General features: G+C 70.2%; 51 protein-coding genes and 2 pseudogenes (1 of these 53 running past the window's edge). 14 read left to right on the top strand and 39 right to left on the bottom strand.

The features are described from left to right. The 21 genes and pseudogenes from G6N75_RS04200 to G6N75_RS04095 form a co-directional block, all read right to left on the bottom strand. Positions 1 to 689, bottom strand: partial view of a complex I subunit 5 family protein gene (locus tag G6N75_RS04200; protein WP_165346893.1) — the beginning only. Its footprint begins 1,015 nt before the window's first position; the window shows 689 of its 1,704 coding nt (coding positions 1–689); its start codon is at positions 687 to 689; the stop codon falls past the left edge of the window. 14 nt (positions 690 to 703) lie between these two features. Then, a complete protein-coding gene (locus G6N75_RS04195) occupies positions 704 to 2,251 on the bottom strand; it encodes a hypothetical protein (RefSeq protein ID WP_165346892.1) in 1,548 nt (515 codons plus the stop codon). Beyond that, complete coding sequence (locus tag G6N75_RS04190) at positions 2,248 to 3,741, bottom strand: proton-conducting transporter membrane subunit (protein WP_165346890.1); 1,494 nt, start codon at positions 3,739 to 3,741, stop codon at positions 2,248 to 2,250. Before G6N75_RS04190 ends, G6N75_RS04195 begins: the two co-directional genes overlap by 4 nt. Further along, positions 3,738 to 5,177: a proton-conducting transporter membrane subunit gene (locus G6N75_RS04185; RefSeq protein WP_165346888.1), complete on the bottom strand. Its 1,440-nt coding sequence runs from the start codon at positions 5,175 to 5,177 to the stop codon at positions 3,738 to 3,740. Before G6N75_RS04185 ends, G6N75_RS04190 begins: the two co-directional genes overlap by 4 nt. A gap of 5 nt (positions 5,178 to 5,182) precedes the next feature. Beyond that, the gene (locus tag G6N75_RS04180; protein WP_346765486.1) at positions 5,183 to 5,512 is read right to left on the bottom strand and encodes an NADH-quinone oxidoreductase subunit K; all 330 of its coding nucleotides are present in this window, start codon (positions 5,510 to 5,512) and stop codon (positions 5,183 to 5,185) included. Beyond that, positions 5,509 to 6,481: pseudogene (mbhE, locus tag G6N75_RS04175) on the bottom strand (hydrogen gas-evolving membrane-bound hydrogenase subunit E). The gene G6N75_RS04180 and the pseudogene mbhE (G6N75_RS04175) overlap by 4 nt, the downstream one beginning before the upstream one ends. Continuing rightward, complete coding sequence (mnhG, locus tag G6N75_RS04165) at positions 6,478 to 6,780, bottom strand: monovalent cation/H(+) antiporter subunit G (RefSeq protein ID WP_165346882.1); 303 nt, start codon at positions 6,778 to 6,780, stop codon at positions 6,478 to 6,480. The pseudogene mbhE (G6N75_RS04175) and the gene mnhG (G6N75_RS04165) overlap by 4 nt, the downstream one beginning before the upstream one ends. Further along, on the bottom strand, positions 6,767 to 7,042 hold the full coding sequence (locus G6N75_RS04160) for a monovalent cation/H+ antiporter complex subunit F (RefSeq protein ID WP_165346880.1): 276 nt from the start codon (positions 7,040 to 7,042) through the stop codon (positions 6,767 to 6,769). Before G6N75_RS04160 ends, mnhG (G6N75_RS04165) begins: the two co-directional genes overlap by 14 nt. Further along, positions 7,039 to 7,578 (bottom strand): Na+/H+ antiporter subunit E, encoded by a 540-nt coding sequence (locus G6N75_RS04155; protein ID WP_165346878.1) that lies wholly within the window; start codon positions 7,576 to 7,578, stop codon positions 7,039 to 7,041. Before G6N75_RS04155 ends, G6N75_RS04160 begins: the two co-directional genes overlap by 4 nt. A gap of 27 nt (positions 7,579 to 7,605) precedes the next feature. After that, positions 7,606 to 8,343 (bottom strand): class I SAM-dependent methyltransferase, encoded by a 738-nt coding sequence (locus tag G6N75_RS04150; protein ID WP_165346876.1) that lies wholly within the window; start codon positions 8,341 to 8,343, stop codon positions 7,606 to 7,608. A gap of 115 nt (positions 8,344 to 8,458) precedes the next feature. Continuing rightward, positions 8,459 to 11,035 (bottom strand): complex I subunit 5 family protein, encoded by a 2,577-nt coding sequence (locus G6N75_RS04145; RefSeq protein ID WP_165346874.1) that lies wholly within the window; start codon positions 11,033 to 11,035, stop codon positions 8,459 to 8,461. Between the two features lie 2 nt (positions 11,036 to 11,037). Continuing rightward, positions 11,038 to 12,525 carry a proton-conducting transporter membrane subunit gene (locus G6N75_RS04140; RefSeq protein ID WP_165346872.1) on the bottom strand — a complete coding sequence of 496 codons (1,488 nt, stop codon included), beginning with the start codon at positions 12,523 to 12,525 and terminating at the stop codon, positions 11,038 to 11,040. Further along, positions 12,522 to 14,009, bottom strand: coding sequence for a proton-conducting transporter membrane subunit (locus G6N75_RS04135; RefSeq protein ID WP_165346870.1), 1,488 nt, complete (start codon positions 14,007 to 14,009; stop codon positions 12,522 to 12,524). The genes G6N75_RS04140 and G6N75_RS04135 overlap by 4 nt, the downstream gene beginning before the upstream one ends. 3 nt (positions 14,010 to 14,012) lie before the next feature. Next, on the bottom strand, positions 14,013 to 15,488 hold the full coding sequence (locus tag G6N75_RS04130) for a proton-conducting transporter membrane subunit (RefSeq protein WP_165346868.1): 1,476 nt from the start codon (positions 15,486 to 15,488) through the stop codon (positions 14,013 to 14,015). Continuing rightward, positions 15,488 to 15,838, bottom strand: coding sequence for a cation:proton antiporter subunit C (locus G6N75_RS04125; protein ID WP_165346866.1), 351 nt, complete (start codon positions 15,836 to 15,838; stop codon positions 15,488 to 15,490). The genes G6N75_RS04130 and G6N75_RS04125 overlap by 1 nt, the downstream gene beginning before the upstream one ends. 1 nt (position 15,839) lies before the next feature. Further along, positions 15,840 to 16,559 (bottom strand): hydrogen gas-evolving membrane-bound hydrogenase subunit E, encoded by a 720-nt coding sequence (gene mbhE / locus G6N75_RS04120; RefSeq protein ID WP_165346864.1) that lies wholly within the window; start codon positions 16,557 to 16,559, stop codon positions 15,840 to 15,842. Continuing rightward, positions 16,556 to 16,798, bottom strand: coding sequence for a hydrogenase subunit MbhD domain-containing protein (locus G6N75_RS04115; protein ID WP_165346862.1), 243 nt, complete (start codon positions 16,796 to 16,798; stop codon positions 16,556 to 16,558). Before G6N75_RS04115 ends, mbhE (G6N75_RS04120) begins: the two co-directional genes overlap by 4 nt. Further along, positions 16,795 to 17,115 (bottom strand): monovalent cation/H(+) antiporter subunit G, encoded by a 321-nt coding sequence (gene mnhG, locus G6N75_RS04110; RefSeq protein ID WP_165346861.1) that lies wholly within the window; start codon positions 17,113 to 17,115, stop codon positions 16,795 to 16,797. The genes G6N75_RS04115 and mnhG (G6N75_RS04110) overlap by 4 nt, the downstream gene beginning before the upstream one ends. Further along, positions 17,112 to 17,390: a monovalent cation/H+ antiporter complex subunit F gene (locus G6N75_RS04105; RefSeq protein WP_165346860.1), complete on the bottom strand. Its 279-nt coding sequence runs from the start codon at positions 17,388 to 17,390 to the stop codon at positions 17,112 to 17,114. Before G6N75_RS04105 ends, mnhG (G6N75_RS04110) begins: the two co-directional genes overlap by 4 nt. Beyond that, positions 17,387 to 17,929, bottom strand: coding sequence for a Na+/H+ antiporter subunit E (locus G6N75_RS04100; RefSeq protein WP_165346859.1), 543 nt, complete (start codon positions 17,927 to 17,929; stop codon positions 17,387 to 17,389). Before G6N75_RS04100 ends, G6N75_RS04105 begins: the two co-directional genes overlap by 4 nt. A gap of 128 nt (positions 17,930 to 18,057) precedes the next feature. Next, complete coding sequence (locus tag G6N75_RS04095; protein WP_165346857.1) at positions 18,058 to 19,653, bottom strand: AbgT family transporter; 1,596 nt, start codon at positions 19,651 to 19,653, stop codon at positions 18,058 to 18,060. Positions 19,654 to 19,795: 142 nt separating this feature from the next. On the opposite strand from G6N75_RS04095, the gene G6N75_RS04090 reads away from it, so the two are divergent. Genes G6N75_RS04090 through G6N75_RS04080 form a run of 3 tightly spaced genes read left to right on the top strand, consistent with a single transcriptional unit; the run spans position 19,796 to position 22,877 of the window. Then, complete coding sequence (locus G6N75_RS04090; RefSeq protein WP_165346855.1) at positions 19,796 to 20,254, top strand: hypothetical protein; 459 nt, start codon at positions 19,796 to 19,798, stop codon at positions 20,252 to 20,254. A gap of 10 nt (positions 20,255 to 20,264) precedes the next feature. Continuing rightward, a complete protein-coding gene (locus tag G6N75_RS04085) occupies positions 20,265 to 21,014 on the top strand; it encodes a gamma-glutamyl-gamma-aminobutyrate hydrolase family protein (protein WP_165346853.1) in 750 nt (249 codons plus the stop codon). Between the two features lie 48 nt (positions 21,015 to 21,062). Beyond that, positions 21,063 to 22,877, top strand: a complete 1,815-nt coding sequence (locus G6N75_RS04080) for an ABC transporter ATP-binding protein (protein WP_346765485.1) — start codon at positions 21,063 to 21,065, stop codon at positions 22,875 to 22,877. On the opposite strand, the gene G6N75_RS04075 is transcribed toward G6N75_RS04080, so the two are convergent. The 3 genes from G6N75_RS04075 to G6N75_RS04065 are packed head-to-tail and all read right to left on the bottom strand — an operon-like array spanning position 22,868 to position 25,289. Continuing rightward, complete coding sequence (locus tag G6N75_RS04075) at positions 22,868 to 24,208, bottom strand: GGDEF domain-containing protein (protein WP_165346851.1); 1,341 nt, start codon at positions 24,206 to 24,208, stop codon at positions 22,868 to 22,870. The genes G6N75_RS04080 and G6N75_RS04075 overlap by 10 nt on opposite strands. A gap of 9 nt (positions 24,209 to 24,217) precedes the next feature. Continuing rightward, on the bottom strand, positions 24,218 to 24,937 hold the full coding sequence (locus G6N75_RS04070) for an LrgB family protein (RefSeq protein WP_165346849.1): 720 nt from the start codon (positions 24,935 to 24,937) through the stop codon (positions 24,218 to 24,220). Beyond that, positions 24,930 to 25,289 carry a CidA/LrgA family protein gene (locus G6N75_RS04065; RefSeq protein ID WP_165346847.1) on the bottom strand — a complete coding sequence of 120 codons (360 nt, stop codon included), beginning with the start codon at positions 25,287 to 25,289 and terminating at the stop codon, positions 24,930 to 24,932. Before G6N75_RS04065 ends, G6N75_RS04070 begins: the two co-directional genes overlap by 8 nt. A 139-nt stretch (positions 25,290 to 25,428) precedes the next feature. Between G6N75_RS04065 and G6N75_RS04060 the strand changes: the two genes are divergently transcribed. Continuing rightward, a complete protein-coding gene (locus G6N75_RS04060) occupies positions 25,429 to 25,890 on the top strand; it encodes an NfeD family protein (protein ID WP_165346845.1) in 462 nt (153 codons plus the stop codon). Positions 25,891 to 25,919: 29 nt separating this feature from the next. Beyond that, positions 25,920 to 26,885, top strand: a complete 966-nt coding sequence (locus tag G6N75_RS04055) for a stomatin-like protein (RefSeq protein WP_165346843.1) — start codon at positions 25,920 to 25,922, stop codon at positions 26,883 to 26,885. A gap of 34 nt (positions 26,886 to 26,919) precedes the next feature. Here G6N75_RS04055 and G6N75_RS04050 read toward each other — a convergent pair whose 3' ends face one another. Further along, entirely contained in the window at positions 26,920 to 28,134 is a 1,215-nt protein-coding gene (locus G6N75_RS04050) for an ATP-binding protein (RefSeq protein ID WP_165346841.1), read from the bottom strand. 176 nt (positions 28,135 to 28,310) lie between these two features. On the opposite strand from G6N75_RS04050, the gene G6N75_RS04045 reads away from it, so the two are divergent. Further along, positions 28,311 to 30,170, top strand: a complete 1,860-nt coding sequence (locus G6N75_RS04045) for a TlpA disulfide reductase family protein (RefSeq protein ID WP_165346839.1) — start codon at positions 28,311 to 28,313, stop codon at positions 30,168 to 30,170. A gap of 151 nt (positions 30,171 to 30,321) precedes the next feature. On the opposite strand, the gene rho is transcribed toward G6N75_RS04045, so the two are convergent. Beyond that, on the bottom strand, positions 30,322 to 31,578 hold the full coding sequence (rho, locus tag G6N75_RS04040) for a transcription termination factor Rho (protein WP_165346931.1): 1,257 nt from the start codon (positions 31,576 to 31,578) through the stop codon (positions 30,322 to 30,324). Positions 31,579 to 31,838: 260 nt separating this feature from the next. After that, positions 31,839 to 32,165, bottom strand: coding sequence for a thioredoxin TrxA (trxA, locus tag G6N75_RS15215; protein ID WP_165346837.1), 327 nt, complete (start codon positions 32,163 to 32,165; stop codon positions 31,839 to 31,841). A 278-nt stretch (positions 32,166 to 32,443) separates the two neighbouring features. Here trxA and G6N75_RS04030 point away from each other — a divergent pair, with 278 nt between their 5' ends. Beyond that, entirely contained in the window at positions 32,444 to 33,946 is a 1,503-nt protein-coding gene (locus G6N75_RS04030; protein WP_165346835.1) for a DEAD/DEAH box helicase, read from the top strand. Positions 33,947 to 33,953: 7 nt separating this feature from the next. Here G6N75_RS04030 and yrfG read toward each other — a convergent pair whose 3' ends face one another. Further along, positions 33,954 to 34,646 (bottom strand): GMP/IMP nucleotidase, encoded by a 693-nt coding sequence (yrfG, locus tag G6N75_RS04025; protein ID WP_165346833.1) that lies wholly within the window; start codon positions 34,644 to 34,646, stop codon positions 33,954 to 33,956. A 42-nt stretch (positions 34,647 to 34,688) separates the two neighbouring features. Between yrfG and cysQ the strand changes: the two genes are divergently transcribed. The 3 genes from cysQ to G6N75_RS04010 are packed head-to-tail and all read left to right on the top strand — an operon-like array spanning position 34,689 to position 36,053. Then, the gene (gene cysQ / locus G6N75_RS04020; protein ID WP_346765484.1) at positions 34,689 to 35,489 is read left to right on the top strand and encodes a 3'(2'),5'-bisphosphate nucleotidase CysQ; all 801 of its coding nucleotides are present in this window, start codon (positions 34,689 to 34,691) and stop codon (positions 35,487 to 35,489) included. Then, entirely contained in the window at positions 35,486 to 35,806 is a 321-nt protein-coding gene (locus tag G6N75_RS04015) for a DUF3301 domain-containing protein (RefSeq protein ID WP_165346829.1), read from the top strand. The genes cysQ and G6N75_RS04015 overlap by 4 nt, the downstream gene beginning before the upstream one ends. 28 nt (positions 35,807 to 35,834) lie before the next feature. Then, positions 35,835 to 36,053, top strand: a complete 219-nt coding sequence (locus G6N75_RS04010) for a YdcH family protein (RefSeq protein ID WP_240900923.1) — start codon at positions 35,835 to 35,837, stop codon at positions 36,051 to 36,053. A gap of 33 nt (positions 36,054 to 36,086) precedes the next feature. On the opposite strand, the gene G6N75_RS04005 is transcribed toward G6N75_RS04010, so the two are convergent. The 5 genes from G6N75_RS04005 to plsB form a co-directional block, all read right to left on the bottom strand. After that, the gene (locus tag G6N75_RS04005; protein ID WP_206202905.1) at positions 36,087 to 38,444 is read right to left on the bottom strand and encodes an efflux RND transporter permease subunit; all 2,358 of its coding nucleotides are present in this window, start codon (positions 38,442 to 38,444) and stop codon (positions 36,087 to 36,089) included. A 3-nt stretch (positions 38,445 to 38,447) separates the two neighbouring features. Further along, positions 38,448 to 39,515, bottom strand: coding sequence for a YCF48-related protein (locus tag G6N75_RS04000; RefSeq protein ID WP_165346827.1), 1,068 nt, complete (start codon positions 39,513 to 39,515; stop codon positions 38,448 to 38,450). Positions 39,516 to 39,600: 85 nt separating this feature from the next. Next, positions 39,601 to 40,980: a DUF1329 domain-containing protein gene (locus G6N75_RS03995; RefSeq protein WP_165346825.1), complete on the bottom strand. Its 1,380-nt coding sequence runs from the start codon at positions 40,978 to 40,980 to the stop codon at positions 39,601 to 39,603. 20 nt (positions 40,981 to 41,000) lie between these two features. After that, entirely contained in the window at positions 41,001 to 43,085 is a 2,085-nt protein-coding gene (locus G6N75_RS03990) for a DUF1302 domain-containing protein (protein WP_240900922.1), read from the bottom strand. 243 nt (positions 43,086 to 43,328) lie between these two features. Next, entirely contained in the window at positions 43,329 to 45,785 is a 2,457-nt protein-coding gene (gene plsB / locus G6N75_RS03985) for a glycerol-3-phosphate 1-O-acyltransferase PlsB (protein WP_165346821.1), read from the bottom strand. A gap of 98 nt (positions 45,786 to 45,883) precedes the next feature. Here plsB and otsB point away from each other — a divergent pair, with 98 nt between their 5' ends. Genes otsB through G6N75_RS03970 form a run of 3 tightly spaced genes read left to right on the top strand, consistent with a single transcriptional unit; the run spans position 45,884 to position 49,801 of the window. After that, positions 45,884 to 46,648, top strand: a complete 765-nt coding sequence (gene otsB, locus G6N75_RS03980; RefSeq protein ID WP_165346819.1) for a trehalose-phosphatase — start codon at positions 45,884 to 45,886, stop codon at positions 46,646 to 46,648. Beyond that, entirely contained in the window at positions 46,632 to 48,434 is a 1,803-nt protein-coding gene (locus tag G6N75_RS03975) for a glycoside hydrolase family 15 protein (RefSeq protein ID WP_165346817.1), read from the top strand. The genes otsB and G6N75_RS03975 overlap by 17 nt, the downstream gene beginning before the upstream one ends. Next, a complete protein-coding gene (locus G6N75_RS03970; protein ID WP_165346815.1) occupies positions 48,431 to 49,801 on the top strand; it encodes a trehalose-6-phosphate synthase in 1,371 nt (456 codons plus the stop codon). The genes G6N75_RS03975 and G6N75_RS03970 overlap by 4 nt, the downstream gene beginning before the upstream one ends. Positions 49,802 to 49,816: 15 nt before the next feature. Here the strand turns inward: G6N75_RS03970 and G6N75_RS03965 are convergent, their stop codons facing one another. Together G6N75_RS03965 and G6N75_RS03960 are read right to left on the bottom strand one after the other, a co-directional pair. After that, complete coding sequence (locus G6N75_RS03965; RefSeq protein WP_165346813.1) at positions 49,817 to 50,482, bottom strand: class I SAM-dependent methyltransferase; 666 nt, start codon at positions 50,480 to 50,482, stop codon at positions 49,817 to 49,819. Then, positions 50,482 to 50,688, bottom strand: coding sequence for a hypothetical protein (locus tag G6N75_RS03960; RefSeq protein WP_165346811.1), 207 nt, complete (start codon positions 50,686 to 50,688; stop codon positions 50,482 to 50,484). The genes G6N75_RS03965 and G6N75_RS03960 overlap by 1 nt, the downstream gene beginning before the upstream one ends. Positions 50,689 to 50,763: 75 nt before the next feature. Between G6N75_RS03960 and G6N75_RS03955 the strand changes: the two genes are divergently transcribed. After that, positions 50,764 to 51,567, top strand: a complete 804-nt coding sequence (locus G6N75_RS03955) for an SDR family oxidoreductase (RefSeq protein ID WP_165346809.1) — start codon at positions 50,764 to 50,766, stop codon at positions 51,565 to 51,567. 455 nt (positions 51,568 to 52,022) lie between these two features. Here G6N75_RS03955 and G6N75_RS03950 read toward each other — a convergent pair whose 3' ends face one another. The 4 genes and pseudogenes from G6N75_RS03950 to G6N75_RS03935 all read right to left on the bottom strand — a co-directional run. Further along, positions 52,023 to 52,556, bottom strand: coding sequence for an alpha/beta fold hydrolase (locus G6N75_RS03950; RefSeq protein WP_165346807.1), 534 nt, complete (start codon positions 52,554 to 52,556; stop codon positions 52,023 to 52,025). A 40-nt stretch (positions 52,557 to 52,596) separates the two neighbouring features. Next, a complete protein-coding gene (locus G6N75_RS03945; protein ID WP_346765483.1) occupies positions 52,597 to 53,976 on the bottom strand; it encodes a GTP-binding protein in 1,380 nt (459 codons plus the stop codon). Further along, entirely contained in the window at positions 53,903 to 55,393 is a 1,491-nt protein-coding gene (locus tag G6N75_RS15210; protein ID WP_165346803.1) for a GTPase, read from the bottom strand. The genes G6N75_RS03945 and G6N75_RS15210 overlap by 74 nt, the downstream gene beginning before the upstream one ends. Continuing rightward, positions 55,390 to 56,138, bottom strand: a pseudogene (locus G6N75_RS03935) (hypothetical protein); the annotation flags it as partial. The gene G6N75_RS15210 and the pseudogene G6N75_RS03935, both read right to left, overlap by 4 nt.

Here is a 56,138-nt window from a genome sequence, read left to right as displayed (position 1 = left end):
ATCATGGCCCCGGACAGCACGGCACTGGCCGGCGCCGGCGCGACCGGGTGGGCCAGCGGCAGCCAGAAATGCAGCCCGGCAACGCCGGCCTTGATCCCGAAGCCGGCCAGGAGGAGGCCCAGCACGAGATTATTGGCGCCCGGTGCCCCACCGGCGAAGCTGGCGCGCATCGCAGCGAAATCGATGGCGCTGCGGCTGGCCAGCAGCATCAGCCCGGTGATGACGCAGACTTCCCCCAGCACCACCATGACGATGTAGTAGCGCCCGGCATGGCGCGCGCGCGCAGTGCCGGCCTGCACCACGAGCCCGTAGGAGGCGAAGCTCATCAGGGCGAAGCCGAGATAGAAAGTAACCGCCTCCAGCGCCGCCAGCAGGAGGAAGTTGCCGCTCATCGCGACCAGGAAGCATACAAGGAAGCCGTCGCGCCGCTCGGGGCCCACGAAATGCGGCACCGCCAGGCCGGCGCACAGCCACAGGAACGCGGTAGGCGGCAGCAGCGCGCGGCCGATTTCGTCCAGCCCCAGCCGCGCCCCGAGCAACAGCCAGGGCACGTCGACCGTCCCGGCGGCAAACAGCGGCAGCAACACGGCGGGCAGCGGCGCCCAGGGCGCCAGCCGGCGCGCTGCCGGTCGGGCCGCCGGGACGGCGAGCGCGGCGGCGACCAGCAGCGGCGCCACGACGGCCGTCATGGCCCCGGCGCCGTTCATCGGGCCAGCAGGTAGGCTGCGCCCAGGGCGACTGCCAGCATCATCAGGCTGGTCGCCGGCCAGGAGCGCAGGCGGATGTCCAGCTGCTGCATCCGGCGCGCCCAAGCCGGCCCGTCCCACAACCCGAGCAAGGCCCCCATGCAGGCGTCGCGAATGCGGGCGACCTGCTGCTGACACAACGCACCCACAGCCCGGACCAGCCGCCCGGTGAGGCTCTCGACCGGCTCGAACACGTCCCCGGCGCCGAAGGGTGCCGACAGGCGCTCCCGGGTCAGACGATGCGCGACCAGGCCCAGCGTGATGGCGACGGGCGCGGACCAGGCCGAGGCAAAGCCTGGCGGCGCCAGCCACCACGCCGCGCCGACGCCGGCGACCGCCAGCGCGACCGGCGTGAACACCAGGCCGGTCGACCGTTCCGGTGAGACTGCCGGGCCCCCGACACGGCGCACTGCCAGGGTGAGCACGAACGTGGCGAGCACGGCCGCGAGCCCGGGCAGCAGGGCGATGCCCGGCGGCAAGGCGGTGCCGGCGTGAACAGCGACCTGCCCGGCCGCGAGGCCGTGGGCGAGCAGCAGCAGGGCCACCGCCAGGTCGTGCAGCCAGCCCGGCGCCAGGAACCTGAGCAGCGGCTGGGCGCCGCAGGCGGCCAGCACGGCCAGCACCAGCCAGGGCAGCGGCAGCATGCCCGCCACTCCGGCCGGCAGTGCGACCAGCAGCAACGCCGAGCTTGCGGCCACCGCATACCCCAGGGTCGCCCGCTCTTCCCGTTGCACCACGCCGGCCACCGCCGCCCAGGCCGCGCCGATGAGCCCGACCAACAGGCAGAACATGGCTACGCCGGCCCCGGCCGAGGGCATGATCTTGACGCCGCCCAGCCAGGCGGCGCCCGCCGGGACCATGGCCAGCAGCACCGCCGCCGGCGCACTACCGACCTGCAGCAGCTGGGGCAGCCACCCATGGGCAGGCGGCACGCCGCCGCGCAGCGCCAGGGCGATCACTGCCAGCAGGGCGAGCCCGGCACCGCTCGGGTGCGCGGTGCGATCGAGCAGGACCTCGAACACCAGCAGGTCGCTGACCACCAGGAACACGATGAGTACGGCGCCCGGCCGTTGCCAGCCGTCATGGCGCTCGCTGGCCACGACCCCGTACAGCCCGTAACCGAGAGCGAGCAAGCCGGCATAGACCAACGGCCCCCCCTGCCCCAGGGCGACGGTGAGCGCGCCGGACAGGGTGACGAGCAGGGCCATCACCGCCGGGCTGCGCTCGCCGCCGTGAGTCATCAACAGGCCGGCGACGAACCACCCGCCGCCGAACAGCAGCAGCCCGGCCCGGGCCGTGCCGTCCAGCACGAGCGCGGCCGAGCCCTGCACCAGCAGGTCCGGCAGCGCCATCTCCTGGGGCGCCATCAGCACCGCGACGGCCAGCGGGAGAGACGCCACCAGGGCCACCAGCCAGCCCGTCTCCAGCGCCTCCCGGCGGCGTGACAGCGCCAGCCAGAGCAGCACGGCCAGCGGCAGCAGCGGCAGGGCGAGCAGGAGGTTCATGAGCCGTACTTCCGGGCCGCGATGAACTGGACCCAGTCGAGCGGCGTGCCGGGCATGGAGGCGAACAGGCCCCAGGCCAGCGCCGCCAGCGCCGTGAACAGCGGCGGCAGCAGCAGCATCCAGGCCGTTTCCTTGCGGCCGAAGTTCCGCTCATGCGGCCATTCGTCAGGGGGCGGCTCGAACCAGGCGGCCCGCACCAGCGGCAGGAAATAGGCCGCGTTCAGCAGGCTGCTGCCGGCCAGGACGTAGACCACCCAGTCCTGGCCGACCTCGAGTGCGCCGAGCCCGAGGTACCACTTGCTGACGAAGCCGACCACCGGCGGCACGCCGATCATGCCGAAGGCCGCGACCGTGAAGGCCGCCGTGGTCCAGGGCATGCGCCGGCCGATGCCGCGCAGCTCGCTGACCTTGTGCACGCCCAGCGTTTCCGCGTAGTTGCCGGCGCAGAAGAACAGGGTGATCTTCATGAAGCCCTGGTGGACCAGGTGCGCGAGCCCGCCGATGGTGGCGATCGGGCCGGCAATGGCGACGCCCAGGGTGATGTAGGACACCTGGCTGACGGTGGAGAAAGCCAGCCGCCGCTTCAGGTCTTCCTGGAACAGCGCCCGCACCGAGCCGTAGATGATGGTGACGGCGGCCAGCACCGCCAGCGGCAGGGTCACCCCCAGTTCGGCGGCGAACTCGATGCCGAACACGTCGTAGATGATGCGCACCACCCCGAAGGCGCCGGCCTTCACGACCGCGACGGCATGCAGCAGCGCGCTCACCGGCGCCGGCGCGACCATGGCCTGCGGCAGCCAGGCGTGCAGCGGCACCAGCGCGGCCTTGACGCCCACGCCGAGGATCAGCAGCGTGAAGACCATGCGCAGCGTGGCGGGGTCGAGGTCGAGACCGCGGACGAAGCCCCGGTCGACGAACTCCAGGGTACCGGTGAGGGCATGCAGCCAGATGGTGCCGGCCAGCAGCAGCACACCGCCGAGCAACGTATAGGCCAGGTAGGTGCGGCCGGCCTTGCGCGCCACCTCGGTGCCGCGATGCACGACCAGGGGGTAGGTGGAGAGCGTCAGCGCCTCGTAGAAGACCAGGAAGGTGAGCAGGTTCCCGGCCATCGCCAGGCCAACGGTCGTGGTCACGCAGAGGCTGAAATAGCCGAAGAAGCGGCTCCGGTTGGGGGAGTCCTCGAGGTAGCCGATGGCGTAGACGGTGGTGGCGAGCCACAGCACCGCCGACAGGTTGACGAACAGCAGCGACAGCGCGTCGGCGTGCAGCACGAAATCGATGCCCGGGACCAGCGGCACGCGAAACTCGTAGTTCACGCCGTGGAACACGCCGATCATCATCAGCACCAGCAGCAGGATCTTCAGCAGGGCCCCGCCGAGGTTGAGCGTGATGCGCCAGGCGACGGCCTTCTCCGGCAGGGTGAAGATGATCAGCCCCGGGATCAGCGAGGAGGCCAGCACCAGCAGCGGCAGCCAGGCGTTGGTGGTCATGGCAGCACCCCGTCGAGCAGGGGCAGCGCCCAGGGCGCGACGAAGCCGAGCAGCACTGCGCCCAGGGCCAGCAACAGCGCTGTCCACTCCATGGCAGCCGGCACTTCATGGCGCTCGTGGTGATGCTCGGAGCGGGTGAAGGCGAAGCCCAGCACGCGGAACACGTAGGTGGCGGTGAGCAGGCCGCCGACGATGATGATCGCGGCCCAGATGCCCTTGCCCTGCGCCATGGCGGACTCGAGCAGGAGCCACTTGCCGACGAAGCCGCCGCTCGGCGGCAGGCCGGCGAGACTGATGCCCGCCAGGGCGAAGGCCGCCAGGGTCAGCGGCATGCGGTCCACCACCAGGTCGAGCTCGTCGATCTCGTCATGGCCGCCCTGGGTCATGATGGCGCCGGCGGCCAGGAACATCGCGCCCTTGGCGAAGGCGTGCGACAGCGCCAGGTAGATCGAGCCGCTCCAGGCCATCTGCGGCTCCAGGCCGGCGAGCGGGAAGGCGATGAACAGGTAACCCAGCTGGGCTACCGTCGAATAGGCGACGAGCAGCTTCAGGCGCTTCTGGCGCAGGGCCTGGATCGAGCCCCAGAAGATCGCCGCGGCACCGAGGCAGCCCAGCAGCAGGGGCAGCCCCTCGCCCTCGGGCACGAAGGTGAACCACAGCCGCAGCACCAGGTAGAACGAAGCCTTGACCACCAGCCCCGACAGCAGCGCGCTGACCGGCGCGCGGGCGCTGCCGTGTGCCGGCGGCAGCCAGACGTGGAAGGGGAACAGGCCGGTCTTGAGCAGCAGCCCCGCGATCATGGCGCCCAGCGGCACCGCCAGCTGCAGGCCCCCGTCGGCGCGCTCGGCGAGCAGCGTGAGATCCACCGTGCCGTAGGCGTGATACAGGAGCGCCACGCCGACCAGGTAGGCCAGCGAGCCCAGCAGGCTGACCAGCAGGTAGCGCATGGCGCCCCACAGCGCCGGGCCGGAACCGGTCAGCGCCACCAGCGCGACGGCCGACAGCCCCATGAGCTCGAGCGTGACGTAGAGGTTGAACACGTCGGCCGACTGGAACAGGGCGTTCAGGGCCGCCCAGAGAAACAGCCACAGCGGCCAGAAGCGCGGCGCCTTGTCCGGGTAGGGCACGAAATAGGCCCGCGCGTAGATGCTGACGGCGACGCCCACCACCGCCGACATCCCCAGCATCAGGATGCTCAGGCCGTCGGCGACCAGGTCGATCCCGAGGGGCGCGCCCCAGCCGCCCACCGCGTGCTGCTGCGGGCCCAGGGTGATGAAATCGAGCACCACGCCCACGGCCGCGCCGGCGGTGAGGAAACTGAAGCTCAGCCCGATCACCTGGGCCCGGCGCGGCTGGACGAAAGCGGCCAGAGCTCCCAGCAAGGGGATGGCAATCGCCAGGACCATCCAGGGGAGCGCCGCCAGCCACGTGCTCATGCCGGCTATCTCCCTTCCCTGTCCATGAGGTCGCGCTCGCGGTCTTCCGGCAGCGCGGCCTTGCCCGTGGCGTACGCGATCCGGAGCACCAGCGCCAGCGCCAGCGCCGTCGCGGAGATCGAGACCACGATGCCGGTGATGACCATGGCTTGCGGCACCGGGTCGACCGGACCGCCGCCCATGGCGCCGGCGCCGACCAGCAGCAGGAAGGCGCCGCTGCCCATGACATTGATGGCGAGCACCTTGCGCAGCAGGTGCGCGCGCAGCACCAGCGCCCAGACGCCTACCAGGAGCAGGCCCATACCGGCGCCGGCGTAGAGCAGCGCGCTGCTCACGGCTCGTCCTCGGGCCGGCCGCCGATGAACAGGCCCGCCAGGATCAGCGCGATGCTCACGGTCGCGGCCGTCTCGACGAGCAGGATCAGCGCGCCGGCGAGACCCCGGGGATACTCCAGCAGCTCCCGCCCGCCGGGCATCACCGCGAGGGCGACCGCCAGGAACACGCCCAGGCCCGCCACGATGCCCCAGCTCATCGGCGCAGCCGGCAGGTGCACGGCCGGCCGGCGGCCGGAGATGATGAACAGCACGCCGGCGGCCGCCAGCACGGCGCCGGCCTGGAATGCCCCGCCCGGGCGGCTGCTGCCGGCCCACAGCAGGTAGGCGCAGATGAGCGGCGCCAGGGGAATCAGCACGCTGTTCATGCCCAGCAGCACCGGGCTGGGCTCGGTCTCGCGAATGCGTGGCGCCGGGCCGAGTGACCACACGCCGACCACGGCCGCGGTGAGGACCGCCATCTCCAGCAGCGTGTCGTAGCCGCGGAAGTTCAGCAGTACCGCAGTCACAGGATTGCTGGCGCCGCTGTCCGGCAGGGCTGCGGCCACCGCGCCGCTGAGGCCGGGCGCAACCTGTCCCGCCACCAGGGCAAGCGCCACCCCGGCTGCCGCGGCCAGCAGCAGCAGCGCGAGCACCGCGCGCAGCAGCAGCCCCGGCTCGCCGGGCGGCCGGCTAGCGCTGCTCATGATCCCGCTCCTGACCCTCGAGGTCGTCCCCCGGCCGTTCCTCGGTCTTGCCCGGCAGGCGCGCCCAGGTTGCCAGCAGCAGCGCCCCGGCGATGCCGGCCCCGATCGCCGCCTCCGCGAGCGCGACGTCCGGCGCCCCCAGCCGCACCCAGCCCATGGACAACACCAGCCCGAAGGCGATGAACAACACGATGCCGCGGAACAGGTCGCGGCTGGCGAGCGCCGCCCAGGCGACCCACAGCAGCACCGTGACCAGCACGGCGTCGAACAGCAGCCCGGGGTTCACGGCGCCCTCCAGGGCTCGATGCCCCGCCGCAGGCTCGAGCGGGCGATGAGATGCGAGGCGGTCGCGCCGGCCAGCAGGACCAGCAGCCAGATCAGCAGCAACTTGCCGATCACTGCGGGCGAGTCGGCCCGCAGCGCCAGCCCGAGCACCGTCAGGCCGAGGCCGACGTTATCGCCCTTGGTCAGGGCGTGCAGGCGGCTGAAGACATCGGGAAAACGCAACAGGCCGACGGTGCCGGCGAAGAAGAAACCCGCGCCGGCGAGCAGGAAGAACGTGCTGAGCAGCTCAATGCCCGTCATGGCCCCCTCCCCGGCTCCAGACGCGCTGCACGAACGCCACCGCGGCCACCGCAGCCAGCAGCCCGAACACCAGTGCCACGTCGCGCAGCGCCGGCTGCGCCATGCCTTCTGCCAACAGCAGCAGCACCGCCACGGCGGTGGTGCCGAACAACTGCGCCGCCAGCATCCGGTCCGCCGCCGTGGGGCCGCGCATCACGCGCCACAGCCCCGCCGCCAGGTTGAGCAGCAGGAAGGCGGCAATGCCGAGCAGGAGCAGGTTCATCGCGGCGCCTCCGGCTGCGGCAAGTCATCGAAGCGCAGGCCGAACACGCCCGCGATGCGGGGCTCGAGGTCCTCCACCATGGCGTGCAGGTCCCGGCCGATGTCGAGGGTATGGATGACCAGTTCGTCGTCCACGAGGTCCGCGCTGAGAGTACCCGGCAGCATGGTCACGATATTGGCCAGCGAGACCCGGCAGACGCCGGATGGCAGCCGCAGTCGATGCCGCACCAGTCCCGGGCGCAGCGGCAGGCGCGGATCGAAGGCGCGCCGGGCGACGTCGGTGGCGCCGGCCACAGACTGCACGGCAAACCACGGCAGGAAGCGCAGCACGCCCACCAGCGACAGCCGGTAACTCGTCCAGAGTTCCAGGCTCAGCCAGCTTGCCAGCACTACGAAGGGCGCGCCGACCATCCAGCCCGAGGCATCGCCGCCGCTCAGCACCCACCACAGGAGCGTGAACAACACCAGCCGCCGCAGCCAAGCCCGCCATCCCGCGGACGGGGCGGCTTGGCTGGCAAGCGCTGGGTTCGGGTTCATCGCGGCTCCTGTGGCGGGTTGCTCCGTTCAGTCCAGCGGGCGGCGGGCGAGGAAGCCGTGCAGCCCCGCCGGCAGCTCGAAATCCTGGTAGGCCTCGAGCCGCTCGGCCTCGAGACCGGCCGCCGCGAGGTCCGCCAGCACCTCCTCGGGCGGCAGCAGGTCCAGCTCGTGGCATTCGTCGTCGCGGCGATAGAGCTCGCCGGTCCGGCGGAAACTGGTGATGCAGCGGGTGAGCCGGCGGGCGGCTTCATCCTCCTCGGCGTGCATCAGGAGCGCCCAGGCGCCGCCGTCCACCGAGGCCTGCAGGCGCCCGTCGCCCGCCACGCGGCCGGGGCCGGCGGCGTCGAACAACAGCACGCCCCCGGGGTGCAGCGCAGCGCGGATGCGCCGGTAAAGCGCCTGGCGCGCGGCGCGGGAATTGCTCTCGTCGAAGCGGTAATTGAAGACCTCGCCGACCGCTGCGACCGCGATGCATGACGGCAGCGCGGCCGTCAGCAGCGACTCGCAGCGGAACTCCGCCTCGGGCACCCGCCGCCGGGCCATCTCGATCATCACCGGCGACAGGTCGATGCCGAGCACGTCGTAGCCGCTGTTCGACAGCAGCTCGGCGAAAATACCGCTGCCGCACCCGAGGTCGACCACCAGCCCGCCGTCCACGCCCGCGGCGGCGAACTCGCGCAGGAGCTGCTCGGCCGCGCTGCGCGCCAGGTCCCCGAATCCCAGGTCATGGATCCAGGACAGGTCCTCCCGGTAGGCGTGGCTCATGGCGGTGCCCCCTCCCTGGCATCGGCCGGCCCACGGGCTTGGCGCCCCGCAGGCATTTGGGTATCCATGATGACCTGCGCGCCGGCCGCCCGCGTTGGGATTTTCCGAAACCGGCTCACGCCGCACCTGCCAGCCAGAGGGCGATGACCAGCGCCGCCATCAACACCACGGCGAGGCCGACGTTCAGTCCCATGTCGCGCGCGTAGCGCTGCAGCTGCCAGCGCCCCAGGAGCACGGCGGGGTCGGTATCGAGCCCTTCGGCCCGCGGCCAGGCCGCCTGGTGCTGGCGGAGTTCCGCGACACCGAGTCGCAGCACTGCGAGCAGCCAGCCCCGGATGCCGCCCGCCGGTGCCGCCACGGCGGGAGCCGGGTGCGCGGCTTCGTCCCCGAGCACTGCGGCCTCACGCCGGAGCAGCGGGTCCAACGCTGCGTGCAAGGGTCGGAACAGGTTGTCGCCGCGTCGCCGCGTGGCCGCCAGGTCCGGCGCCGCGGCGGCCACGGCCTGGCGCGAGGCTGCGAGCATCCGATGGAGTTCCTGGTAGCGCGCGCGCAGCCGCCCGGGCGCTTCCGTGCGGGCGGCCGCCGTCAGCGCCGCCAGCCGATGCTCGAACAACGCGGTGGCCATGGCGCCGGCCACCGCCCGGCCGGCCGCGAGCTGGGCTTCCCGCTCGTGGGGCGCCAGCGCGGCGCCGCGGGTGTCGCAGTCTGCCGCGATGGCCTGCCAGGCGGCCCGCAGCGTGCGCTGCCGCTCCTGTTCCAGGTCGAGCCAGGCCGCCTCGAGGAAGGCCTGCCCGGGGGAACCGGGCGGGCCCGCCAGCCAGCCTTGCGCCAGCCCGCGCCGGGCCAGGTCGAAACCCCGCAAGGCGCCCATGCAGCGCCGCCCGGCGCGGCGCCCGAGCCAGGCCAGGCGTTGCGCGAAGCGGGCATAGAGCCTGGCGAACCGGACCAGCCCGCTTGCCAGGCCGGGCTCGCCGGGCGCTCCGGCCAGCACGCCGAGGCCGGCGCGCTGCAGCCACCAGCCCAGCCCCAGCCAGCGCGGCGGCTGCCAGTGGAACCAGCCCAGCCGCAGGCCGAGCAGGCAGATCACCGCGCCGAGCGCGACCATCGCCAGCGCCAGCATGGTGTCGCCGGCGACCAGGAAGCCGTGGTGCACGTGCTCGTGCAGGCCCGCCACGGCCAGCCCGGCCCCGGCCAGCCCCGGCGCCAGCAGCCCGCCCAGCACCGGGGCCGGGTCCAGCCCGAGCCAGACGATCGGCAGGCACAGCAGCGCCATGGCCAGCAGCATCGGCGCCGGCGCCTCGCGCGCCCGCGCCGAAGCCTCGCCGCGCGCCCGGCCCAGGAACACCAGCCCGACCAGCTTGATGAAGGAGGCCGCGGTGCCGGCGCAGACCAGCACGTAGACGAACTCGGCCACCCGCAGCGAGCGCAGTCCGCTGGCGACCTCGGCCGCGGTGAGCGCATGGTGCACCAGGCACTTGCTGATAAAGCCGTTGAACAGCGGCACGCCCGAAATCCCGGCAGCCGCGACCAGCATCAGCACGAACGTCACGGGCATGCGACGCCACAGGCCGCCCAGGGCGTACATGTCGCCCGTGCCGGCGCGCCACGCCACCGCGCCGATGCCGAGGAACAGGCAGCTCTTGAACAGGGCATGGTTGAGCGCGTGCATCAGGCCGCCCGCGGCGCCGCTTGCGCCCTCGGCGCCGAGGAAGGCGCCGGCGCCCAGGCCCGCCAGGATGAAGCCCATCTGGCTGATGCTGTGATAGGCGAGCATCCGCTTGGCGTCCCGCTGGCCCAGCGCCATGACCACGCCCACCGCCATGGTGAGGATCCCGAGCCAGAGCACGACCAGGCCGAGCTGCGCGGTGAAAGCCGGCCCGATACCGCCGGCCTGCGGCGCAGGCCAGAAGACCAGGTAAAGCGTGCGGAAAATGCCGCAGGCGCCGGCCTTGATCATCACGCCCGAGAGCAGCGCGCTGGCCGGCGGCGGCGCGACCGGATGCGCGTTCGGCAGCCACAGGTGCAGCGGCACCATGCCCGCCTTCACGCCGAAGCCGAGCACCATCAGCGCCGCCGCCGTGGCCGCCGTGGCGCCTCCCCCGGCGAGACGGCCCGGCTGCAGTTCGCCGCCGCCGAGCGCCGCGACCAGCATGATGCCCGCGAGCAGCAGGATCCCGCCGAGCACGGTGAGCCAGAAGTACTGGGTCGCCGCGCGGCGCGCTTCCGCCGTGCCCCGGTGGACCACCAGCAGCAGCGCCACCAGGCCGAGGGTTTCGAAGCAGACATAGAGCGTCACGAGGTCGGCGGCCAGCGCCACGCCGAGCTGCGCCCCCAGGGTCACCAGGCTGGCGGCATGGAAGCGCCCGGCCCGGCCGTCGCCACGGAGGTAGGACAGCGCGAACAGCGTGGCGCAGAACCACACGAAGGCGCTGAATAGCGCGAACAGCAGCCCGAAGGCGTCGGCGGCGAAACTCAGCCGCCCCAGCAGGACCGGCACGCCGGCAGCGGGCACGTCGCCGTCCTGCAGCAGCAGCGCCACCACGCCCGCCAGGGTCGCGGCCGTCACTCCCAGCACCCAGGCGTCGCGCAGGCCGGGCCCGCGGCGTTGCAGCCAGGGCACGACGGCAGCCGCGGCCATCGGCCCGAAGACCAGCAGCAGCGGCAGCTCGCGCAGCACGATGTCGATGCCCATGCTCAGCCACCCCCGAAGAAGGCGGCCACGGCCCGTCGCGCCAGCGACAGCGGCATCCCCGGCCAGGCCGCGGCCAGGCCGAGCAGGATGCTGAGCGCGGTGGCCGCCGCGAGCGCGAGGAGCATGGCCGGCGGGCCCTCGCGCCCGCGCGGCGGCGGCGCGTCCGGCGCCGGGCTGAAGTACGCCAGCCAGACCGGCGGCAGCAGGTACATCGCCGCCAGCAGTGCGCCGCCCAGCAGCACCAGCAGGTACAGCGGATGGCCCGCCTCGGCCAGGCCGACGCCCATCACCCACTTGCCGATAAAGCCGGAGAGCGGCGGCACCCCGACGATGCCCAGCGCGGCGATGGTGAAAGCAGCCATGGTCAGCGGCATGCGCCGGCCCATCCCACGCAGGGCGGAGACATGGCGGACGCCGGCGCCGGTGGCCAGGAGCCCGGCGCAGAAGAACAGCCCGCCCTTGAGGAAGGCGTGATGCGTGATGTGCGCCATGGCGCCGGCGACGGCCTCCGGCGCCAGCAGCGCGACGGCGAGCAGCACGTAGGCCATCTGGCTGATGGTCGACCAGGCCAGCCGCCGCTTCAGCTCGTCCTCCGCCACCGCGAGGACCGCCGCCAGCAGCGCGGTGACGGCGGCCAGCCCCTGCAGCCACGGCAGCACGCCCAGCGTCGCCGCCAGCCCGGCGCCGAAGACCTCGAACACGACCCGCATGATGGCAAAGCCGCCGGCCGCCACCATCACGCCCGACAGGAGCGCGGAGAACGGCGCCGGTGCCGCCGGGTGCACGTCGGGCACCCAGCCGTGCAGCGGCATCACCGCCGCCTTCACGCCGAAGCCCGCCACCAGGCACCAGAATGCCGCCCGCAGCAGCGCGGGATCGGCGTCCGGCGCCAGCATCCCGCCCGGCGCGAACGGCCGGTCGCCGGCCAGGTAGAAGCACAGGATCACGCCCAGCAGGACCAGCGTGCCGCCGAGCAGGATGTAGACGATGTACTTGGTGCCGGCGCGCAGCGCGGCAGGCGTCTCCTCGTGCACCACCAGCGGATAGGCGAGGATCGAGAACAGCTCGTAGAAGACCAGCAGCGTGAGGAGATTCCCCGCGTAGGCCACGCCCAGCAGCCAGCCGTGGGCGGCCATGAAGAACGCGAGGTAGCGGCTTTCGTGCGGATCGCCCCGGAGGTAGCCCCACGAATAGCAGAGCGCCAGGAAAAACAGCAGCGAGACGGTCGCGCCGTACAGCGCGCCGAGGGCGTCCACCCTGAGGTACAGCGTCGCCTGCGGAGTAAAGCGCAGCACGGCCAGGCCGGGCTCTGCGCCGGCGAGCACGACGGCCACCAGCGCCAGCGCGACGGCCGTCGCCAGCCCGGCAAGCGTGAGCAGGCACACGAAGCGTCCGTTGCGGCCGAGCCGCCGGGCCGGCCAGGCCAGGACTGCGCCGAGCAGCGGCAGGGCCACGGCCAGCAGCGGCAGCAGGTCGGCGCGGCCGGTCATGGCGCGGCCCCGATGCCGGAGACGAAGCGGACGGCGGCCTCGGCCAGCGAGAACGGCATCCCGGGCACGCGCGTGCTGACGCCGAGCAGCAGCACGTAGGCGGCGCTGACCAGCGCCGGCGCGAGCAACAGCAGGGGCGCCTCCCGGACGCCCGGCTCCAGCCCGCGCGGCGGCTGGAACCAGGCCCGGTAGACCACCGGCAGCCAGTAGGCCGCATTCAGCAGCGCGCTGGCGAGCATCAGCAGCACCACCCACCAGGCGCCCGCCTGCAGCCCGCCGAGCGACAGGTACCACTTGGTGACGAAGCCGGCGAACAGCGGCACGCCGACGAAACTCAGCGCGGCGATGGTGAAGGCGGTCATGGTCCAGGGCATGACGTGGCCCAGCCCGGTGAGTTCGCGCAACTCGGTGCGGCCGGTGGTGCGCTCGACGGCGCCGGCGACGAAAAACATGGTGATCTTGGCGAAGGCCTGGTTGGCGATGTGCACGATCGCCGCCAGGGCGGCGAAGGGCGTCAGCAGCGCGGCGCCGAGCACGATGTAGGACAGCTGGCTGATGGTCGACCAGGCGAGCCGCCGCTTGAAGTTCACCTGGGCGAGCGCGGCGAAGGAGGCGGCCAGGATGGTGAAGGCGGCCAGCGCCGCCAGCCAGCTGGTGTAGCCGAGCCCGGCCAGCAGCTCGACGCCGAAGACATCGTAGATCACGCGCAGCAGGCCGAAGACGCCCGCCTTCACCACCGCCACCGCGTGCAGCAGCGCGCTCACCGGCGTGGGCGCCACCATCGCGGTGGGCAGCCAGCCGTGCAGCGGCATCAGGCAGGCCTTGACGCCGAAGCCGGCGACCAGCGCCACGAAGGCCAGCGGCAGCAGCGGCTGGCCCGCGGCGCCGGCGAGCAGCCCGCCGGTCCCGAAAGCCAGGCTGCCGGCGAGGTGCTGGACCAGCACCGTGCCGAGCAGGATCAGGGCGCCGCCGGCCAGCGTGTAGGCCAGGTACTTGCGCCCGGCCTTCAGCGCCGCCGGGGTCTCGTCGTGGATCACCAGCGGGTAGGTGCAGATAGTGAGCAGCTCGTAGAACAGCAGCAGGGTGAGCAGGTTGGCGGCGAAGGCGATGCCCACCGTAGTCGACACGCACAGCGCGAAGAAGCCGAAGAAGCGCACGCGGTCGTGCTGGTCGCGCATGTAGCCGATGGCGTAGATGGTCGTCAGCACCCACAGCGTGGACGACACCAGGGCGAAGAACATGCCCAGCCCGTCCACCCGGAAGGCGATGCCGATGCCGGGCGGAAAGTCGAAGGCGCGGTAGACGTACACCACGCCCTCGAGGCTGCCCGGCAGCAGCGTCAGGATGAGGACCAGCTTGATCAGCGCCGCGCCCAGGGTGAAGGTGGCGCGCCAGCCGTCATGACGCCCCAGCACGAACACCAGCAGGGCGCAGAGCAGCGAGATGCCCGGCGCCAGCACGACCCGGATGTCGAGGACTTCCATCGCTCAGCCTCCGCCTGCCAGGCGCGCGGCGGCCAGCGCCGCGAGCGCGACCGGACCGCTGCCGAACAGGCCGCCGAGCAGGCACAGCAGCGCCAGCGCCATGACCGGCAGCAGCATGGACAACGGCGCCTCGCGGACCGCCAGGATCTGTTCCCGCAGCGGGGCGCGGAAGTAGAAGGCGTTCAGGATGCGCAGGTAATAGACGAAGATCAGCAGGGCGCCGGCCAGCAGCGCCACGGCGAAGCCGGGCCGGCCCGCCTCGAGCGCGCCCAGCAGGAGGTACCACTTGCCCAGGAAGCCGGCGGTCGGCGGCAGGCCGACGATGGCCAGCACGCCCAGCGACAGCGCGACGCCGGTCCACGGCATGGCCCGGCCGACGCCCCGCAGGTCCCGCAGCGTGCGGAAGCCGGCCTGGTGGATGATGGCGCCGGCGGCGAGAAACAGCGTGGCCTTGATCAGCGCGTGGTAGAACACGTGCACCAGGCCGCCCGTCATCGCCAGCGGCGTCGCCAGGCCGAGGCCGAGCACGATGTAGCCGATGTTGGAAACCGTGGAGTAGGCCAGCATCAGCTTCAGGTCTTCCTGCAGCAGCGCCGCCAGCGCGCCCGCGACGATGGCGATGGCGCCCAGCCAGGCCAGGCCCTCGTGCAGCGGCGCCAGCACCAGCCAGTCGAGCCCGGCGAACAGCGGCAGCACGCGCGCCAGGCCGAGCACCCCCAGCTTCACCACCAGCGCGGAGAGCACGGCGCTGACCGGGCTGGGCGCGCTGGCGTGGGCGTCCGGCAGCCACAGGTGCAGCGGGAACAGCGCCGCCTTGACCATGAAGCCCGCCGTCAGCGCGCCGAGCGCCAGCAGCACCGGCCCGCGCGCCTCCACGTCCGCCAGCCGCAGCGCGACGTCGGCCATGTTCAGGCTGCCCGTCAGGGCATGGAGGATGCCGACGGCGAACAGCACCAGCAGCGACGACACCGCGCCTGCGACGAGGTACTTGAAGGCGGCCAGCGCTGCGATCCGGCCCCCGCCCGCCGCCACCAGCGCATAGCTGGAGACCGAGACCAGCTCCATGCAGACGAACAGGTTGAACAGGTCGGCGGCGCAGGCGAAGCCGACCAGCCCGCCGAGGTTCACCAGCAACAGGCTGTAGTACCAGGCCCGGCGCTGCGGCGGCACCGCGGCCTGCGCATAGCGGCCGCTGAACACCAGCACCGCCACGCCGACCAGCGCGATGCCCAGGCTGAAGGCGCTCAGCGCATCGAAGCGCAGCTCGATGCCCCAGGGCGGCGCCCAGCCCCCGACCGCGTAGGAGAACGGCCCATCCTGCAGCAGCCGGCGCAGCAGCAGGCCCACGATCCCGAGCAGGCCGGCGCCCACTGCCACCGCCCAGCCCCAGGCCGCATCCGGGCGGCGCCAGGCCACCGCCGGCAGCAGGGCCGCCGCGACCAGGGGCAGCGCGGCCGCCAGGGGCAGCAGGTGCTCCATCACTCCGCCCCTTTGAGCTCGTCCGCCTCGATGGTGCCGCACTGGCGCTTGATCTCGACGATCAGCGCCAGCGCCAGCGCGGTGATGCTGACCGCGACCACGATGCCGGTGAGGATCAGGGCATGGGGCAGCGGGCTGGCGAAGGGGGCGTCGATGCCGGGCCCGACCACCGGCGCGGTACCGCCGTCCACCATGCCGGAAGTCACGATGAAGGCGAACACCGAGGTTTCCATGATGTTCAGCCCGAGCAGCTTCTTCACCAGGTTCGACTTGGCCAGCACGACATAGAGGCCGATGCAGAACAGCGCGACGAAGGCGAAGTAGTCGAGATGCTGCCAGCCGCCGTCCATGTCAGTGCCCCCGCATCTGCAGGTAGAGACCGAGGATGATGGCCGCGCCGCCCAGCCCGATGCCCAGCTCCAGCAGCAGCAGCACGGCATGGCGGCCCCAGGCCGGCTCGGCCGGCAGCCCGAGCACGGCCCCGGCGCCGGCGAGGCCGATCAGCATCGCCGCCGCGAACGCGAGCGGCCCGGCCGCCTGCAGCCAGCGCGCGGCCGCCGCGGGGACGAGCGGCTGCTCCAGCCCCCGGCCCATCACCACGCTCAACAGCACCAGCAACGCCCCGAGGATGACGCCGGCCTGGAAGCCGCCGCCCGGCAGGGCTTCGCCGTGCCAGAGGACCAGCGCCGCAAAGGCCGCGATGAACGGCGCCAGCAGGCGGATGACGAAGCCCACCACCGGGCTGGGCGCCACCGCGGGAGCGGGCGACGGGGGCGGCGCGGTCTTTCCCGGCGGCGGGGCGGCGGCCGGCGCCAGCACCACCATGACGGCGGCCAGCGCAGCGAAGATCACCACCACCTCGCCGAAGGTGTCGTAGGCCCGGTAGGCCAGCAACACGGCCGTCACCAGGTTGCGGGAACCGGTGTCCTCGACGCCATGAGCCACGATGTGGGCCGCCACGTGCGTGTGCACGGGCGCCGCGGGATCGCCCGGCCGCGGCAGGCCCGCCAGGCCGGCCAGCATGACGGCCCCCACGATCGCCAGCGCCAGTGCGGTCAACAGGCGCCTCATCGCTCCCGCCTCCCCGTGCGGCCGATGGCGAGCAGGAACAGGATGGTGGTGACGCCGGCGCCCACGGCCGCCTCGGTCATCGCCACGTCGGGCGCGCCCCGGTGTAGCCACAGCAGGCACATCACCAGGCTGTAGCCCGAGAACAGGATCGCCGCCGCGAGCAGGTCGCGGGTGCGCGCCACCGCCAGCGCCATGCCGAGCAGCAGCGCCAGCATCACCAGGTCGAACAGCGCGCTCATGACGGCTCCCCTGCCCGCGGCTCGCGCGGCTCGAGCCCGGTGTGATGCGCGGCGTGCGCCAGCGCGTGGCAGGAGGTCGGGCTGGAGAGCAGCACGAGCAACAGCAGCAACAGGATCTTCAGCGCCTCCGGCTGCGGCGCGACATACAGCGCCAACGCCAGCAGGATCGAGCCGGCGCCGACGGTGTCGCACTTGGAGACGGCGTGGGCACGGGTATAAAAGTCCGGCAGGCGCAACAGCCCGAGCGTGCCGGCGAGGAAGAAGGCCGCGCCGAACAGCGCCAGCGCCACCACGATCGCGTGCCACACGGCCGTCATGACTGCCAGCTCCCGCGGATGCGGCCGGTCTCGAGGAAGCGGCTCGCGGCGATGGTGATGCCGAAGTTCAGCAGGCCGTAGACCAGCGCCACGTCGAGCAGCAGGCTGCGCTCGAAGGCCAGTCCGAGCAGCACCAGCACGACCAGCGCCTTGCTGTTCACCACGTTGGTGGCGAGGATGCGGTCGACCACCGTCGGCCCCCGCCAGGCCCGCCACAGGCAGGCGAAAGCGTTCACCAGCAGGAAAGTGGCCAGCCCCCAGAAGAACGCCGTCATGGCCCCGCCTCCTCGCCGAACACGCGCGCGATGCGCCGTTCCAGCGCGCCGTCGAGCAGCCGCTCGGCCGAGGCCTCGTCGAGGCAATGCACGAGGAACACGCCGTCCTCGAGGTCGATCGCCAGGGTGCCCGGGGTGAGCGTCAGCGAGAGCGCGAAGGTGATCCGGGCGGCGGGGCTGCGCAGCCCCGTCCGGATGCGCAGCAGGCGCGGCGCCACCCGCAGGCGGGGATCGAGTACCAGGCGCGCCACGTGCAGCGCGGCGACCACGACTTCGCCCGCCAGCCGGACCAGGTGGCCGGGCAGCCCGAGCAGCACGCCCGGCGCAATCACCGGCGGGGCGCCGGCCCAGAGAAAGCGCGCCGACCACCAGCCCAGGAGGACGGCGAGCAGCGCGCCGGCCGCGAGGTCGGCGGGGTCGAGCGAAGCGGAGACGATCAGCCAGAAAGCGAAGACTGCCAGCGCCGCCGCGGTCGCCGCGCGCAGCGTGCCGGTCCTGGCCCGTCCCTCCCGCGGGACCGGTTTCGTCGGTGGCCTCATGCCGGGATCCCCCGTGACGCCCGAGGTCGCTCCCGCGCCCGTGCCGGCCCGGGAAACCTCCGGCCCTGTACTTCCTATAGTCGAGCGTGGACCGGAGCGCCTTGACCCGGGTCAAGCGCTCCTGCCGCTCAGGGGGTGAAGTAAGTCGGCGTGGCGGGCCCGACCGGCAGGCCGAGACCGAAGACCCAGAGGAAGAAGAAAGCGGTCCAGAGCGTGATCAGGGCGACCGAATAGGGCAGCATCATGGAGATCAGCGTGCCGATGCCGGCCTTCGGCACGTAGCGCGCGGCGAATGCCATGATCAGCCCGAAGTAGCTCATCATCGGCGTGATGATGTTGGTGGTGGAGTCGCCGATGCGGTACGCGGCCTGGATGATCTCCGGGCTGTAGCCGAGCAGCATCAGCATGGGCACGAAGATCGGCGCCGTCACCGCCCACTGCGCCGAGGCCGAGCCGAGCATCAGGTTGACGAAACCGCACATCAGGACGAAGAACACGAACACCAGCGGGCCGGTCAGGCCGATGGACTTCAGCAGCTCCGCGCCGGTCACGGCGGTGACCGCGCCCAGGTTGGTCCAGGAGAAGAAGGCGACGAACTGGGCGGCGAAGAACACCAGCACCATGTAAAGGCCCAGCGTGCTCATGGCGCCGGCCATGGCGTTGATGACGTCGCGATCGCTGCGCATGGTGCCGACCACGGCGCCGTACACCGTGCCCGGCACCAGGAAGAACACGAAGATCAGCGCCACGATGCCGCGCAGGAAGGGCGAGCCCTTGATGGCGCCGGTCTCCGGATTGCGCAGCACCGCGCCCTCCGGCACCACCAGCAGGGCGATCAGCGCGATCATGCCCAGCGCCGCGAGGCCCGCGTAGCGCAGGCCGCGGCGCTCCGCGTCCGTCAGCGCTTCCATGCGTTGCGCGTCGTCGTCGCCCAGCCGGGCCTGGCTGCGGTCGTAGGGCCCGAGCGCCGGCTCGACGATCTTCAGGCTGATCCAGCTGACGACGGTCACCACCAGGAAGGTGCTGCCGATCATGAAGAACCAGTTCGCGCTGGCGTCCACCAGGTAGCCCGGCTCGATCAGGCGCGCCGCCTCCTGCGTGATGCCCGCCAGGAGCGGGTCCACGGTCCCCAGCAGCAGGTTGGCGCTGTAGCCGCCCGACACGCCGGCGAAGGCGGCGGACAGCCCGGCGAGCGGATGGCGGCCGAGCGAGTAATAGACCATCGCGGCCAGCGGCACCAGCACCACGTAGCCCATCTCCGAGGCGGTGTTGGAAATCACGCCGGCGAACACGATGGTCACGGTGACCGTGCCCGGACTGGCGCGCAACACCATGGCCCGCACCACGGCGGTGAGCAGGCCCGAACGTTCCGCGACGCCGACCCCGAGCATCGCCACCAGCACCGTGCCGAGCGGCACGAAGCTGGTGAAGTTGGTGACCAGGTTCTGGACGATGCGCCGCAGGCCGTCGGCGTTCATCAGGCTGACGACGCGGATCATGCCGTCGGCGGCGCGGCCCGCCGCGCCCTCCGGCCGCGGGTCCGGCACCGCCACGCCGAGCCAGCCCATCAGGCCGCTGAACAGCACCACGCTGGCGGCGAAAAGCGCGAACAGGGTGACCGGATGCGGCAGGGCATTCCCCAGCCATTCGACCACGCGCAGGAAGCGCGCGATGCGCCCCGGCGTCTCCTCCACCTGCTGGTCGCTGTCCGGCTGGTTCGTCACGGTCCCCGCTCCGTGGCGTTGAGAGCCCGTATTCTACGGGAACCGCGCCGCGGCGGGGCGGCCTCGCCCTTGGAAGCGCGGCATCCATCGGGCAGAGTATGGCGAAACCCATTCCATACCCACGCTGAGGAGAACGCCTGCCGTGCCGGTCATCATCGCTATCCTGCTCGCCCTCGTCGTCGGCGCCTTTTTCGTTTCGCGCCGCGCGGGGATCGGCATGCTCGGCGCTGCGGCGGCGATCGTGGCCGCCATGCTGGCGTGGGCGTGGTACACCGAGCGCGGCCCGATCACCCAGCGCGACGCCATCCCCGTGGCGCAGGTCGAGATCCTCGAGACCCGCGAGCGCGGCAGCAGCACCGACTACCTGGTGCGTAACAACAACCCCGACTGGACGCTGATCGCGCTGCACTCGGAGAAGGTCGCGCGCATGGACGACGGCACCGTCATCGACCGCCAGGAGTTCACCCACCGGGTCAACGTGCCGCCGGGCCAGGCACGCTGGGAGACGCTGCGTTTCTTCGGGCTCGAGATCGGGGTCGAGTACGACTGGCGCCTGACCGGCACCGAGGGCTCACGCGCCGTGGGCAACTCGGCCGAGTAGAATCCGCGCCATGGCCAGGATCATGGTGCTCAAGCATGTCGCCGCCGAGCCGCTCGGGCTGCTCGACCCGATGATCCGCGCCCGCGGCCACCGCATCCGCTACGTCAATTTCCACCGCCAACCCGATGCGCAGCCCGCGCTCGACCGCTACCAGGCGCTGGTGGTGCTGGGCGGGCCGATGAACGTGGGTGAGGACGACAAGCATCCCCACCTGCGCACCGAGTGCGCGCTGATCGAGGAGGCGCTGGCCCGGCAGCTCCCCATCCTCGGCATCTGCCTCGGCGCGCAGCTGCTGGCGCACGTGCTCGGCGCGCGCGTCGCCCGGGCCCGACGGCCCGAGATCGGCTGGTACCCGGTGCAGCCGCGCTTGCCAGCGGTGCAATCCGACCCGGTGCTGCACCCGTTGCAGGACGAGCACCCCGTGTTCCAGTGGCACGGCTACGGCTTCGACATCCCGGCCGGCGCGAAGCACCTGGCCGAGAGCGAGGACTGCCCGGGCCAGGCCATGAGCTACCAGGACACCGCCTGGGGCTTCCAGTTCCATCTCGAGCTGGACGAGGGCCTGATCCGGCGCTGGCTGCATTCGCCGGGCTACCTGGCCGACCTGCGCGACTCCGGCCTCGACCACACCCCCGCAAAGATCCTCGACGACACGCAGCAATTCCTCCCGCCCACCCAGCGGCTGGCGGAACGCGTGTTCGGCAACTGGCTGGACCGCCTGGCGCCCAACGGCAACAGTCGCGTGTTGCCGTCGCGCTGAATCTTGGCGGCCCGTCCTCGACATAGCCGCAACCGCGCTGCCGAGTCCGTGCCCGGCAACCCGCGCGAGTTCCTCGCCGTGTTCCGTTACAGCCGGCGCGCGCTCGAGCTGGTGTGGCGCACCAGCCGCCCGCTGACGCTGGTGCTGGCCGTGTTCACCCTGCTGGCGGGCGTGCTGCCGGCCGCCGTCGCCTGGGTCGGCGCGCTGATCATCGACGCCGTGGTCGCCGCCGCCGGCGTGTACCGGGAGACCGGCGTGGTCGAGGCGCAGCCGGTGATGCTGCTGGTGGCGGTGGAAGGCGCGCTGGTCGGCGCGCTGGCCGGCGCGCAGCGGGCGTTGTCGGCCTCGCAGTCTTTGCTGCGCGCCCAGCTCGGCCAGCGGGTCAACGAGATGATCCTGGAGAAGGCGCTGCAGCTCGACCTCGCGCAGTTCGAGGACGCCGAGTTCTACGACAAGCTCACGCGCGCGCGCCGCGAGGCCTCGAGCCGTCCCCTGTCGCTGGTGACCCGCACCTTCGGCCTGGCGCAGAACGGCATCTCGCTGGTCAGCTACGGCGTGCTGCTGGCCCAGTTCTCGGGCTGGGCCGTGCTGCTGCTGGTGCTGGCCGGCCTGCCCTCCTTCCTCGCCGAGGCCAAGTTCTCCGGCGACGCCTTCCGCCTGTTCCGCTGGCGCTCGCCCGAGACCCGGATGCAGATGTACCTGGAGACGGTGCTGGCGCGCGAGGACCATGCCAAGGAAGTGCAGCTGTTCGCCCTCGGCCCGCGGCTGCTGGACCGCTACCGCGCGATCTTTCGCAAGCTCTACCGCGAGGACCGCAATCTCACCTTGCGCCGCGACGGCTGGGGTTTCGTGTTCGGCCTGGTCGGCACGGTGACGCTCTATGGCGCCTATGCCTGGGTCGCCTTCACCACCATCGCCGGGCGCATCACGCTCGGCCAGATGACCATGTACATGATGCTGTTCCGCCAAGGCCAGGCGGCGGTCTCGGCCAGCCTCTCGGCCATCAGCGGCATGTACGAGGACAACCTCTACCTCTCGACGCTGTACGAATACCTCGAAACGCCGGTGGCGCCTCGCACGGGCGAGCTGTCGCAGGGCCCGGACCCGGCCGACGGCATTCGCTTCGAGCAGGTCTCCTTCACCTACCCGGGCGCCGAGACACCGGCGCTCCGGGACATCGACCTGCATATCAGGCCGGGCGAGTCGCTGGCCCTGGTGGGCGAGAACGGCGCCGGCAAGACCACGCTGATCAAGCTGCTGGCCGGGCTCTACACGCCGACGGCCGGCCGCATCCTGCTGGACGGGCTCGACCTGCGCGAGTGGGACCCGGAGGCGCTGCGCCGGCGCATCGGCGTTATCTTCCAGGACTTCGCCCGCTACCAGTTCACGGTGGGCGAGAACATCGGCGCCGGCGACGTGTCGCACTTCGAGGACGAGGCGCGCTGGGAACAGGCGGCCGACCAGGGCATGGCCCTGCCCTTCATCGAGACCCTGCCGGGGCGGTTCGATACCCAGCTCGGCAAGTGGTTCAAGGACGGGCGCGAGCTGTCCGGCGGGCAATGGCAGAAGATCGCCCTGGCGCGCGCCTTCATGCGCTCCGGCGCCGACATCCTGGTGCTGGACGAGCCGACGGCGGCAATGGATGCCGCGGCCGAGGCGAAGATCTTCGAGCACTTTCGCCAGCTGACCCGGGACCGCATCGCCATCCTGATCTCGCACCGCTTCTCGACCGTGCGCATGGCGGACCAGATCGTGGTGATCGACGGCGGCCGCATCGTCGAGCGCGGCAGCCATGCCGAGCTGATGGCGCTGGACGGGATCTACGCGCGGCTGTTCTCGCTGCAGGCGCGCGGCTATCGCTGAGCCGGCCCGCCCTGGCCGCTCAGCTCGGCGGTCGACACCACCCGGTCCCGGCCGGTGGCCTTGGCGTGGTACAGCGCGGCATCGGCCGTGCCGAGCAGGCCCCGGCGGCCCAGGCCCCGCTGCATCTCGGCCACGCCCGCGCTCAGCGTGACCTTCAGCCCCGGCGCCACCTCCGACCAGTCCACCCCGGCCACCTCGAGGCGGATCTTCTCGCAGGCCTCGACCGCGGCGGCCAGCTCCGTGCCGGGAAAGCACAACAGGAACTCCTCGCCGCCGTAGCGCGCCACCAGGTCGGTGCTGCGGCAGCAGGCCACCAGCCGCGCGGCCACGGCCTCCAGCACGCGATCGCCGGCGTCGTGCGAATGGTTGTCGTTGATGCGCTTGAAATCATCGAGGTCCACCAGCGCCACCGAGAAGCGGCGTCCGTAGCGGTCGAACTCCGCGATGCGCTCCTCGAGGCACTCGTCGGCGCTGCGGCGGTTGTGCAGCCCCGTCAGGGCGTCATGCGTCGCCAGCCGCTCGAGCTCGAGGCTCTTCTCCTGCAGGCTCCGCGTGCGCACTGCCACGAGTTTCTCCAGGCCTTCGCGCATGCGCGCCAGCTCGGTCAGGGTCAGCATGCCGAGGCTGAGCACCACCAGCAGCAGCGCCACGACCGGCGGCTCCATGCGGTTGAAGATGATCGCCACCAGGATGCCGCCGAGTCCGGCGCCCCACTCCACCACGAAGGCGAACACGCTGATCTCGCGCGGCAGCCGCCCGTCCCGCAGCGCCAGGAAGATCCGCATGCCAAGGTCGTTGAGGATCTCCATGGCCGCCAGCACCCCCAGCAGCAGCGCCACGTCGCGCCAGCCCAGCGACACCAACGGAATCGCCCCGCCCAGCTTCTCGTAGGCCAGGCCCGCCAGCAGCACCACCAGGCTCATCAGGCCGCTGTTGTGCAGCGAAGCCGTGAGCACCTCGGGCAGCGGGCGGCCCCGGCGCAGTCGCTGCCAGGGATACAGCAGCGACGCGAGGCCGCTGAGCCAGGCGGCGGCGACCGGGCCCAGCACCAGGATGGACGCCAGCTGGGCGACGCGATCGAAAGAGACGTAACCGAGCCGCGGATGGCTGAAGCCCATCGAAATGGTGAACAGGCCGTAGGCGAGGAAGAACACGGCCGAGCCCGCTCCGGCGCCTTCCGGGAGCCAGCCCCACTGGCTCACCGAAGCAAGCACAAAGGCAGCGGCCGCGGCGAACAGCAGCAGCGAATACAGCAGCTCCGGCCGCAGGAAGCCCCGGCGGTCAGCGGGTGCGGAGGAGGCAGCGGGGGACGTGGTCGAGCGTTCTTCCATGGGACATCGTCAGTTGCTGAACAGGGTCACCACCAGCGGCAGCGCGAAGGCGGTCAGCAGCCCCGCCAGCCCGAGCCCGAGGCCCGCAAACGCCCCGGCGCGCAGGCCGATGGTCAGCGCATGCGCCGTGCCGAAGCCGTGCGCCGCGATGCCCAGCGCAAAGCCCTGCGCGCGCTGGTCATGGATGCCGGCGAGGCGGAACAGCGGCCCGGCCGCGACCGCCCCGACCGCGCCGGTCACCAGCACGATGCCGGCAGCCAGCGAGGGCAATCCGCCGACCTGCTCGGCAATGCCCATGGCGATCGGCGTCGTCACTGACTTCGGCGCCAGCGACAGCAGGGTTTCACCGCGCGCCCCGAGCAGCCACGCCACGCCGACGGCGCTGCCCACTGCGACGGTCACGCCGGTCACGCAGGCCAGCAGCAGCGGCCACAGCAGCTCACGCACCTGGCGCAGGTTGTCGTACAGCGGGATCGCCAGCGCGACGGTGGCCGGGCCGAGCAGGAAGTGGATGAACTGCGCGCCTTCGAAGTAGGTGTCGTAGGAGGTGCCGGTCAACAGCAGCAGGCTGATCAGCACCAGCATCGCCACCAGCACCGGGTGCACCAGCGGGTTGCCCTTGAGCTTGCGGTTCAGCCACACGCCACCGAGATAGGCGACCAGCGTCAGCGTCAGCCACAGCAGCGGCGCCTCAGCGAGGTAGACCCAGATGTCGCCGAACTCAGGCATCGCCACCGGGCTCCGGTTCGAGCGGGATGCGTCGCCCCACCAGCCAGCCGACCAGCAGCATGGTTGCCAGCGTGCTGACCACGATCGCCACCAGGATCGGCAGCCAGTCGGCCGCCAGCCGCGGCCCGTGCGTCACCAGCCCGACGCCCGCCGGCACGAAGAACAGCGTGAGATAACCGAGCAGCCCGGTCCCGGCGCGGCGCAGCGACCCACCCGGCCCGCCGGCCAGCACCAGCCCGACCAGCAGGATCACCATCCCCGCCACCGGCCCGGGCACCGGCACGCCCAGCAGGCGGACCAGGGTCTCGCCCGCGAGCTGGCAGAGAAAGATGAGGGCCAGGCCTTGCAGCATAGCGGCGAAGGATACTCGGGCGGGCCGCTGCTTGGCGACCGGTGATGCCTGCCTGTTACGTATTGGCACGGTACCCCGCGAGGCTCGGTACGCTTAAACTGGCCCTGTCGCCCCGCAACGGGCTTGGCGAGATTTCGGCATGAATATCGATTTCAGTATTTCGCCGCCGGCCGTGTGGGCCTTGCTTGGGGTGCTCCTGATCCTGGCCGAGTTCGCTTTCCCGGGCGTGATCCTGGTGTTCTTCGGCATCGCTGCCTTGCTCATCGGCCTCGCGCTGTGGTTCGGCGTCGGTCTGTCGCTCAACATGCAGATCCTGCTGTTCGGCGTACTCGCGGTCGGGCTGCTGGTGCTGGCGCGCAAGCGCGTGAAGAACTGGTTCCGCGGCAAATCCGAGCATGCGAGCGATGGAATCGAAGTGCTGGTACTGGGCACCGGCGTAGTCGCGCAGGAGGACTTCGTGGATGGCGTTGGCGTGGTCACCTATCGCGGTGCACGCTGGAACGCCGAGTGCGCAGAGCCGGTCACCGCCGGGCAGAGACTTTGGATCACGGGACGGCACGGACTCGTCCTGAACGTCAGCAGCGAGCGCCCGGCCGATTAGCCGAGGCCGATTTCCCAGGGAGCATTCACGTGGACAATCTCAACATCATGACCGTGGTGTCAGTGGTCATCCTCGCCATCATCGTGGTCGCGTTGTTCAAGACCGCGCAGATCGTGCCGCAGCGCTCGGCTTATATTGTCGAGCGCCTCGGGCGCTACGCGCGCACCCTGGATGCCGGCTTCCACATCCTCATTCCCTTCATTGATCGCGTGGCCTATCGCCAGACGCTCAAGGAAGAGGCTATCGATGTGCCGCAACAGCAGTGCATCACCCGCGACAACATCAGCGTGTCGGTGGATGGCGTGCTCTACCTGCAGGTCGTGGACCCACACGCCGCCAGTTACGGCATCGCCAATTACCAGTTCGCCACGACGAGCCTCGCGCAAACGACGCTGCGCTCCGTGGTCGGCCAGATCGAACTCGACAAGACCTTCGAGGAGCGCGCCAAGATCAACGAGGAAGTCGTCAAGGCGCTGGACGAAGCGGCCAATCCATGGGGCGTCAAGGTGCTGCGCTACGAGATCGCCGATATCGTGGTGCCGACCACGATCACGGACGCGCTCGAACAGCAGATGCGCGCGGAGCGCGAGCGTCGTGCGGTCGTGGCGCGGTCGGAGGGGCAGCGCCAGGAACAGATCAACGTGTCCGAAGGCGAAAAGATCCAGATCATCAATCTCTCCGAGGCGCAGAAGCAGAAGCAGATCAACGAGGCCGAGGGCAAGGCGCGCGAGATCCAGATGCTCGCCGAAGCCACGGCGCTCGGCATCGAGCGCATCGCCACCGCAATCAACATCCCCGGCGGCCGGGAAGCGGTCAGCCTGCGGATCGCCGAGCAGTATGTGCGCGAGTTCGGCAATCTCGCCAAGACGAACAACACCCTGATTCTGCCCGCGGAGCTGAGCAACATCGGCGGCGCCGTCGCGGGACTGGCCGAGGTATTGAATTCGGCCCGCGTTGCGCAGGAAAAGGCCGGCGGGACTCCGGCCTCCGGCTAAGGCGCCGCGGGAGTCGTTCTACCTTTCGTCGACCTCAGGGTTCAATCCAGTGCCGTACCGGGCGTGAAAGGAAGCCCTCCAGCTCGATTCCGTCGCCGCCTACCAGCAGGCTTCGATCCGGCCTGAACGCCGCCTCGAAGCTCGTGATCCCGCGCTGCGCTCTGGCCCTGGCGGTGCTCTTTACTTCGATGGCGATGAGGCGACGTCCCGAGCGAACCACGAAGTCGACCTCAGCATTGCGCTCGCGCCAGTAGAACAACTCGCACTCGCCGCAGGCTGCCGCGTTCGCCAGGTGGGCGCCGATAGTCGACTCGACCAGGCGCCCCCGATACTCCGGATCCGACCAGGCTTCCGCGGGCGACACGCCGGCCAGAGCGGACATCAACGCGGTGTTCAGGACCTGGAGTTTCGGGCTCGAGCCCCGGCTGCGCGCCGTGTCGCCGGCGAACTTCTGCAGCCCGCAGACCATCCCGGCCGCCGCCAACAGTTCGAGGTAATGTGCCAGCGTCGTGGTGTTCCCGGCGTCCTGCAACTGGCCGAGCATCTTGTTGTAAGACAGGATCTGCCCGGAATAACGACACGCGAGCTCGAACAGGCGCCGCAGCAGGGCCGGCTTGTCCACCCGCGTGAGCAACAGCACGTCGCGGGAAATCGATGTTTCCACCAGGCTGTCGATGACGTAACGCCGCCAGCGTTCGGGCTCGCCGGCCAGCGGCGCGGCGCCGGGATAGCCGCCGAAGTAGCAGTATTCTTCGAGCGTGAACCCGAAAGCCTCGCGCATTTCGGTGAAAGACCAGTGCGGCAGGTGCAAGAGTTCGAACCGGCCTGCCAGGCTCTCCGACGTGCCGCGCGCGATCAACAATGGCGCTGAGCCAAGCAACACGACCCGCAGCGGGATCTTGCGGCGCGTATCCTCATCCCAGAGACGCTTGACGGTTTCCGACCAGCCCGGGATTTTCTGAATCTCATCAAGCGCCAGAACTGCGCCGCGCTGGCCCGCCTCGCGCGCCTCCAGGCGCGCGGCATCCCACTGCTGCGTAATCCACTCAGCGCCGCGCAGCATCGGCTCGTCGGCAGTGGCGTAAAGGAAGCCCGGCCGCAAGGTTGCTGCGACCTGGTGGACCAGGGTGGTCTTGCCGACCTGTCTTGGCCCGGCGACGACCTGGATGAAACGCCGCGGCTCCCGCAACCTGCGCGCGAGCTCCTTGACCTGCGCCCGCTGAAAGGAACCTGACGATTTGCTCAACATGATGAGTATTTTTACTCAATGACGTGAGCAAATCAAACCGGCATACCCAATTCGGAGAAATTCATTCCCCGCCCTGGAACTCGTGTGACAACGCCACATGACTTTGCTACTCGTCCTGTTGGCTTCGCGAATTGGTAGGCTAATCGACTATCGCGCCCAGTGAAGGATGTCTCTCTATGCCCATCCGCACCGACTCCACCGCGATCGTGTTGGCGCTCCTTATCGTCGGCGTGCTGGCCGGGTCACCGGCCCTCGCCGCGCAGGCGGGCGTCCTTGTTTTCGACCCGGACCAACCCCGTGCCGGCGAGCACGTCGAGGTGTCGTACCGTCCGGCCGCGAAGCTCGCGGGCGAAGACACGCTTCACCTTCGGGCGCGCCTGCGAACTGTGAGGGACGGGGCCTACAACACCGGCATGGGATCGATCGAGGTGGTCCGCCTGGAGGCGGGCGCCGACGGCGTGGCGCGCGGCGCGTTCCGCCTGCCTCGCGACGCGGTCTATGCAGCCTTCGCGATCGAGAATCCGGGCGCATCCCGGACGGACAGCCGCGAGGGCCGGTTCTGGGAACTGCTGCTGCACGACACCGATGGGCGCCCTCTCCTCGAAGCCCTTGAACAGCGCTTCAACGACCACATGGGCCGGGACATGAGCGAGGTCCTCGCGACCGCCCGCGCCATGATCCGCGTTTACCCGGACGCCCCGCTGTCCTGGTCCGCCCTGCGGGCTGCGGAGGGCTGGGTCGGCTCTACGGATAACGAGGAAACACGCACCGCACGCCATCTGGCGCGGGTGGTGGCGCTGGATCGCACGCTCCGCGCGGCGCCCAACCCCTCCGCTGCCGACGTCGGCAATCTTTTTTTCTCTGCGCGCGTGGTCGGCGCCGAAGAGATTGCCTCGTACTGGCGGGCGCGCCTCCTCGCCGACCATCCGACGAGCTTCTTCGCGGTGCAGGAGCGCCTCAGCGAGCTCTATCGTGACCATGGCGGTGACCCGGCGAAATTCCTCGCGGGGCTCGAGCCGGTCTGGGAGTCGGCGGCAGATCAGCGGACGCGCCGGCCTGTCGTCACCCTCGGCTTCGAGTTTGCGCGCCAGGCCGGGGATCCCGAGGCGATCCTGCGGTGGGTCGACCGTTACGTTGCCATGGAGCCCACCCATGCAGCCTGGGCCCTGGCCACCGTCGCCGGCATCGAAGCCACGCGGGACGAGGGTATGCGGCGTCTCCGCACCACCATCGAGGAAATCTCGGACGCAACGGATCGAGAGCGGGCGCTCGGCCAGACGATAGCGGAGCACGGGGCGACCGTGGCACAACAGGTCGCGGAGTTGCGCGCGGCGCTAGGTGATGCGCTCCTGTCCGCAGGTCGTGCAGGCGAAGCGATCATCGAGCTCGAGCAGGCAACGGCGACCGGCTGGAATGCCGATTGGCTGCGAAGCCTCGCGGAAGCGCGGCTTGCCGCGGGCGACACTTCGGGCGCTGTGTCGGCATTGGCGGCGGTGGCGGCCGACCCCGCCACGGACGAGTCGACCGCCGATTCACTGCGCGCCATCGCGAACGTCTCCGCGGAGACGTGGGCTGCCGATGTGGAGCGGGCGACGCGGGCAATGCTCGAGCGAACCCTCGCGGAAGCCCGCGACGAAGACGTCGGCTCGCCCTCCGCCCGGCTGCCTGGCGGCCCTGAAGTGGAGCTGACCGGACTGCTCGGCCCCGAGGCGACGGTCGTCGTCTTCTGGTCTCGCTACTGCGGCGCGTCGCTCGCGGCGATGCCGCGGATCGCGGCCATGGCGAGCCGGTTGGCCAAGGCAGGCGTACCCCTGCTGGCCGTGACCAACGACCCGCCCCGCGACGCCCAAGAATACCTGGTAGAGAACGGCTTCAATCTCGACGTCTTGTTCGACGACCAGGGCTCTTTCGGGCAGACCCTGAACAACTGGGGCACACCGCAGTACTACGTGCTCGACGGCAAGGGCCGGCTCCGCTTCGTGAGCTCGCTCGACGCGCTGCTGCGCCACGTGATGGCGCTGCGCGAGTCATCGTAGTTCACGCTGCACAGCGAAGGTCGGCCTGGCCACGATGCAGCGGCACCGACCGCGCACACCTCACGCGCCAGGCATCTGAGCCCAGCGGGAGGTGTGCGCGGTCGGTGCCGCGGTCAGGGGGGAGCAGGCCCGACCGACGCCGGGCCGCCCGCTAGCGCTTCATGGAATCGAAGAACTCGACGTTGGTCTTGGTGTCCTGCAGCTTGGACAGCAGGAACTCGACCGCGGCGAGCTCGTCCATGGGGTGCAGCAGCTTGCGGAGGATCCACATCTTCTGCAGCTCGGACTCGGCGGTGAGCAGGTCCTCGCGCCGCGTGCCGGAGCGGTTGATGTTCATGGCCGGGAAGATGCGCTTCTCGGCGATGCGCCGGTCGAGGTGGATCTCGAGGTTGCCGGTGCCCTTGAACTCCTCGTAGATGACGTCGTCCATGCGCGAGCCGGTGTCAATCAGCGCCGTGGCGAGGATGGTCAGGCTGCCGCCTTCCTCGATGTTGCGCGCCGCGCCGAAGAAGCGCTTCGGCCGGTGCAGCGCGTTGGCGTCCACGCCGCCGGTCAGCACCTTGCCCGAGGACGGCACCACGGTGTTGTAGGCGCGCGCCAGGCGGGTGATGGAGTCCAGCAGGATCACCACGTCCTTCTTGTGCTCGACCAGGCGCTTGGCCTTCTCGATCACCATCTCGGCCACCTGCACGTGGCGGGTCGCCGGCTCGTCGAAGGTCGAGGACACGACTTCGCCGCGCACGGTGCGCGACATCTCGGTGACTTCCTCCGGGCGCTCGTCGATGAGCAGCACCATGAGGTAGCAATCGGGATGGTTGGCGGCGATGCTCTGCGCGATGTGCTGCAGCAGCATGGTCTTGCCGGCCTTGGGCGGCGAGACGATCAGGCCGCGCTGGCCCTTGCCGATGGGCGCGACGAGATCGATGATCCGCGCCGTCAAATCCTCGCGGCTGCCGTTGCCCTGCTCCATGCGCAGGCGCTCGTTGGGGAACAGCGGCGTGAGATTCTCGAACAGCACCTTGTGGCGCGCGCTCTCGGGCGAGTCGTAGTTGATCTCGCCGACCTTCAACAGCGCGAAATAGCGCTCGCCTTCCTTCGGCGGGCGGATCAGGCCGGAGACGGTGTCGCCGGTGCGCAGGCTGAAGCGGCGGATCTGGCTCGGGCTGACGTAGATGTCGTCCGGCCCGGCGAGGTAGGAGCCGTCGGCGAAGCGCAGGAAGCCGAAGCCGTCCTGCAGGATCTCCAGCACGCCGTCGCCGTAGATGTCCTCGCCGTTCTTCGCATGCGCCTTGAGGATCGAGAAGATGATGTCCTGCTTGCGCGAACGGGCGAGGTTCTCCAGCCCCATCGACTCGGCGAGGGTCACCAGCTCGTGCGCCGGGCGGCGCTTGAGCTCGGTCAGGTTCATCGCGTTGCGCGTGCGCTCCAGGTCCTCCTGGGAGATGACCTCGACTTCCTCCAGGTCCGGCAGCATGTCCGGATGGTGGCGATCCCCGCCGCCGCCGCCGCCGCCCGGCTTGCGCCGGCGCGACTTCTTGCGCCCGCCCTGGGGATTGCGATTCCCCTGGGGGGGACCGTCGTTTCTGTTGCCATCAGCGGCCATAGCGTTATTCCGGCGTGGGTTGCGGTTGTCCCTGGCGCCCCGGGGCGGATCGCCCGGCAAGTCGCTCACAGATGCTGGTCCAGGAATTCGGCAAGCTGCCGCTTGCTCAGTGCGCCCACCTTCTGGGCCTCCACCGAGCCGTTCTTGAACAGCATCAGCGTCGGAATCCCGCGGATGCCGAACTTCGGCGGCGTGTGCGGGTTCTCGTCGATATTGATCTTGGCGACCCGCACGCGGCCGGCATATTCGGTCGCGACCTCTTCGAGGATGGGGGCGATCATCTTGCAGGGGCCGCACCACTCGGCCCAGAAGTCCAGCAGTACGGGAACGTCGGCCTTCAGCACGTCGTTCTCGAAACTGGCATCGCTGGTGTAAACGATTTGCTCGCTCACTGTTCTTGCCTCCGCAAGCTTGCTGTAAAAACTGTCAGGAGAAACTGTTCCACGGGGTCGGACCCCTGAACCGGGGCCTTGCGGCGCAACTACGGGATGTGACGCGCCCCGCTCGATGAGGCACAATGTCGCTGCGCTCGCGGCAAAAAGCTTATGAATTCTTCTGCGCGGGGAGCTCCGGAAGGGCTGTCCAGAGCCGACAGGCCTGTATTCTGGCCCGGATTTCACGCGAGTTGCAATACCTTTAGGCCGTTTTCCCCAGGAAGCACACCACAACAATGTCAGAAGGACTGCTTACACAGCTGCGTTTCGCAGAGCTGGATTTGCCCGACTCCGCCATGCAGGGGCTCGCTGACGCGGGCTTCGACCAGTGCACGCCCATCCAGGCCGAGACCCTGCCGATCGCCCTCGGCGGGGGCGACGTGGCCGGCCAGGCCCAGACCGGGACCGGCAAGACCGCCGCTTTCCTGGTCGCCATGTTCACCCATCTCGAGCGCAACCTGCCCAGGCCGACCCGGGGCCTCACGGACCCGCGGGCGCTGATCCTGGCGCCGACCCGCGAGCTGGCGATCCAGATCCACAAGGACGCCGAGCTGCTCGGCGCCCACACCGGACTGGTGCTGGGGCTGGCCTACGGCGGCACCGACTACGAGAAACAGCGGGCCCACATCCAGGCCGGCGTGGACGTGCTGATCGGAACGCCCGGGCGCCTCATCGACTACTTCAAGCAGCACATCTTCGGGCTGCACCACGTCCAGGTCATGATCCTGGACGAGGCCGACCGGATGTTCGACCTGGGCTTCATCAAGGACATCCGCTACGTGATGCGCCGCCTGCCGCCGCCGGGCGAGCGCCTCAACCTGGTGTTCTCCGCCACCCTGTCGCACCGGGTGCTGGAGCTGGCCTACGAGCACATGAACGACCCGACGCTGGTGCGGATCGAACCCGAGCAGGTCACGGCGGAGAAGGTGCGCCAGCGCATCTACTTCCCGGCCAACAACGAGAAGCTGGCACTGCTGATCGGGCTGATGCGCGACATGGACGCGACCCGCACCATGGTGTTCGTCAACACCAAGCGCGAGGCCGACCGGGTCCGGGACTATCTCGAGGCCAACGGGCTGCCGGCGGAAGTGATCTCCGGCGACGTGCCGCAGAAGAAGCGCCAGAAGGTGCTGGGGCGCTTCCAGTCCGGCGAGCTCGCCATCCTGGTGACGACGGACGTGGGCTCGCGCGGCCTGCACATCCCGGGGGTCTCGCACGTGGTCAACTACGACCTGCCGCAGGACCGCGAGGACTACGTGCACCGCATCGGCCGCACCGCGCGCGCCGGCGAGTCAGGCGACGCCATCAGCTTCGGCTGCGAGACCTACGTCCAGACGCTGCCCGAGATCGAGGACTACATCGGCATGAAGATCCCGGTCGAGGCCATCGACCGGGCGCGCCTGCCGGAGGTCGTCCGCCCCGCCCGCAGCAGCCGCAAGGAACGCACCGAGTGGGGCTCCCGGCCGCCCGAGGGCGGCGGCCGCGGCCGGGGCGAGCGCCAGGGGCGCGAGCGCAAGCCGCGCGACGGCGACCGCTCGCGGCGCAGCAAGCCGCAGGAGGAACGCCCGGCCGCAGCAGCGGGACCGGCACCAGCCCCGCAGCCGCCCGCCGAAAGCCAGGGGACGGCGCCCGCCGAAGGCCAGGCCGCGCCGAAGAAGCGACGCCGGCGTCGTCGCAAGAGCCGCGCCGGCGGCCAGGGTGACGCGGGCATTCCCGGCGGCTCCGGCCAGGCCGAGTAACCGGCCTTCAGTCTTTCCTGCGGGGCGCGACGGGCAGCAGCTCCGTCACGCTGTGCACGCCGTGGAACTCGCCGGCCGCCGCCGGCGGCCGCGATGAATCCGGCCGGAGGATGGCAATCACCCGCGCCAGGCCGTAGTCGTGCGCCGAGCGCAGCACCGGCAGGCTGTCGTCCACCAGCACCGTGCGCGCCGGGTCGAAGGGCTCCAGCCCGCGCAGCCGCTCCCAGAACGAACGATCCTCCTTGGGCAGCCCGAGGTCATGGCTGGAGTACATCGCGTCCAGGTACTCGTCCAGCCGGGTGCGCTGCAGCTTGATCGCCAGGGTGCGTTGATGCGCGTTGGTCACCAGCACCACCCGCTTGCGCAGCTGCCGCACCGCCAGCAGGAACTCCGGCACATCGGGCAGGAAGTCGATGTGGTCCTCGGCCTCGCGCTTCAGCGCGGCAATGTCGAGGCCGAGCTCGCGGCTCCAGTGATCGATGCAGTACCACTCGAGCCGCCCCCGGGCTGCTGCGAAGCGCGGCTCCAGCACCGCCACCGCCTCGGCGTGCGGCAGGCCGTGCAGGTCGGCGTAGCGCGCCGGGATCAGCTGCTGCCAGAAGAAGTTGTCGAAGCGCAGGTCCAGCAGCGTGCCGTCCATGTCGAGCAGGACGGTGTCGTACAGGTCCCAGTCGAAGGCATGGCGGGAGACGAGGTCCATGGAGGGGTATCATATACGCCCTCTCCCGACGGAGCCCGGCCGGTGACCGACGCCCACGCTGATTTACTGGAGGCCCTCGCTCGCATCGCGCGGCAGGCCGGCGCCGCCATCCTCGAGGTCTACCACAGCGACTTCGCCGTGGAGGCCAAGCAGGACGACTCGCCCATCACCGAGGCCGACCGCCGGGCCCACGACCTGATCCGCGCCGCCCTCGAGCAACTGCCCGGCGACCGCCCCATCCTGTCCGAGGAAGCGCGCACCCTGCCGTGGGAACAGCGGCGCCAGTGGAAGGAATACTGGCTGGTCGACCCCCTGGACGGCACCAAGGAGTTCATCCAGCGCAACGGCCAGTTCACGGTGAACATCGCCCTGGTGCGGCTGGGCCGCCCGGTGCTGGGCGTGGTGCATGTGCCGGTCCAGGGCGTGACCTACGGGGGCGTGGTCGGCGAGGAAGCCTGGAAGGAGTCGGCCGACGGCCAACGGCAGCCGATCGCCGTGCGCCCGCTGGGTGAGGGCCCGATCCGGGTGGTCGGTTCCCGCTCGCATCGCGGGCCGGACCTGGACGGGTATCTCGAGCGCCTCGGGGAGCACGAGATGGTGCCGATGGGCTCGTCGCTGAAGTTCTGCATCATCGCCGAGGGCGAGGCCGACGTGTATCCCCGCCTGGGCCCGACCTCGGAGTGGGACACGGCCGCGGCGGAGGCGGTGCTGGTGGCGGCCGGCGGCCGCGTGGTCGCCAGCAACGGCCAGCCGATGGCCTACAACAAGGGCCCCGACCTGCTGAACCCGTGGTTCATCGCCTCGGGCGACGACTCGCGCGACTGGACCGAATACCTGCCGTGAGCCGCTTTTCCATGGTGTTCGTCGCCGGCCTCCTGGGCGCGCTCACCTGGGCCTGGTACGCCAGCATGGCCGCGCGGGAGCGGGCGAACCAGGCCGCGCGCGAGGCCTGCGGGCGGCAGCAGCTGCTGATGCTCGACGGCACCGTGGCGCTGGCCCGGGCCTGGCCCCGGCGCGATCGCCACGGGCGGCTGCGGCTGGAGCGGACCTATGCTTTCGAGTACACCGACGACGGCCACCGGCGGCTGCAGGGCTTCGTCATCATGCTCGGCCGGCAGGTCTCGGCCGTGGGGCTGGCGGCCGCCGAGCACCTTGGCTAAGCTTGTCCGACGGGGGCCAGCAACGACCATGAACGACAATAAGGTCGATACCTATATCTTCGGCAACATGACGCGGCTCAAGGAGCTGCGCATCGCGCACCGCGACCTGGACGACGTGATCACGCGGCTGGCTGATGATCCGCTGGTCGACCAGTTGCAGCTCAAGCGGCTGAAGAAGCGCAAGCTCATGCTGAAGGACCTGATCACGCGGCTCGAGAGCGAGCTGATCCCCGATCTCAACGCCTGAGGAAGCGGGCCCGGCGGGTCCGGACCCCGGCCCTCAGTCGTCCCCGGCCAGCCGCTCGTGCTGGTACTTCGCCGGCAGCAGCCAGCTCGCCAGCGCCGGCAGCAGCAGGATCGCGCCGAACATGTTCACCAGGAACATGAAGGTCAGCAGGATGCCCATGTCGGCCTGGAACTGCAGCGGCGAGAACACCCAGGTGAACACGCCGATGGCCAGCGTGATCCCGGTGAAGACCACGGCGTTGCCGGTGACGCGCAGCGTCTGGGCGTAAGCCTGCTGGATACTCGCCCCCTGCCGGAGAAAGTGCTGGAAGCGGCTGAAGATGTAGATACCGTAGTCCACGCCGATGCCCACGCCCAGCGCGGCCACCGGCAGCGTGTTCACCTTCAGGCCGATCTCGAGGTAGGCCATCAACGCATAGGCCAGCAGCGAAACCAGCGCCAGCGGGATCACGATGCAGGCCACCGCCCGCAGCGAGCGGAAGCTCAGCCAGCACAGCAGGATCACCGCGCCGAAGACATAGAGCAGGATCGGGAACTGCGCCGCGGAGACCTCCTCGTTCATGGCCGCCATCACGCCGACGTTGCCGGTGGCGAGGCGGAACTCCATGTCCTCGGGCGCGAATTCCTGGCGCCAGGCCTTGACCTCCTCGATCACCCGCTCGATGGTCCCGGCCTTGTGGTCCTCGGTATAGACCATCACCGGGATCACGCTGCAGTCGGTGTTGAGCAGGCCGGTGCTGGTCTCCACGCGCGCCAGCGCCTGCACCAGCACCTGCTCGTTGCGCGACAGCGTCCGCCAGGCGGGATAACCCTCGTTCCAGCCGGCGGTCACGATCTTGGCGACCTGCGGCAGGGCGATGACCGTCTGCACGCCCTCGACGTTGCGCATGTGCCAGGCAAAGCGGTCGATGAGGTCCATCACCTCGTAGTCGATACAGCCGTTCTCACCGACCTCGACGATCACGTTGATCAGGTCGACACCGATGGAGAAGCGCGCGGTGATGTCCTTGGTATCGAGGTTGTAGCGCGAGTCGGGACGCAGCTCCGGCACGCCCTCGTGCAGGTCGCCGATCTTGACCTGCGAGCCCTTCCAGGCGCCGAAGGCGAAGAGGCCGACCGAAACCAGGATGATGACCGTCGCGGGGCCGCGGGTCGAGACCAGGGAGAGGCGATCCCAAAGGGGCCGCATCTGGGCGGCGCGCCGCCGCAGCCGCTCCTTGTAGCCCTCGTCGGGCTTGACGTAACTGATCAGGACTGGCAGCAGCACCAGGTTGGTGAGGATGATACAGGCCACGCCGAGCGAGGCCATGATCGCCATCTCCTGGATGATGCGGATCTCGATGAACAGGATGGTGATGAAGCCGATGGTGTCCGAAGCCAGGGCGACGCTGCCGGGGACCAGCAGCCGCCGGAAGGTGGCGCGCGCCGCCTCCTCGGGACCGGCGCCGTCGAATACCTCGGCGGCGTAGCCGGATATCATCTGCACGCCATGGGAGACGCCGATGGCGAATACCAGGAATGGCACCAGCAAGCCCATCGGATCGATCCCGAAACCCAGCAGCGGCAACATGCCGAGTTCCCAGATCACGGCGAAGACGCTGCATACCAGCGGGACGATGGTGAGCTTGACCGACTGGCTGTAGATATAGACCAGCAGCGCCGTCACCAGCAGCGCGATGCCGAAGAACAGCACGATGCGGTTGGCGCCTTCCTTGATGTCGCCGACCACCTTGGCGAAACCGATGATCCGGACCTGGATGTTGTCGGTCTGGATCTTGTCGCGGACCTGTTCCTCGAGCTGGCGCGCCACGTCGAAGTAGTCGAGCCTCTCCTGGGTGTCGGGATTCACCTCCAGCAGCTGGGCGCTGATGAGGGCGCCTGAGAAATCGTTCGCCACCAGCCGGCCGACGATACCGGCCTTGAGGATGTTCTCGCGGACACGCTCGAGGTCGGCCAGCGTGTACTGGAAGTCGGCGGGGATGACGTCGCCGGCCTCGATGCCCTCTTCCGTGACCTCCAGGTAACGGACGTTGGGCGTGAAAATCGAGGTGACGCGCGCCCGGTCCACGCCGGGAATGAAAAACACCGCATCGGTGGCCTGGCGCAGGGCGCGGAAGAAGTCGGGGTTGAACATGTCCCCGCTCTGGTCCACCAGCGCGATCACGATCCGGTCCGCCCCGCCGAAGTCCTCGTAGTGCTCGACGAAGGTCTCCATGTACTCGTGCTGCAGCGGCAGCTGCTTGCTGAAGCCGGCGTCGACGCGAAGACCCGTGACCGCGCTCCAGGCCAGCAGCGCGGTGATGATGGCGAAGATGGCGATCACCAGCGGCCGGTGGCTGAAGATCAGGTTCTCCAGGGCGGCGGTGATACGCGACTGCTTGGGCGCCGACATGCTTTACTCCATCCCTTCGGCGCGGCGGTCGAGGCGTTCCACGCCCGGCTCGCCGATCACGATCACGGTGCCGTCATCCAGGCCGAAGGCGGACATCAGCGCCTTCCGGTCTCCCCGCTGGTGGAGGCTGAAACTCCCGCCCTCGCGGCTGTATAACATCACGCCCGCCGTACCGACGACCAGCACACTGCCGTCGGCCAGGCGCGCGCCGCCGAACAGCGAGGTGTCCACCGGCAGGCGGACGGCGCTCCAGGTCTCGCCGCCGTCCCAGGTACGGAACATGTTGCCGCGCAGCCCGAACACCAGCAGCGACTCGTCGTCGGGCGTGACGCCGCCGAAGAAGGAGCCGTCGTAGGGCGGCGCCAGCGCCGTCCAGGTATAGCCCTGGTCGCCGGAACGGAACACCGTACCGGCTTCCGCCATGATGTACAGCCGGCCCCTGGCGTCGCTGACGATGCGATTCATGTGCAGGTCGGCCGGCAGGTCGTCCTCCCAGTCGTCCTCGCTGGCGTAATCGTCGGTTTCGCCGCCCTGCTCAACCGCCTCGTCCACGGACTCGGGCTCGGGCTCGACCAGCTCCAGCATCTCCTCCTCCCAGGTCGTGCCGCCGTCGGAGGTGCGCAGGAAGTAACCGTAGGCGCCGACCGCGAAGCCGTTGCTCTCGTCGGCGAACCAGACATCGAACAGGGGGAATTCGAGCTCGGGCGCGAAGTGCACGCGGCACCAGTTCTCGCCGCCGTCCTCGGTGCGCAGGATGACCGCGTCGTGCCCGACGGCCCAGCCCAGCTGCCGGTCATGGAACCAGACCGCGGTGAGCAGCGTGCGCGTGGGCGTGCGCTGCTGTTCCCAGGTCACGCCCTGGTCATGGCTGATCAGTACGTGGCCGCGCTCGCCGACCACCACCAGGTCATCGCCGGCCTGGCCGATGTCGAGCATCAGCGACTGGGACGCGAGCGGCATCAGGACGGACCACTCGCCCTCGGGAACCGGGTCCTCGCAAACGGCTCGGGCCGGGACGGAAAAAGCCGCCAGCAGGAGGCCGATCAGCAGGCCATGCACGAGTCTGGACAAAAGCGCTGCGCCCCCAGGTTGCAGTCTTGATGAATCCCGCCAGGGCGGCGGGCCGGGACGCGGTCGGCGCCCCGGCCCTCCCCGGCTAGCGGACGCCCGACCGGCGCAGGATCGCCGGCGCGAAGTCTTCCGGCGTGTAGTTCGGGCTGAAGTCGTAGGTCACCGGCTCCTCGTTATTGAGGCCGATGGCCAGGTAACGACCGGACTGCAGGTCCATGGTCAGCTCGAGCGTCGTCCAGAAGCTTGGCACGTCGTAGTAGTTGATCGAATGCGCTTCCTGCACGCGCCAGATCTGGTCGCGGTTGTCGTAGCAATCGACGACCATGGCCTGCCAGGAATCCTCGTCGATGTAGAAGGTGCGCCGCTTGTAGACGTGGCGCGTGCCTTCCTTGACGGTCGCATCCACCACCCACACCCGGTGCAGCTCGTAGCGCGCATGGGCCTGGTTGATGTGCAGCGGCTTGAGGATGTCGTCGTACTTCAGCTTGTTGCTGTGCAGCTTGTAGCTGTTGTACGGGATCAGCATTTCCTTGCGCCCGACCAGCTCCCAGTTATAGCGCTCCGGGCTGCCGTTGAAGATATCGAGCTGGTCCGAGGTGGCCAGGCCGTCCGAGGCCGTGCGCGGGTTGTCGTGCGCGACGTTCGGCGCCCGGCGCACGCGGCGCTGGCCCGGGTTGTACAGCCACGCCTTGCGGTTCTCCTTGGCCTGGTTCAGCGTCTCGTGTACCAGCAGCACCTCGCCGGCCAGGCGGGCCGGGGCCGTCACGGTCTGCTTGAAGTAGACGATGACGTTGTCGAGCTCCTCTTCCTTGGCGCCCTCGAGACCATAGGCGCCGAGATACTCGTCCGTGAACATCACCATGGTGTAGTTGCCGTCACGGGTCACCGGCGCCTGGCCGATGGTGCGGCGGGCACTGTCGGTGCGATAGCGCACGATGTGGTTCCAGATCGCCTCGAGCCCGTTCTGCGGAACCGGGAAGGGAATGCCCTCGGCGCCGCCGCTGAAACCGTTGCCGCCCTCGATCAGGCGCATGTTGGGCGCAATACGCTTGGTGGCATCGTAGATGCGCTCCGGCACCGCCGCGCTGCGCCGGGTCGGGTACACCTCCATGAAGTACTCCGGATAGGCCCGGAACATGGCCTTGTGGCCCTCGGTGAGGATGTCGGCGTACTCATCCATGTTGGCCGCCGTGATGCGGAACAGCGGCTTGTCGTCGGCGAAGGGATCCGGGTGATGGCCGCCGGACTGGAAGTCCGGGAACCCGGCCTCGGCCGCGCTCCGAATGCCGCCCGTCCACTCGGGAATGGTGCCGGCTTCGTTGCCGGCGCGAATCGCACCCAGCGGGGTGAGGTCGTTGCCCAGGCGCGCCACCTCGGCAGGAGAAAGGCCCTGGGCCGCCGCCGGCGCGGCAAGCCCGACCAGCGCCAGCGCTGCCAGGGCCTGCTTGATTCTGTTGCGTGTCATGTCTGACTCTCCTCGAATTCTTAGAACGAGACCTTGCCCGTGAGCGAAATGAAGTCGCGGTCGTTGGTCTGGTTGTACCTGCCGGCGCCGCCGAACTGGGCATAGCCCAGTTCCACTTCGTACTTGTTGCGGAGCGTGCCCTTCAGGGACACGGACAACGAAGTGCGGTCCTCGATGAAGTTGCCGCCGGGACCGGGCGAGACGCCGTTGACGTCGTGGCTCCAGCCTACGACTGGCGACATCGTCCAGGGGCCGATCGCGTTGTTGTAGATCAGCGCGCCGCGCAAGCGATAACCCCAGGAGGTCTTGCTCGGGAAGGCGCTGCGCGGATCCACCTCGCCGAAATGTGAACTGGCCAGGGCGGCGTTGCCCGAGATCACCGTGCCCGGACCTTCCAGCCGCAGGCCGACGCCGTTCGGGCCGCCGGTGTTGGTGTCGGGCAGGTCGGGCACGTAGTTCATGCCCACTTCCAGCACGAAGGCGCCCGTGTCCGCCCACAGGGCCGGGCCCGACAGGTAGGTGAAGGTCGTCTGGGCCTGCCAGGCGTCGAGCTCCACCACGCCGTCGATGACCTGGTTCAGCCCGTACGGACCCAGCTGGTTGAAGCAGCCGAGCGCGCCGACGGCGCCGTTCGGGTTGGTCGGGCACAGGTTCGGGTTCGGGCTCAGGCCGTCCAGCGGCGAGAGCGCCGCGAACAGCAGCTCCACATCGTCCACCTGGAACGGGGCGTCGGGCCTGTAGGACACCTCGCCCTGCCAGGCGATGCCGGTGTTGAAGAGGTAGCCGCTCCAGCTGAAGCCCCACAGGTCGAGGTCCTCAGGGTAGAGCACGGTGTAGCGCGACGTCTGCGCCAGCTCGTCGGAGGCGAAGGAGCTCGCCAGCGGCGATAGCGCCGCGGCATTGCCCAGGAACACGTTCCCGGCCACGATGGCGCGGTCGCGAACCCTGGCCTCGGTGATGTCGCCGCCCAGGTTCGCCGCCGTGGCCAGCGCCTGCGCCGTGGCGGTGTTCACCGCCGCGTCGAAGGACAGGCCGGAAGCGAGGCCGATCGCGGTCGCCTGGGCCGCCGTTGCGACCGCTGCGGCATTGCCCAGCCCGGCCTGCGTGCCGGTCAGGCCGTTCAGCAGCGGCAACCGGCTGTGGTAGCGAATGTAGTAGGCGCCGAACTCCATGCCGCCCATGAAGTTCTCGGCGAAGTAGCGGAAGGCGAGGCCGTACTGGCCCCCGTCGTCCGGCTCGCTGGTCGCGCCGCGGGGCACGAAGTTGAAATCGGGGTCGAAGCTCCCGCCCAGCGGTGAGAAGTCCGTGCCCAGGTCGCCCCACGCGCCGAAGCCGAGCATCACGTGCGTGCCGCCCTTGGTGGCGAAATCGTTGGTGGAGAAGTAGCTGCCGGCCGGGTCCGGCTCGACCTTTTCCCACTGGTACTGGTAGTACGCCTCGATGCTGGTGTTGAGCGTCGGCGAGAAGCTGAGGGACGCCATGCCCTGCGGCACCAGCGCCTCGCGCAGCTCGGCGCCCGGCACACGCAGCTGGGCGACGTTGAAGGGATTGGTGATGTTGATACCACCCTGGATGAACGTGCTTTCGCCCCAGTTGATCACCTGCTGGCCGACGCGGAACTCGGCGGGCCAGCTGCCGAGCTCGAAGGGCACGAAGACGAAGGCGTCGAGCAGCTCGATATCCTCTTCGACTTCATCCCTGGCCGCATCGGACAGTTCCGTGCGCAGCGTGTCGCCGACCTCCCAGTCGGTGAAGCCGGTGCCCCGGACGAAGAAGCCCCAGGAGTCCCGGAACCGCAGCTCCATCTCGGACGTCACCCGAAGTGCGTTCGACACCAGGCCGTTGCCGTAGTTGAGGGTGCCGTCGTCGCCGTTGGCGCTGCGGCCGCAGCCGCCGTTGGCATTGGCGACGAGCCGGCAGTCAGTGCTCTGGACACGCCACAGTGCGCCGAGCGTCACCGTGGTGTCCCAGCTGCCTGACCAGTTCTCAGTTTGGATTGGCACTGCCGATGCAGGCCCGGCGTAGCTTGCAGCAAAAGCGGCCGCGATTGCGGTCGCCAGGAGTCGTCCGTTACTCGGACGGGCCCTGGAGGGTTGCGCGCTCATTAAGGACTCCCCGGTTCTTTGTCTTGAATGTGTCTCGCACGTTGCCCGCCACCGGCCCGTGCCGGTGCGTCCCGCTACTCTTACAGAATTCGTGCGCCGAAAACAACATCTTGGATCAATTGCAGGTGCGAAAGGCCGCGCCCGCGATAAAGGCTGTTGCGCGGATACCAAGACGAGGCGAGCGCAGGATCGCGGCGGCGGGGGTCGCGCATTGCGCCGCAGCAAAAAAACGCGCGGGTGAACTCAGAGATTCATCGCCTGCAGGACGTCGTTACGCAGGCGGTCGCCGAGAAACTGGCGGGCGTCTTCCATGGCTCGCACCAGGCGCTGGTCGAACACGAGCAGGCCGGTCTCGTCGGTGCGCAACACGCCGTTCTCGCGCAGTCGGCCGATGAAACCCCGGAACAGGCTCTTGTCGAAGAACTCCGGCGCGCTGAACTGGAACAACATCGACATGCGCTGCGCCATCAGGTGGCACAGGTCCTCCAGCTGCGCCGGGCGCAGCGTGCCGGAGCCGTGCTTCGCCAGCAGGGCCGCGGTCATGTAGAACCGTTCCAGTGTCTGCACCGAGCATTGCGCCAGCAGCCACATCTGGATCGCCTCGGGCGTATGCGGCTCGGGCCGGCGGAGGCAGGGCTCGTCGCCCTCGTTGTCGCGCCGCAGCAAACCCCGTTCCGCCATCAGTTCGATCACGCGGTCCACCTCGGCATCCACCTGCTCCGGGGCCCAGCGCAGGAACAGCTCGCCGCCAAGGTAGGGGTAGACCATGCGCGCCAGGCCGCGGACGCGCCCCACCGCCTGCACCGGCTTGTCGATGAAGCAGCAGGCGACCAGCGAGGGGATCGCGAACAGGTGCGTGACGTTGTTGCGGAAGTAGGTCGCGAGCAGCGCTTCCTGCGGCGCCAGCGAGATGATGTCGCCCAGCCGGTGGGGACGGCGCTCGAGCAGGCCGAGACGCTCGCCATAGGCGATCATCTCCGCGCCGCCCTTGCTCGTGACCGTCACGGCCGGATCGTAGGGCGCCTGGCGCAGCATGTCGGCGAACAGTTCCAGCAGGCGCACCAGCGGCTGCTCCACCATGCTCTGCCGCGGCGTCGCCAGCAGGACCATGGCCAGCAGGTTCACCGGGCTCACCGCGGCCGCCGCGTTGATGCGCTCGAGAATCTCTTCGCCGAGCTGCTCCACCACCGGACCGGTCCAGCCCGGGCGCTCGTCTTCCTCGACCGGCTCCTCGCGCCAGCCGGGCCGGTGTCGCTGCAACATCTCGTCGAGGAAGAACGGCTCGCCGAAGTTCACGTGCACGCGGCCGAACTCGCGGCGCAGCTGGCGGATCGCCTTGAGCACGCCGAGCACGGTCTCCTTTTCCTTCGGCCGGCCCGACAGCTCCGAGACATAGGAGCGCCCCTCGAACAGGCGCTCGTAACCGAAATAGACCGGCACGAACACGACCGGACGCACCGGCTCGCGCAGGTAGGCGCGTACCGTCATCGCGAGCATGCCCGGCTTGGCCGGCAACAGGCGGCCGGTGCGGCTGCGGCCACCCTCGATGAAATACTCCATGGCCACGCCCTTGGCCAGGTTGAGGGCGAAGTAACGCCGGAACACGGCCGCGTACAGCGGGTCGTCACGGAAACTGCGGCGCATGAAGAACGCGCCGCCGGTGCGCAGGATCGGCCCGATCACCGGCAGGTTGAGGTTGACGCCGGCCGCGATGTGCGGCGGCACCAGGCCGTTCTGGTACACCACGTAGGACAGCAGCAGGTAGTCGATGTGGCTGCGGTGGCAGGGCACGTAGATGACCTCGTTGCCCTCCGAGACGGCCTTGAGGCGGTCGACGCCGCTGACCTCGATGCCGTCGTAGAGGCGGTTCCACAGCCAGGTCAGGACCCGCTCGCCGATGCGCACCGTGGTGTAGCTGTAGTTGGCCGCAATCTCGTTGGCGTAGCGCCGCGCCCGCTGCACCGACTTGTGCATCGGCTGCTTGTTGGCCTCGCTGTAGCGCCGGATGGCGCGCCGCACCGACTCCGAGTTCACCACCTGATTCAGCAGCGTGCGCCGGTGCGACAGGTCCGGCCCGATCGTGGCGATGCGCAGGCGACGGAAGTGCACCCGCAGCACCCGGCCGAGCTTGCGGGCGACCAGCGCCGGGTTGGGCCCCTGCTCGACCAGCTGCGACAGCATCACCGGCTCGCTGAACTGCACCAGCACGTTGCGGCCGTGGAAAATGATCATGAACAGCTTGCGCAGGCGGCCGACCAGCGCCCAGCCTTCGGAGAACAGCAGCTGGAACAGCCCCCGCTCCTTGTCCGGCGAGCGGCCCCAGAAGATCGAGACCGGCACCACCGCGACGTCCTGCACCTGGCCCGCCTGCACCGCGGCCGCCAGCCGCTCCAGCCGGCCCGGCTTGCCCTTGCGGCTGCGGCGCGGCTTGCGGCGCAGGTAGGCGACGGCACGCCATTCCCGCAGCTCGCCGAGCACCAGGCCCGCGCTCGGGCGCGGCAGCCCGTGCCGGATACACTCCTGCTCCAGCACCGCCATGTCCGCCATGCCGGGATGCTCCAGCACGTAACAGACCGGCGTCCCGGCGAGCGCCCCCACCCGCTCCAGCTGCGTCTCGAGCGTGCGCGTGCGCACCCAGAGGAACAGCAGCTTCCTCGTGAGCCAGAGCGAGAGCCGCCAGATTCCGTGCCATGGGTACATGAGGCCAGCGAGTGTACCCGCCCGGCGGGTCCGCGTCAGCGGCGACTCGCCGGCGCCCCTGCTTGGTAATCGGCGCGCGCCGCCAGTACCCTTGGCGCATGGAAATGACGGCCACCCTGCCCGCGTGGGACCGCCGCTGGGCCCTGTTCCTCGACGTCGACGGCACGCTGGTGGACATCGAGCGCCACCCGGACGAGGTGCGGGCCGAGCCGGAACTGCGACGATCCCTGGCGACCACCGCACGCGCGCTGGACGGCGCGCTGGCGCTGGTGAGCGGCCGCTCGATCGCCAGCATCGACCGGATCTTCGCGCCCCTGTGCCTGCCGGCCGCGGGCCTGCACGGCCTCGAGCGCCGGGATGCGGACGGGCGCGTCCACTATCCCGCGGGTTACGCCGACCGGATCGCGGCGGCGCGCGCCGAGCTGGTCGGCTTCGTCCAGTCCGCCCCGGGCCTGCTGCTGGAGGACAAGGGCGCCGCACTGGCCCTGCATTACCGCAACGCCCCGGCACTGGCCGCGGAGTGCGAGCGCCACATGGCGCTCGCCGAGCAGGCCGCCGGCACGGACTTTCACGTCCAGCGCGGCAAGATGGTGCTCGAGCTCAAGCCGTCGGGCCAGGACAAGGGCACCGCCATACTGGCCTTCCTCGAGGAGGCGCCCTTCGCCGGGCGCCGGCCGGTTTTCGTGGGCGACGACCTGACCGACGAGGACGGCTTTCGGGCCGTCAACGCCCGGGCCGGCCTGTCGATCCGCGTCGGGCCGCCGCGCGACGGCAGCGCCGCGCACATCGTCGCCACGGACGTGGCGGCCGTGCGCGACTGGCTCAATGCAAGCACGGAGTCCATCCATGTACCAGCGTCCTGAAAGCAGCCTCGAACTCGGCGTGATCGGCAACTGCCAGGTCAGCGCCCTGGTGGACGGGCACGGCCGCTACGTCTGGTCCTGCATGCCGCGCTTTGACGCGGAGCCGGTGTTCTGCGCCCTGATGATGGGTGACCAGGAGCAGGTCGAGCGCGGCGTGTTCGAGATCGAGCTGGAGGATTTCGCCCATGCCGAGCAGGCCTACATCAGGAACACGCCGATCCTGCAGACCTGGCTCTACGACCGCCATGGCGGCTGTGTCAAGCTGACGGACTTCGCCCCGCGCTACGAGCAGTTCGAGCGCACCTTCCATCCCTACATGTTCGTGCGTCATCTCGAGCCCGTCGCGGGCGCGCCGCGGGTCGTCGTGCGGCTGCGTCCCGCCGGCCACTACGGCGGGGAAGATGCCCGCCAGACTTTCGGCAGCAACCACATCCGTTACGTGCTGCCGGACCTGACCCTGCGCCTGACCACCGACGCCTCCCTCACCCATGTGCGCGAGGAGCGGCCGTTCCGCCTGACCCGGCCGCTGAGCTTCATCCTCGGCCCGGACGAGAGCCTGCCCGAGTCGGTCTCCCGCGGCAGCCGCCACCATTTCGAGCAGACCCGCGCCTACTGGCAGGACTGGGTGCGCGGCCTGGCAGTGCCTTTCGAGTGGCAGGAAGCGGTCATCCGGGCGGCAATCACCCTGAAGCTCTGTTCCTACGAGGATACCGGCGCAATTATTGCAGCCATCACCAGCTCCATCCCGGAGGCCCCGTCCACGGGGCGGAACTGGGACTATCGCTACTGCTGGCTGCGGGACAGCTTCTTCGTGGTGCACGCCCTGAACCGGCTTGGCGCGACCCGGACGATGGAGGCCTACCTCGGCTGGATCCTGAATGTCACGGCCGCCGGCGACGGCCGCGGACTGCAGCCGGTCTACGGCATCAGCGGCGAAACCGACCTGACGGAGACGGAAGTCCCGCACCTGCCGGGCTACCGCGGCATGGGGCCGGTGCGGGTCGGGAACCAGGCCTACGAGCAGGTGCAGAACGATGTCTACGGCTCGGTCGTGCTGTCCTCGGCGCAAGCTTTCTTCGACGAGCGTCTCAATGCCCCTGCCGGCGCGGAGCAGTTCGAGTTGCTCGAGCAGGTCGGCCGCCGCGCGATCGAGCTCTTCGACCAGCCTGACGCGGGCATCTGGGAGTACCGGGGGCGCGCGCGCGTGCACACCTTCTCCAGCATGATGTGCTGGGCCGCCTGTGACCGGCTGGCGCGCATCTCCGCCCATCTCGGCGAGGCCGAAAAGGCAGACGAATGGCGCAGCGCTGCCGACCGGATCCATGCGGTGATCTGCGAGCGCGCCTGGGACGAGGACCAGGGCTGCTTCACCGAGAGTTTCGGCGGCAAGAGCCTGGACGCGAGTATGCTGTTGATCAGCGACCTGGGTTTCCTGCAGGGCGACGACCCCCGTTTCCGCAGCACCGTGGACTGCATCGGGCGCAAGCTGCTGCGCGGCGGACACATGTTCCGCTACGGCGAGGCCGACGACTTCGGCGAACCGGAAACCGCGTTCAATATCTGCACCTTCTGGTACATCAACGCGCTGGCCGAGATCGGCCGCAAGGACGAGGCGCGGGCGCTGTTCGAGGACATGCTCAGCCGCCGGACCCGCCTCGGCCTGCTGTCCGAAGACCTCGACGTGGCCACGGACGAGCTCTGGGGCAACTATCCTCAGACCTACAGCCTCGTCGGGATCATTCTCGGCGCCATTCGCCTGAGCAAGCCGTGGGAGGATGCGTTTTGAGCCGACTGGTCGCCATCTCCAATCGTGTGGCGCCACCCTCCGGCGGCAAGACCGCCGGCGGGCTCGCCGTCGGCATCCTCGCCGCCCTGCGCCAGAGCGGCGGCATCTGGTTCGGCTGGGGCGGCAAGACCTGTCACGGCGAGCCCTCCGAGCCGCGCCTGGAGCGGCGCGGCAACATCACCTTCGCCACCGTCGACATCAGCAAGGCGGACTTCGACAGTTATTACAACGGCTACTGCAACGGCACGCTCTGGCCGCTGCTGCATTTCATGCTCGGCATCCTGCGTTACGACCAGGCCCAGCACGAGGCCTACCAGCGCGTGAACCAGCTGTTCGCCCGCAAGCTGCGGCCGATGCTCCGCCCGGACGACCACATCTGGGTCCACGACTACCACCTGATCCCGCTGGCCCAGGAACTGCGCCGCGCCGGTGTCACGCAGCCGATCGGCTTCTTCCTGCACGTGCCCTTCCCGGGCTACGACGTGCTCCGCACACTGCCCGGCTATGAGCACCTGCTGCGCGCGCTGGCGCAGTACGACGTGGTCGGCTTCCAGACCCGCCAGGACTGCGAGAATTTTCTCGGCTGCCTGCGCAGCGCCGGCCTGGGCGGCGAACGGGACGGCGACGGGCGGGTGACGGCGCTGGACCGCCGCATCCGGGTCGACGCCTTCCCCATCGGCATCGACGTCGGCGAGGCGGTGCAGCAGGCAGAGGCGGCAATCGCCTCAGCCAGCGTCCAGCGCCTGCGCCACGACCTCGTCGAGCGTGAGCTGGTGATCGGCGTGGACCGCCTCGACTACAGCAAGGGGCTGCCGGAGCGCTTCCGCGCCTTCGAGACCCTGCTGGCGCGCCATCCCGCCAGCCACCGGCAGCTCGTCTTCCTGCAGATCGCCTCGCCGACCCGCACCGGCGTGCGCGCCTACGACGAGATCCGCCACGAGCTGGAGCAGTCGGCCGGCCATATCAACGGGCGTTTTGCGGAGCCCGACTGGACCCCCATCCGCTACATCAACCGCGGCATATCGCGGAAGATGCTGATGGGCTATTTCCGGGTCGCGCGCATCGGGCTGGTGACCCCGATCCGCGACGGGATGAACCTGGTCGCCAAGGAGTTCGTTGCGGCGCAGGACCCCGCCGATCCCGGGGTCCTGGTGCTGTCCGAGCTCGCCGGGGCCGCGGCGGAGCTCGGCGAGCAGGCGCTGCTGGTCAATCCCTATGATGCCGTCGGCGTGGCCGACGCCATCCTCAAGGCCACCGAGATGCCGCTGGCGGAACGGCAGGCACGGCATGCCGCGATGCTCGAGGTGCTGCGCGCCAACGACATCCATGCCTGGCGCAAGCGCTTTGTCGATGCCCTCGGCGCCTGACCCCGGCGGCGCGGCTCAGGCGCGCCCGCGCACCAGGAGGTGCCGGTCGCTCACCGGCAGCACCTCGAGCCCGCCCAGCCCCGCGAGCTCCAGCTGCCGGCGCACTTCTCCCGGCTCGAACGCCGCCAGCAGCGAATTGTAGAAGTCCCGGCGCAGCACTTCGGGTTCTCCCCCGGCGTATTCGTCCACCAGCGCCTGCGCCGCCGCCTCGTCGGCCGGGCGCATCAGGTCCATCACCAGCACCGGCGCGCCCGGACGAGCGCGGTCGCGGACCATGCGCCACAAGGTCTCGGGCTGGTGGAGGTGGTGCAACAGGCTGTTCGACAACACCGCCTCGTAGCGCGCGCAGGGCAACACCGCGTCGGGTACCAGCCCCTCGATGAAGGACACCCGCGTGGCGAGTTCGGGGCGCGCGGCCAGCGCGGCGTGGCCGAAAGCCAGCATGGCCGCCGAGCCGTCCAGGCCGTGGATCTCGATCTCCGGATGCGCGGCGGCGATCCGCAGGGTGATGTCGCCCGGCCCGCAGCCGAGATCGAGCACCGCGGCGCCCGGTCGCAAGGTGCCCACGAACTCGGTGTAGAGCTCCGCGAAGCGCCTGTTGGGCTCCTCGAAATCAGCCTCGGCATAAGCCCGCGCCTGCCCCTCGTCATCCATCAGCTCCGGTTCAGGAATCCTCTGCATCAGCTCCCGCCTCCGCCGTCGCGCTCCACTTGCCGGTCGAGTTCGCGCTGGCGCTGCTCCAGCTGCGCCTCGACCTCCCGCGCCTTGTCCAGCGCTTCCACCTGCTCCTTGAACACGGTCTCCTCGACCGGCGGCGGCTCAGGGCGCTCGGCACATCCGGCGCCCAGCGCCAACGCGGCCGACAGGACCAGTACTTCCAGTTTCATCGCTTGCCTCGCAGCTGACTGTGGGCGTGTCGAAATGCTAGCGTAGCAGGCCTCCACCTGCAGCAGGCCGGTCCAATGAACACCTTCACCCACAACGTCGTCGTCGTCACGGGCGCGTCCGAAGGCATCGGCCGGGCGCTGTGCGAGGCACTGGCGCCGCAGCGACCGAAGCTCGTGCTCTCGGCCCGCAACGCGGAGCGGCTGGAGTCGCTCGCGGACACCTGCCGCCAGGCGGGCGCCGAGGTGCTGGTCGTGCCGGGCGACCTGACGCGACCCGGGGACTGCCACCACCTGGTCGACGCCGCCATGGAGCGCTTCGGCCGGCTCGACACCCTGGTGGCCAATGCCGGACGCACCATGTGGGCCCGGGTCGACGAGATCGAGGATCCGGCCATCGTCCGCGACGTGATGGAACTGAACTTCTTCTCGCTGGTGACGCTGACCATGGCGGCCTTGCCGCACCTCAAGGCCGCGCACGGCCGGATCGTGCCGGTGGCGAGCATCGCCGGGCTGACCGGCGTGCCGTCGCGCAGCGTCTACTGCGCCAGCAAGCATGCGGTCATCGGCTTCTTCGACTCGCTGCGCATCGAGCTGGCGGACACCGGCGTCACGATCACGACCATCTGCCCCGACTTCGTGGTCACCCAGATTCACCGCCGCGCGCTGGACGGCCACGGCCGGCCGCTGGGCGAAACGCCGATGCAGGAATCGAAGATCATGACAGCGGAGGAATGCGCCGCGCTGATGATCCCGGCCATGGCGAAGCGCCAGCGCCTGCTCATCACCTCGTGGCGCGGCAAGCTGGGGCGCTTCCTCAAGATCGTCGCGCCCGGGGCGATCGACCGGATCGCGGCCAAGGCGATCGCCGAGCGGAAGTAGGTACGCGGTCTCCTAGGGTTCCTGTAAGACCTGGCCGCGGGGCCGGCCCCTGAAGCCCGCTGAAGACCTGACCGCAGGGCCGCGCCATGCATGGCACCCTTCGCTTGGAATTCTTATGCCGCTCAGGGCGCCATGCATGTCACGCCCCCGCTGCCACCTCAAAGCCTGCACGGACCGGGCACGCGGCCAGGAATTCAGCAGATCAGGCCCTCCCGGCGTCGGCCCGGTCCGGCGTGGCCGCGACCCGAGTAACTGCACCCTGTTCCCGAGCCGAGCTGGCGCGTGCCGGAACCAGCCACCGAGCCCTGGTGCGCTGTCGGCGTCGGGTCCCTGAAGCATTGCAGCGGGGCCGGGTCCTGTAGGGTCCCCTGAGCGGCATCAGATTTCCAAGCGAAGGGGACCCTACAGGGGCCGGCTCCGCGGCCAGGTTCCAGCTGGCGTGGCGATGACTCGGGTCAGACGTGGTCGAGGAACCAGTTGAAGAACCGGTTGACCTCGAACAGGTGATCGGTGAGCCGGTGGTCGCCGTCGATCAGGTGCAGCGTGGCCCCGTGCTCGCGGGCGAAGCGAATGCTGTTGTCCGCGGGCACGATGTCGTCGCGCCAGCCGTGCACGATGTCGATGCGCCGCGCCCGCGGCTGCGGCGTCAGCGCCTCGTAGCCCGGCATGTAGAAGGCCGGCGCGATCAGGAACAGGCCGCGCACGTCCTCCAGCTCGGCCGAGGCGGCGGCGGCGACGTGGCCGCCCATGCTCGAGCCCACCAGCACCAGCGGCCGCTCGAGGGGCCGGCAGTGCGCGACCAGCCGCGCGACCCGCGCGGCCGGCTCGTCCAGGCCGCGGTAGTCGATGCTGTCGAGCTCGAAGCCGCGGTCCCGCGCCAGGTCGGCCATGGCGGCGATCTTGCTGCCCCAGGGGCCGCTCTCCTTGCCATGCGAAAAGCAGATATAGGGCTTGCGGGACACGCTGCGACGCACCAGTGAATGCACCATCGCCAGGGGGAGCCGAGTGTAACAGGCGTCGCCCGGGCGGCTAGGCGCGGGCCCGCAACCGGCCGGCCAGGTCCGCGCGGGCCTGGGCCAGCACGGAATCGCGATCTACGCTCTCGAGGATCTCCTGCACCACGGCCTTGGGCCCGCCCGCGCCCCAGGACTTGCCGCGCGCGAAATACTCCTCGGCCACGCGGCCGATCAGGTAGGTGCCGTAGTAGGCCACGGCGCCCTGGGCGCCGGCGGTGAACACCGTGGAGAGGCCCGCGGTGCCGGCCTTGAGCGCCGCCGAGATGAGGTGGGTCAGCCAGACCGTCCCCATCAGCACGGTCATCTGGGTGGCGATCACTGTGACCAGCGAGCCGGCTTCGGCGCGGCTCAGCGGCAGGCCGTACAGCCGTGACAGGTGAAACACCATGCCGGCGTCGATGGCCGCCGCCGCCAGCAGGTCGGCGGCCGGCACCGGGTTGATGGCCACCGCGACGCCCTTGGCGATGCAGTACTGCCGCACCAGGCGCCCGGCGGCTTCCCGGCGCAGCTCGACCACCCGCCGCCCCACGCGTTCGCTCACCTCGCCGGCGAACAGGCCTGCGGTCAGCGCCGACAGGGTGTCGCCCTCGCGCTCGAGAATCTGCCACAGGCGCTCGCGCAACGCCTCGACGTCGGGCGGCAGCACGGTACGCTCCTCGCGCTCGGAGCCGTCGGGGCCGAGCACGATGCGGCGGGCCGGCGCAGGGTCCGCGGCCGCCGCGACGACCTGCTCCGGCGGCAGCCGCCCGCGGGTGCGCTCCGCCAGGCGGGCGAGCAGCTGGGCGCGCTCCTCGGCGGTGTAACGGTCGGCCTTGTTGAGCACCAGCACCACCGGCCGGCCCGGCGCGAGGGCCTGCTCCAGCGCCGCCTGCTCGGACGCGTTGAGATCGCCGTCGACCACGAACAGGACCAGGTCGGCACGTTCCGCCACCTCGCGCGCCATGCGCTCGCGCGCCTCGCCGCCGACCTCGTTGATGCCGGGCGTATCCAGCAGGCAGACCTGGCCCGAGCGGGTCTCCTGCCAGCGCGCCTCGGCCGTCTCCCGCGTTTCGCCATGCAGCGCGCTGGTGGCGAAGCGCGCCTCGCCGAGCAGCGCGTTCAACAGCGACGACTTGCCGACGCTGACCTCGCCGAGCACCGCGATGTGGATCTCGCCCTGCTCCAGCTTCTGCAGCATCCGCTCGACCTCGGCGAACTCGGGCGCCAGCGCCTCGCGGACGCCGACCGGCAGGCCAGGGTCGTCGAGCAGCCGGCGCAGGCTGTCCTGCGCCAGCGCAAGGTGGCGCTCGCCCGCCGGCGCCGGCGTCGCCGGGTCGGCCTCAGTCGCGGCTTTCGCGCTGCGCTTCCAGGGCCAGCCGAGCCAGCTGCCGGGCTTTCTTGCCGATTTCTTCACCGAACTCGTCTCCCACCTTGCGGGCCGCTGCCGCCGGTCGCAGTTCACCCGTGGTCTCGAGGCTGCGGGCCAGCCCCTTGCCCATCGCATCGAACACGATCCCGTAGGCCACGGCGTGCACCAGCCCGCCGGCCACCGTGCCCGCGCCGGGGAACGCCTTCAGCACGTTGCCCGCAATCGCCAGCACCAGCGGCACCGCGCGCCCGACGTAGCCCTGGGCGATATCGAGGAAGCGCTGGATGTCGATCTCGCGCGCCGGCACGCCGTAGATCTGGCACAGGGCCTTGACCAGGGCCGTGCCGAGATAACCCTGGATGAGCACGTCGGTGCCGGGGCTGACCGCCGCCAGCGCGCCGATGACGGCCTTCTTCGTGTAGTCGGACACCACCTGCGCCGCCTGCTCGCGCCGCCGCAGGGCCGCAGCATCTTCCAGCCGGGCCGCCGCCAGGCGGAAGACCGAGGCATCGCGCAGTGCATCGAGGGCCGCGGGGGCCCGGTCGAGTTCCGCCTGCAGGGCCTCGCGCAGCAGCTCCACCCGCGGCGCCCGCGGGCGCTCCACTTCTGTCTCGCCGCCGCGGCCGTCGGGCTGCAGCACGCGCTCGGTGCCGCCGGCCACCACCGGCACCACTGCCGGGGCCGGGTCGAGCTCCCCGAGGCGCTCCGCCAGCCGCGCCACGATGCGTTGCAGGTCTTCCTCGGCATACCAGTCGGCCTTGTTGACCGCCAGCACCAGCGGCTTGCCGACCTGCGCCAGCGCCAGCACGTCCTCGTGCTGGCTGCGGCTCAGGTCGCCCTCGCAGACATAGATCACCAGGTGTGCCCGCATGGCCTCGCCCAGGGCCGCCGCCTCCAGCGCCGCCTCGTCGCCGCTGCCGGGGACGTCGGCCAGCTCCACCACGTCGCCCGAGGACAACCGCCACTGGTAATGCTTCACCGCGCGCGTGGTGCCCGCGGTGACCGCCCGCTCCGGCGTCGCGTCCGGCACCAGCGCCTGGACCAGCGAACTCTTGCCGGCGCTGGCGTCGCCGAACATCGCCACGTACAGCCGGCCGCCCTCCCGGCGCCGGCTCAGCTCGGCCAGTTCCCGCTCGATCGCCGCGACGTCCCCGCCGGCGGCGCGTTCCGCCTCGAGGCGTTCCCGCAGCGACGCCTCGTCGGGCGGCCCCGCCTGCTCGGCCGGCTGCTCCAGCCGGCGCCGCACCGGCGCCAGCAGCCACCACAACAGCCAGGCGGCCAGCGCGCCGCCGGCGGCCAGCAACGCCAGGAAGCCGTAGTACAAGGCCGCGGGCCCGTCCTGCAGGCGCTGCAGGATCGACAGCACCGTGTCCGCCACGGCCAGCAGGGCGCCGGCGAAGAGCACCAGCGCGACCAGCACCACCCCGGCCAGCAGCAGCCGAATGCGCCGGTCCCGCCTCATGCCGCCACCCGCCGCCGCGCCGCCACGAGGCAGATCGCCAGTCCGGCGCCGAACGGCACCAGCCGCTCCAGCCAGTCGCCCGGCGTGTTCGGCAGCCAATAGAACAACAGGGTGCCGCCGAAGCCGACCGCCATGGCGGCGAACACCGCGGCCGGCGGCACCGCCAGCCCGGCCAGGCGCGCCAGCAACGGCGGCCCGAAGGCTGCGCCCAGCGCCGCCCAGGCGAACAGCACCCGGGCGAAGATGCTCTGCGGCAGCTGCACCGCAATGACCACCGCCAGCACGCTGATCAGCGCCACCACCAGGCGCGACACCCACAGGCTGCCGCCGCCGCGGGGCAGGTCGTGGCTGGCGGAGGATGCCGCCACCAGCAGCTGGCTGTCGGCCGTGGACATGATGGCCGACAGTACCGCGGCGATCATCACCGCCGCCACTACCGGCGGGAACAGCCGGCCGGCCGTCTCGAACAGCACCTGCTCGTCGGGCAGCGCCGGCCCGTACAGGGCGCGCGCCGCGAAGCCGAGCGTGATCATGCCGGCATAGATGATCACCGCCCAGCTCAGCGCGATGACCCGGCCGTCGCGCAGCGCCCGTTCATTACGCAATGCCATGAAGCGGTTCACCACGTGCGGCTGGCCGGGATAACCGAGGCCGATGCCGAGCGTGCCCAGCACGAAACCGACTGCCGCGATGCCGGCCGTGGGCGGCCCGCCCGGCGCGCCCGCCGCCGCCACGGCCGCCTCCC

Source organism: Thioalkalivibrio sp. XN8, from assembly GCF_011058255.1.
Taxonomy (GTDB): domain Bacteria; phylum Pseudomonadota; class Gammaproteobacteria; order Steroidobacterales; family XN24; genus XN24.
Note: the sequence above shows the minus strand (reverse complement) of the source record. Positions and strands in the feature narration are given on the sequence as shown.

Bases quoted from the DNA above. Each gene is read 5' to 3' on its own strand.
- G6N75_RS04060 (WP_165346845.1), top strand. From the start codon at position 25,429: ATGAATATCGATTTCAGTATTTCGCCGCCGGCCGTGTGGGCCTTGCTT.
- mnhG (WP_165346861.1), bottom strand. From the start codon at position 17,115: ATGACGGCCGTGTGGCACGCGATCGTGGTGGCGCTGGCGCTGTTCGGC.
- G6N75_RS04150 (WP_165346876.1), bottom strand. From the start codon at position 8,343: ATGAGCCACGCCTACCGGGAGGACCTGTCCTGGATCCATGACCTGGGA.
- G6N75_RS04005 (WP_206202905.1), bottom strand. From the start codon at position 38,444: ATGTCGGCGCCCAAGCAGTCGCGTATCACCGCCGCCCTGGAGAACCTG.
- plsB (WP_165346821.1), bottom strand. From the start codon at position 45,785: ATGTACCCATGGCACGGAATCTGGCGGCTCTCGCTCTGGCTCACGAGG.
- G6N75_RS04190 (WP_165346890.1), bottom strand. From the start codon at position 3,741: ATGACCACCAACGCCTGGCTGCCGCTGCTGGTGCTGGCCTCCTCGCTG.
- G6N75_RS04195 (WP_165346892.1), bottom strand. From the start codon at position 2,251: ATGAACCTCCTGCTCGCCCTGCCGCTGCTGCCGCTGGCCGTGCTGCTC.
- G6N75_RS04030 (WP_165346835.1), top strand. From the start codon at position 32,444: ATGTCAGAAGGACTGCTTACACAGCTGCGTTTCGCAGAGCTGGATTTG.
- G6N75_RS04050 (WP_165346841.1), bottom strand. From the start codon at position 28,134: ATGTTGAGCAAATCGTCAGGTTCCTTTCAGCGGGCGCAGGTCAAGGAG.
- G6N75_RS03995 (WP_165346825.1), bottom strand. From the start codon at position 40,980: ATGACACGCAACAGAATCAAGCAGGCCCTGGCAGCGCTGGCGCTGGTC.
- yrfG (WP_165346833.1), bottom strand. From the start codon at position 34,646: ATGGACCTCGTCTCCCGCCATGCCTTCGACTGGGACCTGTACGACACC.
- G6N75_RS04155 (WP_165346878.1), bottom strand. From the start codon at position 7,578: ATGAACCCGAACCCAGCGCTTGCCAGCCAAGCCGCCCCGTCCGCGGGA.
- G6N75_RS04045 (WP_165346839.1), top strand. From the start codon at position 28,311: ATGCCCATCCGCACCGACTCCACCGCGATCGTGTTGGCGCTCCTTATC.
- G6N75_RS04185 (WP_165346888.1), bottom strand. From the start codon at position 5,177: ATGAGCACGTGGCTGGCGGCGCTCCCCTGGATGGTCCTGGCGATTGCC.
- G6N75_RS04125 (WP_165346866.1), bottom strand. From the start codon at position 15,838: ATGGACGGCGGCTGGCAGCATCTCGACTACTTCGCCTTCGTCGCGCTG.
- G6N75_RS04070 (WP_165346849.1), bottom strand. From the start codon at position 24,937: ATGCCTGAGTTCGGCGACATCTGGGTCTACCTCGCTGAGGCGCCGCTG.
- rho (WP_165346931.1), bottom strand. From the start codon at position 31,578: ATGAACCTGACCGAGCTCAAGCGCCGCCCGGCGCACGAGCTGGTGACC.
- G6N75_RS03965 (WP_165346813.1), bottom strand. From the start codon at position 50,482: ATGCAGAGGATTCCTGAACCGGAGCTGATGGATGACGAGGGGCAGGCG.
- mnhG (WP_165346882.1), bottom strand. From the start codon at position 6,780: ATGACGGGCATTGAGCTGCTCAGCACGTTCTTCCTGCTCGCCGGCGCG.
- G6N75_RS04105 (WP_165346860.1), bottom strand. From the start codon at position 17,390: ATGACGGCGTTCTTCTGGGGGCTGGCCACTTTCCTGCTGGTGAACGCT.
- G6N75_RS03990 (WP_240900922.1), bottom strand. From the start codon at position 43,085: ATGAGCGCGCAACCCTCCAGGGCCCGTCCGAGTAACGGACGACTCCTG.
- G6N75_RS03950 (WP_165346807.1), bottom strand. From the start codon at position 52,556: ATGGTGCATTCACTGGTGCGTCGCAGCGTGTCCCGCAAGCCCTATATC.
- G6N75_RS04145 (WP_165346874.1), bottom strand. From the start codon at position 11,035: ATGGGCATCGACATCGTGCTGCGCGAGCTGCCGCTGCTGCTGGTCTTC.
- G6N75_RS03960 (WP_165346811.1), bottom strand. From the start codon at position 50,688: ATGAAACTGGAAGTACTGGTCCTGTCGGCCGCGTTGGCGCTGGGCGCC.
- G6N75_RS04085 (WP_165346853.1), top strand. From the start codon at position 20,265: ATGGCCAGGATCATGGTGCTCAAGCATGTCGCCGCCGAGCCGCTCGGG.
- G6N75_RS04160 (WP_165346880.1), bottom strand. From the start codon at position 7,042: ATGAACCTGCTCCTGCTCGGCATTGCCGCCTTCCTGCTGCTCAACCTG.
- G6N75_RS15210 (WP_165346803.1), bottom strand. From the start codon at position 55,393: ATGAGGCGGGACCGGCGCATTCGGCTGCTGCTGGCCGGGGTGGTGCTG.
- G6N75_RS04065 (WP_165346847.1), bottom strand. From the start codon at position 25,289: ATGCTGCAAGGCCTGGCCCTCATCTTTCTCTGCCAGCTCGCGGGCGAG.
- G6N75_RS04140 (WP_165346872.1), bottom strand. From the start codon at position 12,525: ATGACCGGCCGCGCCGACCTGCTGCCGCTGCTGGCCGTGGCCCTGCCG.
- otsB (WP_165346819.1), top strand. From the start codon at position 45,884: ATGGAAATGACGGCCACCCTGCCCGCGTGGGACCGCCGCTGGGCCCTG.
- G6N75_RS04115 (WP_165346862.1), bottom strand. From the start codon at position 16,798: ATGAGCGCGCTGTTCGACCTGGTGATGCTGGCGCTGCTGCTCGGCATG.
- G6N75_RS03955 (WP_165346809.1), top strand. From the start codon at position 50,764: ATGAACACCTTCACCCACAACGTCGTCGTCGTCACGGGCGCGTCCGAA.
- G6N75_RS04135 (WP_165346870.1), bottom strand. From the start codon at position 14,009: ATGGAAGTCCTCGACATCCGGGTCGTGCTGGCGCCGGGCATCTCGCTG.
- G6N75_RS04075 (WP_165346851.1), bottom strand. From the start codon at position 24,208: ATGGAAGAACGCTCGACCACGTCCCCCGCTGCCTCCTCCGCACCCGCT.
- G6N75_RS04130 (WP_165346868.1), bottom strand. From the start codon at position 15,488: ATGGAGCACCTGCTGCCCCTGGCGGCCGCGCTGCCCCTGGTCGCGGCG.
- G6N75_RS03975 (WP_165346817.1), top strand. From the start codon at position 46,632: ATGTACCAGCGTCCTGAAAGCAGCCTCGAACTCGGCGTGATCGGCAAC.
- G6N75_RS04100 (WP_165346859.1), bottom strand. From the start codon at position 17,929: ATGAGGCCACCGACGAAACCGGTCCCGCGGGAGGGACGGGCCAGGACC.
- G6N75_RS04010 (WP_240900923.1), top strand. From the start codon at position 35,835: ATGAACGACAATAAGGTCGATACCTATATCTTCGGCAACATGACGCGG.
- mbhE (WP_165346864.1), bottom strand. From the start codon at position 16,559: ATGAGGCGCCTGTTGACCGCACTGGCGCTGGCGATCGTGGGGGCCGTC.